General features: G+C 42.7%; 40 protein-coding genes (2 of these 40 cut by a window edge). 20 read left to right on the top strand and 20 right to left on the bottom strand.

Going from position 1 to position 43,491, the window contains the following annotated elements:
* The 3 genes in view from AC5FX4_RS05030 to AC5FX4_RS05020 are tightly spaced (at most 8 nt apart) and all read left to right on the top strand, a layout consistent with a single transcriptional unit that may run on beyond the window.
* Positions 1-1,347, top strand: the 3' end of a protein-coding gene (locus AC5FX4_RS05030; RefSeq protein ID WP_493605384.1) for a PAS domain-containing protein. 1,362 nt of this gene lie to the left of the window's left edge; 1,347 of the gene's 2,709 nt are visible here — the last part of the coding sequence; the start codon falls outside the window, past its left edge; it ends in the stop codon at positions 1,345-1,347.
* 8 nt (positions 1,348-1,355) lie between these two features.
* Entirely contained in the window at positions 1,356-1,769 is a 414-nt protein-coding gene (locus AC5FX4_RS05025) for a response regulator (RefSeq protein ID WP_493605383.1), read from the top strand.
* Positions 1,766-2,677: a GGDEF domain-containing response regulator gene (locus tag AC5FX4_RS05020; protein WP_493605382.1), complete on the top strand. Its 912-nt coding sequence runs from the start codon at positions 1,766-1,768 to the stop codon at positions 2,675-2,677. The genes AC5FX4_RS05025 and AC5FX4_RS05020 overlap by 4 nt, the downstream gene beginning before the upstream one ends.
* Before the next feature lie 104 nt (positions 2,678-2,781).
* Here the strand turns inward: AC5FX4_RS05020 and secF are convergent, their stop codons facing one another.
* From secF to queA, 5 genes are all read right to left on the bottom strand, one after another.
* Positions 2,782-3,726, bottom strand: a complete 945-nt coding sequence (secF, locus tag AC5FX4_RS05015; RefSeq protein WP_493605381.1) for a protein translocase subunit SecF — start codon at positions 3,724-3,726, stop codon at positions 2,782-2,784.
* A 9-nt stretch (positions 3,727-3,735) separates the two neighbouring features.
* On the bottom strand, positions 3,736-5,595 hold the full coding sequence (gene secD, locus AC5FX4_RS05010; RefSeq protein ID WP_493605380.1) for a protein translocase subunit SecD: 1,860 nt from the start codon (positions 5,593-5,595) through the stop codon (positions 3,736-3,738).
* A 32-nt stretch (positions 5,596-5,627) separates the two neighbouring features.
* Positions 5,628-5,966 carry a preprotein translocase subunit YajC gene (yajC, locus tag AC5FX4_RS05005; protein ID WP_476293107.1) on the bottom strand — a complete coding sequence of 113 codons (339 nt, stop codon included), beginning with the start codon at positions 5,964-5,966 and terminating at the stop codon, positions 5,628-5,630.
* 26 nt (positions 5,967-5,992) lie between these two features.
* Complete coding sequence (tgt, locus tag AC5FX4_RS05000) at positions 5,993-7,123, bottom strand: tRNA guanosine(34) transglycosylase Tgt (protein WP_493605379.1); 1,131 nt, start codon at positions 7,121-7,123, stop codon at positions 5,993-5,995.
* A 205-nt stretch (positions 7,124-7,328) separates the two neighbouring features.
* Positions 7,329-8,366 (bottom strand): tRNA preQ1(34) S-adenosylmethionine ribosyltransferase-isomerase QueA, encoded by a 1,038-nt coding sequence (queA, locus tag AC5FX4_RS04995; protein WP_493605378.1) that lies wholly within the window; start codon positions 8,364-8,366, stop codon positions 7,329-7,331.
* A gap of 248 nt (positions 8,367-8,614) precedes the next feature.
* Between queA and AC5FX4_RS04990 the strand changes: the two genes are divergently transcribed.
* Complete coding sequence (locus AC5FX4_RS04990; RefSeq protein WP_493605377.1) at positions 8,615-11,125, top strand: GGDEF/EAL domain-containing response regulator; 2,511 nt, start codon at positions 8,615-8,617, stop codon at positions 11,123-11,125.
* A 152-nt stretch (positions 11,126-11,277) separates the two neighbouring features.
* Entirely contained in the window at positions 11,278-11,475 is a 198-nt protein-coding gene (locus AC5FX4_RS04985) for a hypothetical protein (protein WP_493605376.1), read from the top strand.
* A 9-nt stretch (positions 11,476-11,484) separates the two neighbouring features.
* Here AC5FX4_RS04985 and AC5FX4_RS04980 read toward each other — a convergent pair whose 3' ends face one another.
* From AC5FX4_RS04980 to AC5FX4_RS04950, 7 genes are all read right to left on the bottom strand, one after another.
* Positions 11,485-12,399 (bottom strand): hydrogen peroxide-inducible genes activator, encoded by a 915-nt coding sequence (locus AC5FX4_RS04980; RefSeq protein WP_493605375.1) that lies wholly within the window; start codon positions 12,397-12,399, stop codon positions 11,485-11,487.
* 153 nt (positions 12,400-12,552) lie between these two features.
* On the bottom strand, positions 12,553-13,821 hold the full coding sequence (locus AC5FX4_RS04975) for an inorganic phosphate transporter (protein WP_493605374.1): 1,269 nt from the start codon (positions 13,819-13,821) through the stop codon (positions 12,553-12,555).
* A gap of 41 nt (positions 13,822-13,862) precedes the next feature.
* The gene (locus tag AC5FX4_RS04970) at positions 13,863-14,540 is read right to left on the bottom strand and encodes a TIGR00153 family protein (protein WP_493605373.1); all 678 of its coding nucleotides are present in this window, start codon (positions 14,538-14,540) and stop codon (positions 13,863-13,865) included.
* Positions 14,541-14,683: 143 nt separating this feature from the next.
* Positions 14,684-15,385: a phosphate signaling complex protein PhoU gene (gene phoU / locus AC5FX4_RS04965; protein ID WP_493605372.1), complete on the bottom strand. Its 702-nt coding sequence runs from the start codon at positions 15,383-15,385 to the stop codon at positions 14,684-14,686.
* Between the two features lie 23 nt (positions 15,386-15,408).
* On the bottom strand, positions 15,409-16,236 hold the full coding sequence (gene pstB / locus AC5FX4_RS04960) for a phosphate ABC transporter ATP-binding protein PstB (protein WP_493605371.1): 828 nt from the start codon (positions 16,234-16,236) through the stop codon (positions 15,409-15,411).
* Positions 16,237-16,264: 28 nt separating this feature from the next.
* Complete coding sequence (gene pstA, locus AC5FX4_RS04955; RefSeq protein ID WP_493605370.1) at positions 16,265-17,914, bottom strand: phosphate ABC transporter permease PstA; 1,650 nt, start codon at positions 17,912-17,914, stop codon at positions 16,265-16,267.
* A 17-nt stretch (positions 17,915-17,931) separates the two neighbouring features.
* Positions 17,932-20,166, bottom strand: a complete 2,235-nt coding sequence (locus tag AC5FX4_RS04950) for an ABC transporter permease subunit (RefSeq protein WP_493605369.1) — start codon at positions 20,164-20,166, stop codon at positions 17,932-17,934.
* A 318-nt stretch (positions 20,167-20,484) separates the two neighbouring features.
* On the opposite strand from AC5FX4_RS04950, the gene AC5FX4_RS04945 reads away from it, so the two are divergent.
* The 3 genes from AC5FX4_RS04945 to AC5FX4_RS04935 all read left to right on the top strand — a co-directional run bounded on the left by AC5FX4_RS04945 (position 20,485) and on the right by AC5FX4_RS04935 (position 24,683).
* The gene (locus AC5FX4_RS04945; protein ID WP_493605368.1) at positions 20,485-20,991 is read left to right on the top strand and encodes a glycine cleavage system transcriptional repressor; all 507 of its coding nucleotides are present in this window, start codon (positions 20,485-20,487) and stop codon (positions 20,989-20,991) included.
* A 128-nt stretch (positions 20,992-21,119) separates the two neighbouring features.
* Positions 21,120-23,195 (top strand): polyphosphate kinase 1, encoded by a 2,076-nt coding sequence (gene ppk1 / locus AC5FX4_RS04940; protein ID WP_493605367.1) that lies wholly within the window; start codon positions 21,120-21,122, stop codon positions 23,193-23,195.
* A gap of 9 nt (positions 23,196-23,204) precedes the next feature.
* Entirely contained in the window at positions 23,205-24,683 is a 1,479-nt protein-coding gene (locus tag AC5FX4_RS04935; protein ID WP_493605366.1) for a Ppx/GppA phosphatase family protein, read from the top strand.
* Here AC5FX4_RS04935 and AC5FX4_RS04930 read toward each other — a convergent pair.
* Positions 24,680-25,948, bottom strand: coding sequence for an EAL and HDOD domain-containing protein (locus tag AC5FX4_RS04930; protein WP_493605365.1), 1,269 nt, complete (start codon positions 25,946-25,948; stop codon positions 24,680-24,682). The genes AC5FX4_RS04935 and AC5FX4_RS04930 overlap by 4 nt on opposite strands.
* Before the next feature lie 168 nt (positions 25,949-26,116).
* On the opposite strand from AC5FX4_RS04930, the gene AC5FX4_RS04925 reads away from it, so the two are divergent.
* Together AC5FX4_RS04925 and AC5FX4_RS04920 are read left to right on the top strand one after the other, a co-directional pair.
* On the top strand, positions 26,117-26,854 hold the full coding sequence (locus AC5FX4_RS04925) for a substrate-binding periplasmic protein (protein ID WP_493605364.1): 738 nt from the start codon (positions 26,117-26,119) through the stop codon (positions 26,852-26,854).
* A 36-nt stretch (positions 26,855-26,890) separates the two neighbouring features.
* Entirely contained in the window at positions 26,891-27,457 is a 567-nt protein-coding gene (locus AC5FX4_RS04920) for a PhnA domain-containing protein (RefSeq protein WP_493605363.1), read from the top strand.
* A gap of 35 nt (positions 27,458-27,492) precedes the next feature.
* Here AC5FX4_RS04920 and AC5FX4_RS04915 read toward each other — a convergent pair whose 3' ends face one another.
* Positions 27,493-28,329, bottom strand: coding sequence for a 23S rRNA (adenine(2030)-N(6))-methyltransferase RlmJ (locus tag AC5FX4_RS04915; protein WP_493605362.1), 837 nt, complete (start codon positions 28,327-28,329; stop codon positions 27,493-27,495).
* 178 nt (positions 28,330-28,507) lie between these two features.
* On the opposite strand from AC5FX4_RS04915, the gene AC5FX4_RS04910 reads away from it, so the two are divergent.
* From AC5FX4_RS04910 to AC5FX4_RS04880, 7 genes are all read left to right on the top strand, one after another.
* Entirely contained in the window at positions 28,508-28,738 is a 231-nt protein-coding gene (locus tag AC5FX4_RS04910) for a DUF904 domain-containing protein (protein ID WP_493605361.1), read from the top strand.
* Positions 28,738-29,025 carry a cell division protein ZapA gene (locus AC5FX4_RS04905; protein ID WP_493605360.1) on the top strand — a complete coding sequence of 96 codons (288 nt, stop codon included), beginning with the start codon at positions 28,738-28,740 and terminating at the stop codon, positions 29,023-29,025. Before AC5FX4_RS04910 ends, AC5FX4_RS04905 begins: the two co-directional genes overlap by 1 nt.
* A 65-nt stretch (positions 29,026-29,090) precedes the next feature.
* A complete protein-coding gene (locus tag AC5FX4_RS04900; protein WP_493605359.1) occupies positions 29,091-30,068 on the top strand; it encodes a hypothetical protein in 978 nt (325 codons plus the stop codon).
* Positions 30,058-31,584, top strand: a complete 1,527-nt coding sequence (locus AC5FX4_RS04895; protein ID WP_493605358.1) for a LysM peptidoglycan-binding domain-containing protein — start codon at positions 30,058-30,060, stop codon at positions 31,582-31,584. Before AC5FX4_RS04900 ends, AC5FX4_RS04895 begins: the two co-directional genes overlap by 11 nt.
* Before the next feature lie 58 nt (positions 31,585-31,642).
* Positions 31,643-32,131: an FKBP-type peptidyl-prolyl cis-trans isomerase gene (locus AC5FX4_RS04890; RefSeq protein WP_493605357.1), complete on the top strand. Its 489-nt coding sequence runs from the start codon at positions 31,643-31,645 to the stop codon at positions 32,129-32,131.
* 12 nt (positions 32,132-32,143) lie between these two features.
* On the top strand, positions 32,144-32,872 hold the full coding sequence (locus tag AC5FX4_RS04885; RefSeq protein WP_493605356.1) for an SDR family NAD(P)-dependent oxidoreductase: 729 nt from the start codon (positions 32,144-32,146) through the stop codon (positions 32,870-32,872).
* Positions 32,869-33,702, top strand: a complete 834-nt coding sequence (locus AC5FX4_RS04880; protein WP_493605355.1) for an amidohydrolase family protein — start codon at positions 32,869-32,871, stop codon at positions 33,700-33,702. Before AC5FX4_RS04885 ends, AC5FX4_RS04880 begins: the two co-directional genes overlap by 4 nt.
* Here the strand turns inward: AC5FX4_RS04880 and AC5FX4_RS04875 are convergent.
* Genes AC5FX4_RS04875 through AC5FX4_RS04855 form a run of 5 tightly spaced genes read right to left on the bottom strand, consistent with a single transcriptional unit; the run spans position 33,699 to position 37,802 of the window.
* Positions 33,699-34,484, bottom strand: a complete 786-nt coding sequence (locus tag AC5FX4_RS04875; protein ID WP_493605354.1) for a YggN family protein — start codon at positions 34,482-34,484, stop codon at positions 33,699-33,701. The two genes, AC5FX4_RS04880 and AC5FX4_RS04875, sit on opposite strands and share 4 nt — an antisense overlap.
* Positions 34,485-34,529: 45 nt before the next feature.
* Positions 34,530-35,048, bottom strand: a complete 519-nt coding sequence (locus tag AC5FX4_RS04870) for an Lcl C-terminal domain-containing protein (RefSeq protein WP_493605353.1) — start codon at positions 35,046-35,048, stop codon at positions 34,530-34,532.
* Positions 35,049-35,055: 7 nt separating this feature from the next.
* Entirely contained in the window at positions 35,056-36,717 is a 1,662-nt protein-coding gene (locus AC5FX4_RS04865) for an Lcl C-terminal domain-containing protein (RefSeq protein ID WP_493605352.1), read from the bottom strand.
* A 20-nt stretch (positions 36,718-36,737) separates the two neighbouring features.
* Positions 36,738-37,070: a hypothetical protein gene (locus AC5FX4_RS04860; RefSeq protein WP_493605351.1), complete on the bottom strand. Its 333-nt coding sequence runs from the start codon at positions 37,068-37,070 to the stop codon at positions 36,738-36,740.
* A 36-nt stretch (positions 37,071-37,106) separates the two neighbouring features.
* Positions 37,107-37,802, bottom strand: coding sequence for a DUF2982 domain-containing protein (locus tag AC5FX4_RS04855; RefSeq protein ID WP_493605350.1), 696 nt, complete (start codon positions 37,800-37,802; stop codon positions 37,107-37,109).
* 228 nt (positions 37,803-38,030) lie between these two features.
* On the opposite strand from AC5FX4_RS04855, the gene AC5FX4_RS04850 reads away from it, so the two are divergent.
* Genes AC5FX4_RS04850 through msrA form a run of 3 tightly spaced genes read left to right on the top strand, consistent with a single transcriptional unit; the run spans position 38,031 to position 42,723 of the window.
* On the top strand, positions 38,031-39,086 hold the full coding sequence (locus tag AC5FX4_RS04850) for an efflux RND transporter periplasmic adaptor subunit (RefSeq protein ID WP_493605349.1): 1,056 nt from the start codon (positions 38,031-38,033) through the stop codon (positions 39,084-39,086).
* 9 nt (positions 39,087-39,095) lie between these two features.
* The gene (locus AC5FX4_RS04845; RefSeq protein WP_493605348.1) at positions 39,096-42,200 is read left to right on the top strand and encodes an efflux RND transporter permease subunit; all 3,105 of its coding nucleotides are present in this window, start codon (positions 39,096-39,098) and stop codon (positions 42,198-42,200) included.
* On the top strand, positions 42,187-42,723 hold the full coding sequence (msrA, locus tag AC5FX4_RS04840; RefSeq protein ID WP_493607775.1) for a peptide-methionine (S)-S-oxide reductase MsrA: 537 nt from the start codon (positions 42,187-42,189) through the stop codon (positions 42,721-42,723). The genes AC5FX4_RS04845 and msrA overlap by 14 nt, the downstream gene beginning before the upstream one ends.
* A gap of 65 nt (positions 42,724-42,788) precedes the next feature.
* Here msrA and AC5FX4_RS04835 read toward each other — a convergent pair whose 3' ends face one another.
* A protein-coding gene (locus tag AC5FX4_RS04835) for a TonB-dependent receptor domain-containing protein (RefSeq protein WP_493605347.1) crosses the window boundary here: on the bottom strand, positions 42,789-43,491 show its 3' portion. The gene runs 1,175 nt beyond the window's last position; 703 of the gene's 1,878 nt are visible here — the last part of the coding sequence; its start codon lies off the right edge, out of view — the gene reads right to left on this strand; its stop codon occupies positions 42,789-42,791.

Below are 43,491 nucleotides of genomic sequence, written 5' to 3'. Positions count from 1 at the left end.
GTGAAAGCTGAGGATATTATCAATAAACGTTTGTCTTCTCTTGGCGATACCGTTTTTCCAGATCATTTAGTCAAAAAACTCTCCAGCAACTATGCGCTCTGTGCTGAAAGTAAACAGCCTATCGAGTATGTCGAAAGCTTGCCATTTAATGACGAAGAGAGATGGTATCAAACTACACTTTACCCAATTTTGAACCAACACAACAAAGTTGAGAAAATTGTTGGCACCGCCATTGATATAACAGCACGAAAATACGCTGAGTTTGAGCTCGACCAAAATAGAGCTTTCTTGGAACAAATTATCAACTCAGCGGTCTGCGGCCTCTATTTATATGATATCGAGAAACAAAAAAATACTCGAATTAACCGTCGATATACTGATTTGCTTGGCTACACGATTTTGGATCTTCAAGAAACAACGCTAACACAACTTATTCACCCTGAAGATAAACTGCGTGTGCAAACACACTTGGAAGAAGTGTTTCACAGTAAAGATCAGCAATTACTACCTGTGGAATATCGAATAAAACACAAGGACGGCAGCTGGCGCTGGTGCAGTGCGGTTGATACGGTCATTTCTCGAGACGAGCACCATGCCCCCAAAGTTTTGCTTGGTACATTTGTTGACATGACGGAAAAAGCGCAGCTTCTCCTGCAACTACAGACCTCTAACGATAACCTTGAACACTTCGCCTTTTTGGCGTCACATGATTTACAAGAACCTTTACGGAAAATAACCGCATTCACTGATAGCCTATCCGTTCGATTGTCTGAATATCTCCAAGATGATACTAAGGCACAATTTGAGATGTCTCGCTTGATTGAGGCTTCAAGTAGAATGCGTACAATGATCCAAGATTTATTGAAGCTATCTCGTTTGCAAACTCAAAAGCTCAAACAGCTTCCAACCACCTTAGGCACAATCGTCGATAATGCCTGCGATCAAATTAGCTGTAGCATTGAAGAACACAACGCCAAGATCGAAATAAATAACTCGACACAAGCTTTGGTTGTAGACCCTTCATTGTTTGTTCAAGTATTTCAGAATCTAATCTCAAATAGCTTGAAATTTTCATCCGCGGAACGTGCGCCCATTATTACCGTTTCTAGCGAGATCCATGACAATAAAGTGCACTTAAATTATCAAGATAATGGTATCGGCATTGAGCAACCTCACTGGCAAAGCATTTTTGAGCCATTTAAGCGACTCAACAATAGTAAGTCTGCAGGCAATGGTATCGGCTTAGCCATATGCAAAGAAATCGTTAAACTACATGAAGGTGAAATAAGCTGTCGAAGTAACAAAGAAGAAGGCACAACGTTTACCATTATCTTGCCTAACAGTTAGGAGCTAATATGAATATAGTATTAGTCGATGACGACCCTGATGATGTTTATCTATTTACAACAGCATGCGAGCATGTTTTGCCTAAACCTGAGTTGGTTATTCTCCAAGATGGAGAGCAACTCATTGAATATGTTGAGTCTCACTCCTGCGCGACGGAGTGTCTATATCTCGTAGACCTAAACATGCCCAAAATGGGCGGCCTAGAAGCGATGCGCCAACTAAACGCAAAAGGTATGTGTGATAAGATTTGTTTGATTGGATACACCACGTCAAATCACCCTGCCGATATTGAACAAGCTTTTTTATACGGTGCAAAATCATACATCACAAAACCAAATAGAGTTGTAGATTTAATAGAGCTACTTGAAGTGCTCTTAAAGTACTGGTTTCGATATAACCACTTCATAAGGGAAAACTCATGAATCGCTGGCTGATCTATTTGTTGGAAGACAACGACGAAGATGTATATTTAATAACACAAACGCTAGCTCAGTATGAAGGAAAACATCAATTCAGACTCAAAGCATTCAATGATATTAAATCGCTCAAGATTGCAGTAAGTCAATGTGCTCCCGATATGTTATTACTCGACCTCAATTTGCCTGAAAGTGTTGGATTAAATACCTTAATCACCATTAAACATTTTGTAAGCCAAATACCAATCATTGTACTGACTGGAAATTCAGAACACACCATCAGTGAGAAAGTGATCCAGCTTGGCGCGCAAGATTACATCCCCAAACAAGAACTCACAACTTCCATGCTGACTAGAACGATCATATTTTCAAAAGAGCGATTTGAATTACAAAGAAACCTAGAAAACTTAGTCGTGATGGATAAATTGACGATGCTCAACAATCGCGGCTCTTTTGACGCTGAACTACATAAGTATGTCCAAGATGCATTACGTTATAAAACTCAATTTGGACTACTATTCATTGACTTAGACAATTTTAAAAACGTAAATGACGAACTCGGTCATCAAGCTGGTGACCAACTTCTAAAATCCATCGCTTCCAAACTAAAAATGTTCCGTCGCACTTCTGATTTTGTCGCTCGCTATGGGGGGGACGAATTTGTCATCATTGCGCCACATGTAACAAGCAAAGAACAACTTATCCAGCTTACACAAAATAAATACATGTTGCTGGCCGATACATATTGTATTGAAGGTGCAGATAATAAAGTGCATGAAGTAGAGTTGGAAGTGAGTATAGGCGCGGTCATGTTTCCTATTGATGGCGCGGATGAAGCTGAACTTTTAGGTAATGCAGACCGCGCAATGTATCAAGCAAAGGAAACAGGTCAGCCTTTTGTTTTGCTCGACTAATTGTGGGCTAATCTTAGAAAGCACAAAGATGTGTCTGTACCCGTTTTACATGCTCAAAAATAAAAAAGCCACATGATCGCGGCTTTTTCAATTTGACCTAAAAACTAAGGCATTGCGTCTAAATCTGCGCCTTCTTTTTCGACCTCAACTGGGATCAAATCTTCTTTGCTGACCCCCATTGCCACAGCTACAGAGCTTGCAACATAAATTGAAGAATATGTACCGATGAAAACACCAAACAACAGCGCTGTCGCAAAGCCATGAATGGTTTGCCCACCCCATACAAACAAGGCGATCAGTACCAGAATAGTGGTAATTGATGTCACTAAAGTACGGTTAAGCGTTTGCGTCAAAGAAATATTAATAATTTCAAGCGTGTCATCAACACGTACTTTTCTGAAGTTTTCACGAATACGATCCGATACAACAATGGTGTCATTCAGTGAATATCCAATTACAGCAAGAATGGCCGCGAGTATGGTTAAATCGAACTCAAGGTCTAACACTGAGAACAAACCCATTGTTAAAATCACGTCGTGAAACAAGGCCACTACCGCACCAAGTGCAAAACGCCATTCAAAGCGAAATGCAACATAGATCAAGATACAAATAAGCGCCGTTAGCATTGCTAAGCCGCCTTGCTCTTTTAAATCTTCACCAACACTTGGTCCAACAAACTCAATACGACGCATTTCTACGCTGCTATCAGCCTGCTTTAGTGCTTCAATCAGTTGGTTGCCAATAACTTCCGCTTTTACACCATCTCCACGAGGCGCTAAACGAACTAGCACTTCTTGGCTGGTACCAAACAATTGTACCGATGCATCGGCAAAACCATTGTTCGCAAGTACTTCTCGGATCTTAGTCAGATCAGCAGGCTGAGAAAACCCAACCTCAACGGCAGTTCCCCCAGTAAAGTCCAAGCCGAAATTTAATCCACGAATGGCCATTGAAGCGATGGATGCGACTATCAGCAAGGCGGAGAAAGCCATTGTCAGCTTTCTCGCAGACATAAAGCGGATAGTGTCACTTAATTTTAATAACTGCATACCCGTCTCCTAGATAGAAAGCTTTTCAACACGCTTACCGCCAATGCAAAGGTTGATAACCGCACGGGTTCCAACAATGGCTGTAAACATTGATGTGATAATACCAATCGCTAACGTCACTGCGAAACCAGCAATTGGACCTGTTCCCACCGAGAATAAGATAATCGCCGCAATTAATGTCGTAATGTTTGCGTCGAAAATGGTACTAAATGCGCTGTCATAACCATGGTGCACAGCCTGTTGTGGACTGCGGCCATCCAGTAACTCTTCACGGATACGTTCAAAGATCAGCACATTGGCGTCTACCGCCATACCTACGGTTAATACGATACCAGCAATACCAGGTAGCGTAAGCGTTGCACCTGGGATCATCGACATAACGCCCACAATCATCACTAAGTTTGCTGCAAGGGCGAGGTTTGCCACCAAACCAAAGCCTTTGTAGTAAATCAACATGAAAGCAAGTACAAACGCAAAACCTAGTACTACTGCCAACATACCCGCTTCAATATTCTCTTGCCCAAGGCTTGGACCGACTGTACGCTCTTCAACAATTTGAATTGGCGCAACTAAAGCACCCGCTCGAAGTAACAAACTTAAGTTATGCGCTTCAGCAGGGTTATCGATACCAGTAATACGAAATGAGTTATTCAAACGCGCTTGAATGGTCGCCACGTTAATCACTTCTTCTACCTTAATTGGCGGAAGCGCTTTACCATTAGCGTCTTTCTTACCCGAAGGTTTGTATTCAATGAATACCGTCGCCATGCGTTTACCAATTGCACGCTTAGTAAAGGCATTCATTTTTGCGCCGCCTTTACTGTCTAAGTTGATACTAACCTGCGGGCGTTGATATTCATCTAAACCAGATTGTGCGCCTGTGATATGGCTACCTTCAAGAATAACGCGCTTTTTCAATACCACAGGGAAACCATCTTTGTGATTAATCACTTCAGTTCCCGGTGGTATACGACCTTGCGCCGCAGCCTGTACGTCTGCGTTTTCGTCCACTTCTCTAAACTCAAGTGTGGCTGTTGCACCCAAGATTTCTTTTGCACGCGCGGTATCTTGAACTCCTGGTAGTTGCACGATGATGCGCTCGGCACCTTGGCGCTGTACATTCGGCTCTGCAACACCTAATTGGTTAATACGGTTACGAATAATTGTTTCGTTTTGCTTGATTGCGTAATCACGGATCTCTTTGAGCTTCTGGTCACTTAAGCTCACGTAAAACGCTAGATCATTACTGCTATCATCAACAAAGTTATAAAGTGGATAGCGACCTTTCAAAAAGCGTTCCGCAGCGTCTTTATCTTCCGCATTACGCATGGTGACTTGTAATCTCTCGCTGCCAGCGACTTGGCGCACTGCGCGGTAACGCAATTTTTCACCACGTAAGTCACTCTTGAAGTCTTGCTCCATCGCCTCTAACGCATTATCCAGCGCCGTGACCATGTCAACTTCCATAGTGAAGTGCACACCACCACTTAAATCAAGACCCAACTTCATTGGGTTACCGCCCAAATTCTTTAACCATTCTGGTTGTGCTGGGCTCATGTTGATGGCGGAAATGTAATCATCACTTAAACTACCACGAAGCAGGTCTTGTGCTTTTAGTTGTTGCTCAACATTTTTAAAACGAACGAGCACTTGACCATTTTCAAGAACGGAAGATTTTACTGTGATGTTGTTCTGTGCAAGTGTGTTATTAACTTGGTCAAGTACAGCTAGGTCAGCGCTGGCACCTTTAGTACCAGATACTTGAATGGCCGGATCACGGCCATACAAATTTGGTGTGGCATATAAAATGCCAACCGCTAACACCGCCAGTACCAGCAAGTATTTCCACATTGGATACTTATTTAACACTGGATTATCCCTTTGTTGTTATTATTATTGTCTTAAAGCGACTTCATTGTGCCTTTTGGCAACACTGCAGACACCGCTGACTTTTGAACAGTGACTTCCGCCTGATCATTAAGTGCGATCACAACAAAATCTTTGTCATCCGCTACTTTTGTGATCTTACCGACCAAACCGCCTTGCGTTAGTACCTCGTCACCTTTGGCTAACGCACCCATTAAGTTTTTGTGCTCTTTTACTCGCTTTGCTTGTGGACGGTAAATTAAAAAATAAAATACCAGACCAAAAATACCGAGCATGATCAGCATTTCCATACCACCACCGGCTGGCGCAGCACCTGCAGTGCTTGCGTGCGCACTAGAGATAAATAAACTCATAACACTTCCTCTTTAAATTTTTATATTCAATCTTGTTCAGTATTTGCAAGCGGTGGCACTTCTTGGCCTCGGCGTGCATAAAAATCTTTTACAAAGTCGTCTAATTTGCCTTCACTAATTGCATTGCGTAGGCCTTCCATAACACGCTGATAGTATCGAAGATTATGAATGGTGTTAAGACGTGCACCTAAAATCTCATTACACTTGTCTAAATGGTGTAAGTATGCGCGCGAGTAATTTTCACAGGTATGGCAATCACACTCAGAATCTAGTGGACCTGTATCCGTTTTATGTACCGCATTACGGATCTTCACCACGCCGCCTGTGATAAATAAGTGGCCATTTCGCGCATTACGTGTTGGCATAACGCAGTCAAACATATCGATACCACGACGCACGGCTTCAACCAAATCTTCAGGTTTACCAACGCCCATCAAGTAACGAGGTTTATCTTCTGGCATCTTATAAGCGCAATGGTCCAAAATGTGGATCATGTCTTCTTTAGGTTCACCCACTGACAGTCCGCCTAGGGCATAGCCATCAAAACCAATTTCTTCCAACCCTTTTTGCGACTCAGCACGTAACTCTGGATACATACCACCTTGAATGATGCCAAATAACGCAGCCGGATTGTCGCCATGACCTTCTTTGGAGCGCTTAGCCCAACGTAAAGAAAGCTCCATCGAGTCTCGCGCCTCTTTCTCAGTCGCAGGATACGGCGTGCATTCATCAAAGATCATGACAATATCAGAGCCAAGATCACACTGTACCTGCATCGCTTTTTCAGGAGACAACATGATTTTTTCACCATTAACCGGTGATTTGAACAACACACCTTCTTCTGTGATTTTACGCATTGCGCCCAAGCTAAATACTTGGAAACCGCCTGAATCAGTTAAAATTGGCTTATCCCAGTTCATAAAGTCATGTAAATCACCATGCTGCTTGATGATCTCAGTACCAGGGCGCAACATCAGATGGAACGTGTTCCCCAAGCAAATTTGTGCGCCTGTCCCTTTTAGTTCATCTGGCGTCATCCCTTTTACGGTACCGTAAGTACCAACGGGCATAAAAGCTGGTGTTTCAACTACACCACGGTCAAAAATCAAGCGGCCACGACGCGCTTTGCCATCGGTGCGATCTAATTCAAATTTCATTATTACCTCAAAGTCGGAAAAACAGTCCAACGTTAGTATCTGCTAACACCAAGTATGTTAACAATCAGGTGGAAAAACCGCTCAATTCTACCTTGTTTAACGGTGCAATTCTAATTATTGGGCCGAAATTTCTGTTTTAAAGACAACGACGAGTAAAACAAAGTAAATAGACACAAAAAACCCAGCCTAGGCTGGGTCTCTTTTATTAACTTGTTTTCTTTGTTAAATACATCGCATCACCATAACTAAAAAAGCGATAACCTTGCTCTATCGCAGTATGATACGCGTTCATAATATGTTGCTGACCGGCAAATGCACTGACCAACATGATCAAGGTTGACTCGGGCAAATGGAAGTTAGTCACCATGGCATCAATCACTTTAAATTCATAGCCAGGATAAATGAAAATATCGGTATCTCCAGAAAATGCTTTTAATTCGCCACCGTGTACTTTAGCCGCTGATTCTAATGAACGTACAGAAGTGGTACCTACTGCAATCACTCGGCCACCTTTGGCTTTCGCTTTGTTAATTGCTTCCACTACCTCTTCAGGGACTTCAATATACTCCGAATGCATAATATGGTCGTCTACCGAGTCAACTCTTACTGGCTGAAAAGTGCCCGCCCCTACATGCAATGTGATAAACGCGGTTTCCACGCCCTTTTCTTTTATTTTTTGCAACAGCGTTTCATCGAAGTGCAAGCCCGCAGTTGGTGCAGCCACAGCGCCCGGTTTTTCGTTATAAACAGTTTGATAGCGTTCTTTATCTTCTTCTTCATCAGGCCTATCTATGTAAGGCGGTAAAGGCATATGGCCAATGTCTTCCAAAATGCTAAACACATTTTGCTCACCGCTAAAACGCAGTTCAAACAATTCACCTTGGCGGCCTAGCATGGTTGCTTCCGCTTTGCCTTCTAGAATAAGCGTTGCCCCTTCTTTTGGTGATTTGCTTGATCTCACATGCGCCAATACACGATGGTCATCAAGCACCCTTTCAACGAGAACTTCAACCTTACCGCCCGTAGCCTTTTGGCCGAACATACGCGCAGGGATCACTTTAGTATTGTTGAATATCATGATGTCATTCGGATTCAACATATCCACAATGTCGGTAAACACCTTATGTTCAAGCTTTCCGCTATTACCATCGAGTGACAACAGGCGACTACTCGAACGTTCTTTTTTAGGATGACGGGCAATTAATTCATCTGGAAGTTCAAAACTAAAGTCAGCTACGCGCATGGCTACATCTCTTGTAGGAAAATAGGCGCCAAGTCTAGTGATCCTGTAGGGCTAAATCAAGTGCTTGTAACCAAGTGCAAATAGCATTAACCTAGCGAGGCTGAATGTTGCATAAAACACGCCACTGAAGTGCTGTTTTATAAATCCCTAAAAATTGATTTATTAATTATTTAAAACAGTAGCTTGTATTTTAAGCTTTCATAGAGGTGTCGCTTGTTGTTTGTTGAGATGGAGTTAAAGCGTTAATCGTGGCCAGACAATTAAATTTATTGATTGTAAACTCTAGTAAACATGAGCGCAGTGCGATAATCGACACGCTACAAAAGCTGGATGTATTTACCTTTATAGAATGCGAAGATAGCCAATCTGCACTGCAAGTTTTGAAACAACAAGCGGTTGATGTTGTGATCACCGGCCTTGATGTAGGTAAAATTGATGGCTGGCGATTCTCTCGAATGGTTCGTTCAGGGTTATTGAAAACACCTAAAAACACGCCGATCTTGTTGATCCCCCCAGTTTATTGTGAACGAATCGCCGAAACAACCGCACGTAGTTATAGCATTGATGCGGTGCTGCCATTTGAGCGTCATCATAGACTCCCCCACGTACTTGCCAATGTTTTGTCAACGCATTTAGAAAAAAGCAGCCGTTTAACACTGCTACTACTTGAGCCGAATCAGCAACGTGCGGATGAGATCTGTCAGCACCTTTCACTGAACTTTGCATGTACGCATGTCACTTCAACCAATGAAGCTTTATCGTTATTTAGACAATCTAGCTACGCCATTATTTTATTAGATGCCACCGCGACACGCGCTAATGCAACCAAAGATTTGGTTGAGAGTATCCTCAAATACAATCCCAATCAGGCAATTGTGACCATCATCGATAGCCGCGACGCTGACTACGCCGAACAACTTTTGCTATTGGGTGTGACTGACTTTGTACGTGAGCCTTATGACATCTCTATTCTTAGCAAAGTCTGTGATCATGCTGCTCGGCGCGAAGACTTCATGGTCAGTTATGCCGAATTCGAAGAAAAAGTATCGCAACTGAGCCGCAGTGAACAAAGTTATAAAGAACTCTTCTCAGCACACCAACGTATTTTACTGCACCTCAATACCGTGGTGATGGAGCTTGATGAACAGGGCTTGATCCGTTTTATTAACCCTGCTTGGGAAGGGTTATCTGGTTATGGCATCAAAACAAGTTTAAATAATCACTTGTGTGACTTTGTCAGTACCGAATATCAATCAGCACTGCGAAAAGTACTCAATAACATCATCGCTGGTCATCAAGATCAATCTAAAATAGAGCTTCAAATAAGTCACCAGCAACAGCGTCAAATTTGGGTAGAATGTCGCTTTCAGCTTATTAAAAATAGCACAAGCAGCGCGACCATTACTGCTACGCTCGACAATATACATGAACGTAAGCAAGCAGAGCTGCAATTGCGTCACCTCGCGCTACATGACACATTGACTGGGCTTCATAACCGTTATTATTTTGATCAGCAGTTACACCATTTTTGCTCATCTATATCCCAGCAAAGCGAAATAGAACATGCACTGCTCTACATCGATTTAGATCACTTTAAAATAATCAATGACAGCAAAGGCCATCAGCAAGGGGATATTGTTCTTAAAGAAGTGTCACAGCTATTTGGTAAAAACATCGATGATGAGCACTTAATATTTAGAATTGGTGGCGATGAGTTTGCCATTATTTTAAACAACACCAACTTGCTTGATGCGCATCTAGCTGCGGAAAGCATTTGCGTTGCGATTGAGAAGCACAAGTTTTATTCAGAAGAAAATAGCTACTCAATTAGTTGCTCCATTGGTTTGACTCAGATCACCAAGGAAAACCACGATGCGAACGAGTGCTTAAAACAAGCGGACATAGCTCTCTACATAGCTAAAAGCCTAGGTAGAAACTTGGTACATTGTTATAGCAAAGATGATGCTGACAATAACACGCTCCAATCTGGTTTAGAGTGGGGGCATAATGTTCGTGAAGCACTGCAAAATAATCATATTGAGTTACATTATCAGGCGATTTGGGACTTCAAAAACAATACCATCGCATATTATGAAGCCTTATTAAGGCTTCGAGTCAGAAATGAGCTTATATTCCCAAATCAATTCATTCCAGCGCTGGAGCTTTTAAACGACACGTTTTTGATGGACCAATGCGTGATTAAGCATGCGATTGCCGCTGTGGCGCAAAACCCAGAATTAAATCAAGTTGCTATCAACTTGTCGGCTCAATCGTTTCTTGATGAACGCTTACTACCCCATATTCAAGCATGCTTAGTTGAGTATCAAGTCAGTGCTCACAACATCATATTTGAGATCACCGAGTCAGCAAGTATTAATAATCTAAGCGCAACACAAGCGATGATCTGTAAGCTAAATGATCTAGGCTGTCACTTCTCAATTGATGACTTTGGCACTGGATTCAGCACATTTAGTTATTTAAAACAACTTCCAGCGCAGCACGTAAAAATTGATGGCTCGTTTGTGCGCGATATGTTGAATGATCCGATAGATTTGGCACTGGTTAAAGCCGTGCATGATATCAGTCATTCACTCAACAAACGCTCCGTCGCTGAGTACGTTGAGAATATTGAAATATTTAAAACACTAAAAGAGATAGGCATCGACTATGGACAAGGCTTTTTTATTGCGAAGCCAATGCCGATCGAAAAGCTCAAAAAAGCAATTCCAACTATTTTATCCAGCAAAACAATCCGATAACAAATTTATACAAAAGTCGGCTTTTTCTTGTCATTAAATCATCTATAATAACTCTATACGAGGTTGTCCAGCCAAGTTGTTGATTTTCGCTTTTTCACTGGACATTCAAAGGATTGCGATACATCACCTTATGGACGTCTAGGAGTGTAATTATGAACCAATTAATGATTTTTTTGTTTTTTATCAACCTATTAGTTGCATTTCAATGTCATAGAAATGCAAAAATTAAGGGCTACCCAAGTAAAATATTTACCTTTCTTGGCTTAGTGCCTTACTTCAATTTGGTTGTTTGGGTCTATTTATTGTTCTTGCCAAACCTCGCAGCAGCCAATAAATATGAACCATCGTAATACAGTACCTTACTTTGGCTGCTGAGCACATTGTTGAACAAAAGAGCTAACCTTATCACTAAATAATCGAAAGTCTCTGATGCGTCCCGTTGTTTTTCGCCAGAGTAAACCAATCTCTCTGTATGCATCTTCTAAAGGCGTATTAGCAACCACGTCTTTGCCTTGCAAAATGCCCGCATTAATTGCCATTTGCGGCAAAAATGTTACGCCATGCTGATACTCAACCATACTCAGTAAAGTATGCAAATTAGCCGCCTCGAAAGGATTAATACATGCACTGCGATTTAAATGACACGCACTTAGCGCATGTCCCGTCATACAATGCTCTTTTTCCAACAGGAACACACTGTTATCTGGTAACAAATTAAAGTCGTTTATATCGTCGTCCACATGGTAGTCCTTGTGGTGCACCAATGAAAAATAGTCTTTTGCCAACACTTGCGTATGAAAGCGTTCTGTTTGATAAGGCAGCGCGAGCATCGCCATATCAATATGACCATGTTCCAACTTATCGAGTAGTTTATCACTGGTATCTTCAACCAAGATAAGTTGTAAATCGCAAAACTGCTGCTGACAAAATTGATGTAATGGCGCCGCTATAAAACTCGCAATAGTTGGAATGATACCCAATGTTAGCTTGCCACATAGTGGGTGCTTATAGCTTTTCGTTAACTCTTTAACACTCATCGTATCCGCAATGATTTTTTTCGCGCGAACAACCACTTCTTCACCAATATCAGTGAACATGAGGCTGCGATTCTCTCGCTCAATAAGCTGACATCCTAAGGTCTCTTCAAGAGTTTGAATTGCACTACTCAAAGTAGACTGACCAATAAAGCACGCTTCAGCAGCACGACCAAAATGCTGATGCTGATGTACTGCGATTAAATATTGTAATTGTTTAATACTAGGAAGGTTATTCACGTTGCAACTATTTAAGCTCATATGAGTAATAATAGTATGCAGTATAACGCCGATACGGACTCTGTAAAACCATATCAAGAGGGGCTTTAAAAATAAAAAGACCCCAGCACGAAGTGCTGAGATCTTTTCAAGCTAAAAGTCTGTCTTTCTAAGTTATACGCCGAACACGGCTCTTAGAATATAGAATATAACAATAGCAAGTGCTGCGCCAACTGGCAATGTAATCACCCAAGAAACTACGATGTTTCTGACCACTGACATGTTAAGTGCAGCGATACCACGCGCCATACCCACACCCAATACAGCGCCCACAAGCGTTTGAGTCGTTGAAATAGGTAAGCCCGTACCAGAAGCAATTACTACTGTAGAAGCCGCTGCAAGCTCTGCTGCGAAGCCTCGGCTAGGTGTTAAGTGTGTAATACCTTCACCAATCGTTTTTATTACTTTTTTACCTAAAATAGCAAGACCCGCTACGATACCTAGGCCACCTAAAGGCAAGATCCACCAAGCAAGCGCCGCTTTCTTGGTCATTACACCATCATTTTCAACAATGTTAACAACCGCAGCTAATGGACCAATCGCGTTCGCGACGTCATTTGAACCATGTGCGAATGCCATACAACATGCGGTTAGTACCATCAAAATAGCAAACACTTTTTCAACATTGTTGAACTGCATTTGTTTATCGGCTTTAGGGTCCATTTTCAGACGCGCAATCGCTAATTTACCAACCATACCAACTAACACAGCAATACCAATAGCTAGAGCATAACCTTCAAAGGTGCCCATATTGATACCAACGTGCTTCAAGCCTTTCTTAATGGTCACAAGCGCCATTACAAAACCAGCTAGAGCCATGTACATAGGTACGTAACGCTTTGCGTTTTGTAGTGGTGTCGATGTATCAAAGATCAACTTCTGCGCACTCATAAAGATAAGATACGCGATAAAGCCAGAAATCGCTGGCGTTACAATCCAACTTCCCACAATACCGGCAACTTTACCCCATTGGATTGCTTCACTACCCACAGCGACTAGTGCAAAACCAATGATGGCACCGATAATTGAGTGCGTTGTTGATACCGGCCAACCAAGCATTGAGGCGAGTAATAACCAAACACCTGCTGCAAACAATGCCGATATCATACCTAAGATCATTAATTCAGGAATATCAACAAATGGCGCAGCATCAATGATGCCTTTACGAATAGTTGATGTTACTTCACCACCTGCTAAGTAAGCACCAGCAAATTCGAAAATCATAGCAATTAAAATTGCTTGCTTAATGGTTAGCGCTTTTGAACCAACCGAAGTACCCATAGCATTTGCAACGTCATTCGCGCCAATACCATAAGCCATAAAAAAACCAACTGCCGCTGCAACAAGCACCAGCATGCTACCGTAGGATGCAATGATATCCATTGTAAAACCTTACTTTTAAACTACTTAATTCTTTTTAAAAATTAACGCGCAAGCATTAATTCAAGTCGAGAGCCTACTCGCTCAGCAATGTCAGCTAATTCACCAACCCATTCAATGATCTTATATAGGAACATTACATCAACTGGGTTTAAATCATTTTCAACTGCGCGCAACTCTTGACGGATTTTAATCTGCATTTCATCCGTATCTTGTTCAATTGCATCCAGTTCAACTAACATGTTTTCAACCAAAGTAACTTCACGGCCACGGAAACCCGTTTCGAGCAGCTCGTCTAGTTCATTAATGGCTTTCGACGCTTGTTTAGTCGCATCAACGCAACGTTGTAAATAAGCTAAAAAGTCAACTTGGATTGATTCTGGAATCACCATTTCGCGACCAACAACGCGACCTGCGATGTCTTTTGCTTTATTGGCAATTTTATCTTGGTGGGTAATTAACTCTAGAAGATCGGTTCTTTCTACAGGCATGAATAGACCGCGTGGCAACTGCAGGCGAACTTCTCGCTTCAGTTTATCTGCTTCGCGCTCATAATTGCGAATTTGAACTCGAAGCGCTTCAGCTTCAGTCCATTCACCTTTAAAAACATGGTTAAAAAATGGTACTAACGCTTTACTGGCTTTATGTACGATTTTTATGTGTTCTTCAATAGGCTTAATAGGAGATTTTGCAAATACCCCTAAAAATGCATTAGTCGGCATAACTGACCCTTAAATCATATTTATATGCTTTTGCAGCGTGCAATTTTACAGCATTAAGCGCTGTTGTGAATGATTTTTATCGGTTAGATAAAAACAAGAAGACCCCAGCTGCAGGTGCCAGGGTCTAAAATACAGTGAAAAGGTTACAGTGACTTTTCTATATCTTCTTGAGATGTATGACGAATATCCTTGCCATTAACAAAATAAATGACATATTCGGCAATATTCTGACAACGATCACCAATGCGTTCTAATGAACGAACCGACCAAATTAAATCCATAATTTTTGGGATTGAACGTGGATCTTCCATCATGTAGGTCATGATTTGACGCGTTAGAGCTTCATACTCACGGTCTACTTTCGCATCTTCTTTGTGCACTTCAAAAGCGCGCTGTGCATCCATTCGAGCAAACGCATCCAGCACATCGTGTAACATTTTCGAAACCTGACGGCCCATATTCTCAATGTTAACTAACAAGTCTTGTTGATCTTTCGTGAAAGAATCAAGTGCCACTCGAGCAATGCGCTCGGCTTCATCACCGATCCGTTCTAAATCAGCAATGGTTTTGGCGATTGCCACAACCAAGCGCAGGTCACTTGCTGCAGGTTGACGCTTCGCAATGATGCGTGTGCACTCTTCATCAATATTGACTTCCATCGCATTGACTTTATAGTCGTTTTCACTCACTGCTCGTGCTTTTTCAGCATCGCAATCGTTCACCGCATCCAGTGCCAGGTTGAGCTGTTGCTCAACCAAACCACCCATGCTAAGCACATGGTTGCGAACACTCTCTAGCTCTTCATTAAAGCGACCCGAAATGTGTTTGTTTAAGTTGTGTTCCATAAAAGTCCCCCTATAGCAGACGCTTAACCGTAACGACCCGTAATATAGTCTTCGGTTTTCTTTTTCGATGGGGTTGTGAATAACGTATTGGTATCCGCATATTCAATTAATTCACCCATATACATAAACGCAGTCTGATCTGATACACGTGCAGCCTGTTGCATGTTATGCGTTACAATCACCACAGTGTATTTATTTTTCAAATCGTTGATGAGCTCTTCAATAACCAAAGTAGAAATAGGGTCAAGTGCTGAGGTTGGTTCATCAAGCAGCAATACTTCAGGCTCAATCGCAATAGATCGTGCGATCACCAAACGCTGCTGCTGACCACCAGATAGACCGAACGCACTATCATGCAATCTATCTTTCACTTCGTCCCAAAGCGCAGCACCGCGCAATGACTTTTCCACTACTTCATCAAGCTTACGCTTATCTTTGATACCTTGTAAGCGTAAACCATAAACCACGTTTTCGTATATTGATTTAGGGAAAGGATTTGGGCGTTGGAACACCATGCCCACATTTCGACGTAGTGCAGCTACGTCGACACGCTTGTCATAAATATTTTCTCCTTGAAGGATGATCTCACCTTCAATGCGACAGCTATCAACTAAATCGTTCATGCGGTTAATACAACGTAATAACGTTGATTTACCGCAGCCCGATGGACCGATGAATGCTGTCACTTGCCCTTTAGGGATCAACATGTTGACCTTGCTTAGGGCTTGCTTTTCGCCATAGTAAAGATCGAGGTCTTTGATCTGTAGAGACGTTTGCTCTGGTGTCAAATTGGCAAGATCTAGCTTTGTTTGGCCATTGGCCTGATTAACTTCTGGAGCTACTGTAATCATTACTTTTACCTACTTAAAATCTTTACTATTAATGTTCTAGTGATCTGAACTTTTCACGCAAATGGTTTCGAATACCAATCGCCGTGATGTTCAACGCGATGATCACTGTGACTAACAAGAATGCGGTTGCATAAACGAGCGGTCTTGCAGCTTCAACATTCGGACTTTGGAAGCCTACATCATAAATATGGAAGCCCAAGTGCATAAATTTACGGTCTAAATGGATATACGGAAAGTTACCATCAAGCGGTAATGTCGGTGCCATTTTCACGACACCTACCAACATTAGCGGAGCAACTTCACCTGCAGCACGAGCAACCGCCAGGATTAGGCCGGTCATAATGGCAGGACTTGCCATTGGCACAATAATACGCCACAACGTTTCTGCTTTTGTTGCACCCAGCGCCAATGAACCATGACGTACTGAGCTAGGAATACGCGATAAACCTTCTTCCGTTGATACTATCACCACGGGCAAGGTCAAAATTGCCAGTGTTAATGCCGACCAAATTACACCCGGCGTACCAAATACAGGACTTGGCGCGGCTTCTGGGTAGAACAACTGGTCGATGGAACCACCCAACATGTATACGAAGAAGCCTAAACCAAATACCCCATAAACAATCGAAGGAACACCAGCTAAGTTAATTACCGCGATACGGATCATCTTGGTTACCGCATTTTTCGCAGCATACTCGTGTAAGTAAATTGCCGCAACCACCCCAAATGGCGTCACTATCACTGCCATCAGCATAACCATAAACACAGTACCGAATATCGCAGGGAAGACGCCCCCTTCAGTATTTGCTTCACGCGGATCATCACTCACAAACTTACCGATCTGTGAAATATAGTGGCCAACCTTAGCAAAGTAACCCATATTGTTAGGGAACCAAACATCAAGCACTTGGTATAAAGGCAATGTTACAAGCTCACCACGCATGTCGCGAACGATAACTTGGTCACGCTTGGCTTTTTTACGCAGTTCAAATAAACGCTCTTCAAGTACCTTATAATCTTCACGAAGCTGTACTCTTTGCACTTGTAGTTCTGCCATACGCTCATCAGTAAGTGCATCATTCAGCGCATACCCTTTTTCTTTTAAACGTAAACGCTCAAGTTCATAGTTTATATGACCTATATCGCCATTTTGTAGATCAAGCGCTTCATCGTTTAGGTCTACAGCTCGTTCAACAAGTTCATATAAACGCTCTGTGACATTTTCTGTTACCACCTTGCCATCTTCAACAACCTGTTCCACATAGCCGTAGAAGTTTCCGTTTTTGCTACGTTCAAACACTGCCAAGTTGGCTGGCGTGAGTTGTTGTTTGATATCAGTAGACAGCACCCAGCGAAAATCAAGCTCTACATATTCACGGTTACCAGTCTTTACCAAAAAACGCTCGATGAATTCATCATCGTATCCAGATAAATCGAAACCTGCCGCCTCGAGACGAGACTTAGGCACCTGCTCTCTATCGTAAATTTCACCGATAACAACTTGTTTTGGCACAGAACCATCGAGGTGTAATTCAACAACTTGTGATGGCCAGAAAAAGCTTAACCCTTTCCAAGCAATCATCGCCAACAAACCCAGTACCGAAATCAAACTGATACTAACGGCACCACCTGTCATCCAGATCCAAGGAGACCCTGACTTAAACCACTGTTTTACCATGTCATGAACTCCAATAATTACATTGAACTGTATTTTTCACGTAGCTGCTGACGAACAAACTCGGCAACCGTGTTAAATACAAAAGTGAAAATAAATAAGACAAATGCAGCCAAGAAGAGGATCCGATAGTGTGAACTCCCCACTTCCGACTCAGGCATTTCAACCGCAATATTTGCAGCAAGCGTACGCATACCTTGGAAAATGCTCCAATCAATGATCGGTGTATTACCGGTAGCCATTAATACAATCATGGTCTCGCCTACCGCACGGCCTAAGCCCATCATCACGGCAGAGAAAATACCAGGGCTTGCAGTCAGTAATACGACTCGAACAAGCGTTTGCCACTGCGTCGCACCTAATGCGAGTGAGCCGTTTGAAAGATGCTTTGGCACACTGAATACCGCGTCTTCAGCAATTGAGAAAATAGTCGGGATAACCGCAAATCCCATAGCAATACCCACCACCAAAGAGTTACGTTGGTCGAAGGTTAAACCCAGTTCATTGGTTAGGTATTGGCGAACATTACCGCCAAATATCCACTCTTCAATACCACCACTGATAGCGAATGATGCCCAACCAACTAACAAAACAACAGGGATCAGTATGATAGCGTGCCAACCTTCAGGCAGCATATGACGGATTTTTTCAGGTAACTTGGTCCAGAAGAACGCGGTCGCAATCATGGCTATAGGCAATAACAGTAGTAACGCAACAATGGCGGGTAAGTTTTCTTCAATTAATGGCGCTAACCAAAGACCAGCCAAGAAACCGAGGATAACCGTCGGTAAAGCTTCCATAATCTCAACTGTCGGCTTCACCACTCGACGTAATTCACTCGACATAAAGTAGGCTGTATAAATCGCAGCAGAGAGCGCGATTGGTACCGCAAACAACATCGCATACATCGCTGCTTTGATGGTGCCAAATGAGATTGGCACTAACGAAAACTTTGATTCAAAGTCATCTGATGCTGAAGTTGACTGCCAAGTATAATCAGGCTCAGGATAACCTTCATACCACACTTCCTGCCATAGCGCCGACCATGTTACTTCTGGGTGTTCATTGTGAATATCAAATACAGACAGCTTGTCATCCGCTAAAACGAGCACCGCATTCGAACGGGGAGAAACGGCAAAAGACTTGATTGCACCTTCACTCACTTTCCCTTGCCAAAGATGTGCTTGGCTCGTGGTATAATAAATGCCTAAATCACCGCTGGTATTGGTGGTAAAGAATGTACGGCGGTAGTACTCACTATAAATATCAACATTACTATTTTTGCTCGTTTCAAAGGCCCTGATCTTTTGAAATTTTCGGCCATCATCCGTATTCACCTCAAACCACTGAGATACTTCACCATTGTCGTTTGCCAACATCAGTGAATTGGCACCCGCCAATAAAGTGGTACCCACTAAGTTGGCATTTTCTTCATTTGCTGCAAGTACTTGGGTTTGTTCTACTTCACTTGGATAGCGAGTATCAAAGATATAAATCTGATTTGCAGAGCGAACAAAGGTGCGCGTAGTATCCGGTGTGATCAATAACTCATCAATACGTCCATCAATATCCAGCTCAGTACGCTCAACAACCCACTCGACTTCCCCGCTAAACATATTTTCTTCGGCCACAAACGAGGCAAAAATCAAGCGTTTATCAGCAGTCAGTGCAACGACTGCGGTTTTGTCTTCAAAATGACTAAACGCGAAGCGCTTAATCGCTTTGCCTTGATCATCAACCAGTAGCTGTTTACCATCCAATGGATAACTTAACCGAGGCGAAATAACGCGCTCATTGCCTGGGAATGTTACTAAAAAGGAAGGTTTAACTAATTGTACTTGACCATTATCGAGGCCATACGCGTACTGACCCAGAAAAGGCGCACTTTTTGCGGCACTTGTCACTAAACCATCTAGATTTACTGTTAAACGTTCAACCAATCCACCGGCTTGAGTGCCTTTTACTTGATAAAAATCGACATGTCCTGAACGACTCATTAAGTAAGCTATTTCTGTTTGTTCTTCAATGCCCACGCCTACATATTGTTGAGCATCAATTAGCGGTACATCTACACGCTTATCAACTTTTGCAGATTCGAAGATAGGTTGAACAACGTAAAGTAGATAAAAGAAGATCAGCAATAAAGCGATCAATACCATCACGCCACCAGCTGAGATACCAAACTGTGCAAACCGGTCTTTGAATAGACGGCTTCTATCCGTTTTAAAAGACGGTTGCTGCGGATTTGAAGACATCAAAACACCCTTTCATTATAAAGTTGTCGCGCATTATATTTCACCAAGATGACAGTTGTGTTACAACGCAAACGGCACGATATTATAAAATAGGGTACATTTTATGACACTTTTTGTTCCGATTTGATTTAACTCAAGACGTTTTCATTTGTTTACAAACAATAAAGTTATTTGGTGGACATCGAATTAAGGTGAACTAATCTTAGAACGCGGACTCTATCTTAGGAGGCTATGTATAAGGATCGTACCCTCTTTGCTAAAGCCGCTTTTTTCCACAGCTAGGTTTATGGCCTGGCAGAATAATAAGAGACACGCATTATGAAGCAGTTAGTTTTAACAATTATAGGAAAAGACCGACCCGGTCTTGTCGAAGAAATATCTTCAGCCGTGCTGTCACACCACGGTAACTGGTTAACAAGTAACCTCAGCCACTTAGCAGGACAATTCGCAGGGATAGTTCAAGTGGAGGTTGCCGAGGAACATTTACAACAACTTCAAGATGGGCTGCAAGGCTTAGTTGGACTTGAAGTGAAAATGGAAACTGGTGACATTTTAACAGAGCAACAAACGCCCGAAACACTTAACCTTGTGATCACGGGCAATGATAGACCGGGCATAGTTCAAGAACTCGCGACGGTGATCCGACATAAAGGTGCGAATATTACCCATTTGAATTCACGCCAACAGAGTGCGCCGAATTGGGGTGTACCAATATTTAGCGCATTCGCCACGGTAACATTGCCGGCAGGCATGAATAAAGACAATGTCATAGATGCATTAGAGCAGATCACAAGCGATCTGATCGTTGATATTGAATCAGAATAACCTGTTCGTGCGACAAACAATGCACTGTACCTCTTGGTATGACAATTTGTACCTAAAATGACAGTTGTCATACCTACGTAATAATGTGGACCTATATTTGCGGCAGCCAATTTGCCGTGGATATAAAAATGCAAGCTCTACCTTCTGAACCTAAGACTGTTAGCTATTTTGCCAAAGAACTTAGCTGGCTTTCTTTTAACGAACGCGTTTTACAAGAAGCGAAAGATAACACCAATCCCATCATTGAACGTATTCGCTTTTTAGGCATTTTTTCAAATAACTTGGATGAATTCTTTCAAGTACGTGTTGCAGATGTAAAACGCCGCGTACTGTTAAACAATTTACCCGATACCAACTTCGACGAAGACGAAGCACTTCTAAGTCAGATAAACCAAAAAGTCATACAGTTAGGTAAAAAATTCAATCATATTCACCAACAAATTTTGGATGACTTAGCGAAATACAATATCTATCTCTCTCAGCCCAAAACATTGTCAGAATTCCATCAAAATTGGCTGAAACACTACTTTTTTGATCAAGTGCTGCCACATATGTCACCTATGTTACTGACAGAAAACAAAGACTATTCAGACAACATGAACGACACGATGACTTACCTATTCGTACATATGAACGGTGAGAAGCAACACCATGCGCTATTGGAAATTCCAACCGATAGACTCGAACGATTTGTAAAATTACCGCCAGAGCGTTCACGTAGACAAAAGCATATTGTGATGCTCGACGATATCGTTCAATTCTTCCTAGCTGATGTATTCAGAAGCTTTTTTAATTTTGACAGCATAGAAGGCTACGCAATCAAGCTTACACGAGATGCAGAATACAATCTGGATGATGAAATAGAGGAAGGCCTACTAGACAAAATGTCCAAGGGCCTGAAGCAAAGATTGTACGCCGAGCCCGTTAGACTTGTTTACGATGAGTCCATGCCCGAAGAAATGCTCAAAGTGATGAAAAAACGCCTTGGCGTGACCCATCAAGATGCACTTATTCCTGGCGGTCGTTATCGTAATTTTAGAGACTTTATTGGTTTCCCAAATGTTGGTAGAAGTCATTTAGAAAACAAACCACTCCCCCCCCTTCAAAGTCATGCCTTTAACCAGCATGCCAGTGTGTTTTCGGCCATTTCTGAGCGAGATATTTTACTCTACTATCCGTACCACACGTTTAATCACATGTTGGAATATATTCGTCAAGCGGCATTCGACCCAAATGTAACACAAATAAAGGTCAATATTTACCGTGTTGCCAGCCGCTCACGGCTGGTTTCTTCATTGATCAATGCTGCCAAAAATGGCAAAAGTGTCACGGTCATGGTTGAGCTGAAGGCACGCTTTGACGAACAAAATAATATCGAGTGGGCAAAACGCTTGAGTGAGGCGGGGATCAAAGTGATGGTCGGGATCCCAGCGCTGAAAGTGCACAGTAAATTGTGTGTAATTCACCGCAAAGAAAAAGGCAAAATTGTAAAATACGCACACATTGGTACCGGTAATTTCCATGAGAAAACGGCAAAGATCTATACCGACTTTAGTTTATTTACCAAACACACAGAAATTTGTGAGGAATGCGACAACGTTTTCCGCTTCATAGAAACCAGCTATCGACCCTTTAATTTCGATCACTTAATGATCTCACCGCTGAATGCACGCGATAGGATCTTGGATTTAATTGATCAAGAGGTCAAACATGCAGAGCAAGGTAAGACTGCAAGAATTAGCATTAAGATTAATAACTTAGTTGATAAGCAGCTGGTGGATAAACTCTATTTTGCGGCTCGACATGGGGTTAAAGTACGCTTGATTGTTCGCGGTATGTGCGCTTTAGTTCCTGGCTTGCCACGTTTCAGTGAAAACATTAAAGTGATCAGTATAGTGGACCGTTTTCTTGAGCACCCTCGTGTGATGGTGTTTGAAAATAATGGCCAGCCTCAAGTATTTATCTCGTCTGCAGACTGGATGACTCGTAACTTAGATCATCGCGTGGAAGTGGGAGTACCTATTTACTGTGAGGAACTTAAACAGCTGATCATTGATATTCTCGAGTTGCAGTTTAGAGACCGTACCAAAGCTCGGATCATTGATGCAGAGCAAAAAAACAGTTACGTAAGACGAGGCAATCGTAAAAAAATTCGAGCCCAGATTGCCATCTACGACCATTTGAAAAAATGGGAAAGTAAATAAGAGTAAACTATGACAGATCACCCTTCTATTGCAGCCGTTGATCTCGGTTCGAACAGTTTTCATTTAATGGTTGCAAGAGAGGTAGACGGCAGCTTTCAAGTTTTACATAAGGAAAAGCAACGTGTAAATCTTGCTGCTGGGCTAGGTAGCGATATGAAGCTCTCGGCAGACGCAATGAATAGAGCTTTAGCAGTACTCAAGCAGTTTGCCGCGACATTACAAGATTTCCCAAAAAGTAATGTACAGGTTGTTGCCACTTATACACTGCGCAACTGCAAAAATATTCAGCAATTTCTTGCCAAAGCAAAACAGTGCTTTCCTTTTAAGATTAATGTTATCTCTGGTCAAGAAGAAGCACGTCTCATTTACCAAGGCGTTGCGAACTATGAGCACAGTGAGGGTAATCGCCTTGTGGTTGATATTGGTGGTGGAAGCACCGAACTTATCATTGGGGAACACTTCACGCATAAGCTACTTACCAGCCGCAATATGGGCTGTGTAAACATGAGCCAGCAATTTTTTACGCACGGTAAACTCAACGCAAAACGCTTTCAAAAAGCATTGGTCAAAGCTGAGCAGCAATTGGAACCCATAACTGCCAACTATATCAAAATGGGTTGGCAAACGTGTTATGGGACGTCAGGTACCATAAAAGCGCTATTAGCTATCGCAACAGCGCAATTCAACGAAGACCATCTGACACTCGATATTTTATTAAAAATACAGGCGCTGCTATTACAGTTTGATAATACACAGTCACTCTTTTTTGACGGCTTACCTGAAGAGCGAAAAGAAACCATTGCAGGAGGACTGGTTGTTTTATTATCTGTATTCAAACAGTTGAAAATTGAAAAGCTCATATACAGTGACTATGCGCTGCGCGAAGGCTTGCTACACGAAACGTCGCAAAATAGTGAGTTTGATATTCGAGCCCGTACCATTCAAACACTCAGTGAGCATTACTGTGTCGATGTGCAGCATAGCGAGGCTATTTGTGTCACCCTAAAAAGCTTTTATCAGCAAGTAAGTAAAAACTGGGAGCTACAAACACTTGACCTACAGCTATTATGTTGGGCAGCTCAGTTACATGAAGTAGGTTTAGTGATAAATTCTTCTGGATTACATAGACATAGCGCCTATATCGTCAGCCATAGTCAACTACCAGGCTTTACTCAAGAACAACAACAAACTTTGAGTAGTTTGATCCGCTTCTATCGCAAAAAAATTCGCGTAAACGAACTAACATTGGCTAATAGCGTGGAGTTTAACCAATTTTCTAAGCTGTTATGCTTGTTTAGGTTAGCTATTTTACTCAATGCAAAACGTCAAACCGATTTATGTCCAAACGTTAAGCTCAGTAGCTATGCGGACAGTTTATTGGTCGAATTTGAGGAAGGCTGGTTAGCCGAACATACGTTGATGGATGCCGACTTAGCACAAGAGCAGCGTTATTTGAAAAAGCTTAAGTTAGCAATGTCTTACAGCTAATTCTTAACCACAGAGAAGACTTCATCGGCATAGTCACGGCTTTCCATCGCCAGTCCATACAAATATTTGGTTTTGGTCGCTGGGCGTATCGCTTTTAAGATCAAACGTGCTTCTTGCCAATCATTGCGCTCAATTTCAACGGTGAGTCGCAATGCTCCACCAAGTAAGCCTTGGTAGCTGAGCAGCGCACTACTGAGTTCATTATCAAGCGAAAATTCAGAAATAATGGTAGAGAGTTCGACATCGAGCACCGCGTCTAGCACTGACATCAAGCCGATCAAGTAACCCTGTTCAGCCATATCATCGCCACCTGGCTCTAGAAACAGCTGCATAAACTTGGCACGCATTAATCCCATTTTGGTCAGTTCGGTTGGTTTGTCGACACCCAATTCACTTAACGCAAGCACACGTACAAATTGACGAATGGCATCTTCACCAAGATAAATAACAGCTTGGGAAATGGATTTCATCTCGATTTTATTTTCGCCCGCTTTAGCGTTAGCCAACTTAAGCACTCGTGCTGTTAAACTTAAGTCTTTGGCAACCCGTTCTTGTACTTCTTTAAAGCACAAATCCGCTTTTGCTGTGCAGCGAAGTAAATCAAATACGATAAATTTAGAAGGTTCTATATTGCCATGATTAAGCATCTCAGGCTTGGCAAAGAAAAAACCTTGGAAATAGTCCGCCCCGGCACTTTTTACAAAATGAAAGTGTTCTTGAGTTTCAATCCGCTCAACAATGATCCTGATGTCTGGGTTAGCGCGTTTGAGTTTTTTGATCATCATCGTGGTTTTAATGATCGGCTGCTCAATTTCGAGCTTGATGTAATCCACATGCTCTATCAAAGGCTGCCACTTAACATGCCCATCATAGTCATCAAGTGCAAAGTGATAGCCTTTCTTTTTCAGTGCCACCACAGTTTTAACTAACTCTGGAATATTTTGCGAACGCTCAACTATCTCAACAACAAGATTTTCAGGCTTAAGTAATTTGGGGAGTTCTTGAAAGAGGGATTCATCAGATACGTTAATAAAGGCTCTATGCCCCGCAGCTAAACGCTCTAGGCCAACAAACATTAACGAGTTAAAAAACATCCTTCCAGTAGCCTGTCCATCGGACACGCCCATGGGAAAAGCATTGTTGTTAGAATCCCGATACAACAGTTCATATGCATAAAGTTCCTGATGTACATCAAGAATTGCTTGTCGCGCAATATATTGGACCGCAGAATTCTTTACTTTAGCAACAGTGCCACTCATTAACATCTATATCCTTCTCAAGCATATCGTCAGCCGCAGACGGTCTCAGAATACGTGATGCACGGTAACCGAGCAAATAAAAATTTGTCGATAGTACAATTTGGTTTGATCGCTCATTTTTGATGTTCATACACAACATTGCTCAATGTTAAATTGTTGAGCTAGTATAAGCATATGAGAACTTTACTAATCATAGCGTGTTTTTGCTTTTCTAGCTTGCTAAATGCAACGCCAAAAACACAGTTGACTTATAGCGTGAGCGGCTCGGGAAGCTATTTCCCCTATTATACTCACGATAAATCGCATCCAGGTATTTTGCCAGAGGCCGTTAGCGCGATCCTAGAAACCGCCAATATTGAAGGGGTCAATTTATTGCTCCCAGCCAAGCGAACCATCCTTTATTTGGAGGGGGGAAAAGTAGACTTTGACTTGATCAGCCCAAGTTGGTTAACCCAAAAACAAAAAGAAGACCCGCGATATGTTTTTTCCAACGCTATTATTTCGGTGGATGAATACATCGTATCCGGTAAAAAAACGGAGCGACCTATACAGCTAAAAGGGCAACATATCGGCACCGTTCGCGGTTATTACTATCACGATGACAATGAATTTGAACGCGTTGATTTTAATTCAGAGAAAGAACTTGTTCAGGCCCTAGCCCTGGGCCGTATTGAGTATGCAATCATTGGTGATCTTCCCACTTTATATTGGGCGCACAAGCTCGGTGTCAAAGTTTTCTTCAATCACGTACACTCCAAAGGCAAACTGCATATGCGCTTGCAAGCGAAACATCAAACTTTGCTGCCAAGGATCAACCAAGCCATCGACAAACTACATGCACAAAAACATTTCGAAGCGATCACCTTGCATTACGTACAAACACTCCCCAACACTGGTACTGTGCACAACTGAGCAGTATAATGGCGTTTTGGCCTCGGGAAATGAATTATGAGTATCGAAGCGACCTTGCAAGAGCGCAGCAATCACCAGTGTGAATTATGTACAAACACGAACGAACTATCTGTTTATGAAGTGCCACCAGTTATAGAAGCGCACTCAGATAAATGTGTTTACGTGTGCCACACGTGTAAGTCACAAATTGAAGGAAACAGTGATCTGCAAGCCAATCATTGGCATTGTTTAAATGACAGCATGTGGAGTCAAGTGCCCGCAGTACAAGTGGTCGCATTTCGTATGCTAAAGCGCCTAGCGGCCGACAATGGCTGGGCACAAGACGCTTTAGATATGTTGTATTTGGAAGACGATACAAGAAGTTGGGCCGAGCAAGCGCTTGCTGAAGAAGAAGATATCGTCCATTTAGATAGCAATGGCGTTCGTTTACAAGCAGGCGATACGGTTGTACTGATCAAAGATCTTGACGTCAAAGGCAGTAGCTTAGTTGCCAAACGTGGCACTGCAGTTCGCAATATTGGTTTAACCTCCAACCCTGAGCATATTGAAGGCCGTGTAGAAGGGCAACGAATTGTTATTTTGACTAAGTTTGTCAAAAAGTAATCAATTAAAGCCCCATACTATGGGGCTTTAAAACACTATTCTGCAACTAACTGCTCACTGCGGTAAAAGCCACTCTCTGTACTTAACAGCTTGACCAATTCTGGCAATGCAACGTCCATATTATTTTTCAAGGTCCAAGGTGGATTGATCACTATCATACCTGATGCAGTCATACCATGCTGCTCGGTATCTTGCTCCGTCGCTAATTCAAACAGCTGAATATTACGAACCCCTGAATCCTGTAAAGTTTGCTCAAGCAAGTCAATACGCTCTCGAGACACGACTGGGTACCAAATCATGTAAGTGCCTGAACTAAAGCGCTTATGTGCTTTGATGATCATGTTGGCAGCTTGCTGATAATCCGTTTTAATTTCGTAAGGCGGGTCCATTAAAACACATGCACGGCGAGAGACTGGCGGGACAAGGCCCAATAAACCTTTAAATCCATCTTCACCGCGCACTTTTAGTGACTTTTTGCCAGCCATGTTGTTTTGCAGTAACAGCAAATCTTTTGGATGTAACTCAAAGAACCACCCTTTGTCCTGACGGCGCAAGTAATGCTCAGCTATTTTTGGCGAACCGGGATAGAACGCTAACGCCTGCTCATTAAATGATTTGATAAGCGCAATGTAATCAGTAATTAATGCATTATCACCACGATAATCCCAGAGCTTAGCAATACCATCTAGATACTCCTGCGTTTTTTGTGCATCATCCCCGCTTAGTTCAAAAAAACCGGCGCCAGAGTGCGTATCAATGTAATCAAACCCCTTTTCTTTTTGGGTCATGTACTGTAGCACCTGAGCAAGCACAAGGTGTTTTAAAATATCAGCGGGATTACCCGCATGAAACGAATGTCGATAACTGAGCATAACGATCGCCTATAACAAACGGCCTCATTTTGCTGAACCGTTTCTGAATAAAATTAGGAGTTGGTACTATTATCACCCAAAGTGACATAAAAATCAGTATAAAGCCGCGTATTTACTAGCATCCTTAGCCACTTTGTTTTACATTTGCATGACAAAACACTGTGATAAGAGCGCATTTATGAATAACGATACACTTCCCCAACTCGAACAGCTAATTGACCAACTTATTGCTCAAAATCAGCGATTAAATAATGAACTTTCAGAGCTTAAAGAGCAAAACAGTAAACTTATCGACGAAAATGAAACTTTACAGTTAGAAGTGCTTGAAAGTGAAGAAAAGCAAAAAGACGCTAGCAACACTTTGTCTAACCTTTTAGAAAAACTACAAAGTGCCACTCAGGCTAGCTAATGGGTAGCAATAACACTCAAGTTGAGGTCACCTTATTAGGCAAGACCCACCAATTTGCTTGTACCGAGGGGCAAGAGCAAGTGCTCCTCGACGCTGTTGCGCTGCTCAATCAACGCGTTGAAGAAACGAAAAAGAAATCAACGGTCAAAAATGAGCAAAATGCGCTTTTGCTTGCAGCACTGCACTTATGCCATGATTTGCAAGCTTGCGAACGACAAGAAAAATCTCAAAAAGAACAACAGCAAAGCCTCATAGACAAGCTAACAAACCACTTAGCTGGTAATTAGCAACTTCCAATAAAGCGCAATATCGGTTAAATTATCACCTTTAGGGTTGTGATTGGTGGCCAGCTATGCGGTTTATTTTTGCAGTTTTATTCAGCATATTTTCAAGTGTCACTTGGGCAACTCAATGGCATCAGGTTGATCAATCAACCTGGCTAATTTCACCAGATAAAACAGCTTCTTACATCCAAGAAAATCAAGCTATCTTTGTTGGTAATGATTGCGCAGCCATCGTTAATGCGCATGGGGACTTTACAGCGCTTGAACAGCTGGTCCTAACCGCTAAAAATACACTGAAAGTGCCCGTTTGCTATTTGCTCAGTACCTCTGCTCAAAAAGAGCAAATACTGGGGATGGTACTGTTGCAAAGAGCATTTCCAAGTGCCAAATGGTATGCCGCAGATCATATTGCGCAAACCTTACCCGCGTATCAAAATGCGCTGATTGAAAAAATAGCCGCGCTCGAAAAAAGCCTCACTTTAAGCATGGAGCGTTTTAATCAAACGGACGCAAATTTTCAAAATCAATGGCATAGCAGGCTACAACTTGCTCAAGCTCGTTTAGCCGATTGGCGAACGCTACAGTTGACAGCACCAAATGGCCTAGCCCAAGGGGAGCAAATGTCACTCAACTTAGGTGGCCTCACACTCAAAGTCGACGCTAAGAATGCATTTGGTTCAGGAGATCTTACGGTATTCAATAGTCAAAATGGGGCGATGATCGCCGGTAACAGCGTTGACCCGTTACCAATAGTACAACACGCCAACCTAGCAAAGTGGATAACACAACTACATGCATTATCTAAAAATAATGCAATAAAATGGTTATTACCCGCACACGGTAAACCTTTCAAACCAGAGGCATTGGGCCTCCCTATCGCCTTTTTAACAGCTTTAGAGCAACACCTAGACTTTACTCTGGCGAAACCAAAACTGGCAGCTAATTACGCAAACGATGAGCAAACACAAACTCGCCTGTTTAATCACTACCAACTAGCACTCACCTATATGAGTAAACACGTAGAGGCTGCGCGCCATGTTCAGTGATCGTTTTGATTTTTTAAAAGTGATTAAACTTAACCACATTATTACCTTTGCGTTATTGTTATTTTTATCCGCTTGTCAAAGTACAAAACAGGTCGCTCCTGAGTCGAATAATGATGCTGTCGCGATTGCTCAATCGCTGACTGCGTTTGAACCCGCTCCTCACAAAGACAGTGTAGAGACAAAAGTTGTTGAAAAAGCAGCATCTATTTCGTTAATTGATGGCTCAACAAAGCCAAGACCCAAACCTGTTACCAACTTGTGGCAAAGGATCAGCGCGCAATTGCGTTTTAATATTGACCCTAACAAACGATTAAACGAAAAAATAGACTGGTATCTAAAACAACCTCATTATCTAACGACCGTCTCAAAAAGAGCAGAGCCTTACCTCTACCACATTGTTGAATCTGTCGAACGCCGCAAGATGCCCATGGAACTGGTTTTACTACCCTTTGTTGAGAGTGATTTTAGGCCGAGTGTTTCTTCTTCACAACATGCTGTAGGCGCTTGGCAACTGGTGAACGCGACCGCTTATCATTTCGGTATCACCACCGATCACTGGTATGATGGACGCAAAGATGTGCTTGCCTCAACCGAAGCTGCATTGGATTATTTAAGTGACTTACACAAACGTTTTAAGGGGAACTGGCTGCACGCTATTGCCGCTTACAACAGCGGTGAAGGGAGAGTTAAAAAAGCGATCGCTAAAAATCGACGAAGAGGAAAAAGCACCGACTTTTGGCATTTAACTTTACCCAAAGAAACAGCAGATTACGTGCCCAAATTAGTTGCGTTAAGCTACCTACTGCAAACTGGCAATGTACATTTTAAACGCCCAAAATTGCCAAACTACGCGCTAACGACTCAGTTAGACATCGGTCAGCAGTTTGACTTTTCTGTTTTAGCTTCGCTTACAGGCATTGATAAGTCACGCTTGCACAAGCTCAACACTGGCTATCTTAAGCACCAAAGCTCACCAAATGGACCGCATAAGGTACTGTTGCCTATGACTCCTGCAACGCTGCATCAAAGTACGTTTTTTAAACGCCACTTTAGTTATACCTACACGGTTAAACAAAACGACACGTTGTACCGAATAGCACGGCGCTTCAATACCGATGTTAAAACGATTAAGCACCTTAATAACAAAACCAATGACATGATACGTGTTGGTGAGCAGCTGAGGGTAACGCAAGCTCAAAAGTTTGATCGTCTCGTGGTTGAGAATCATCTGAGCCCTTACTTAGCACAACAACTCAAACCGGTACCAAGTACCATGGAGTTTCATCACAAAGTGGGTGAAGGCGACTCATTGTGGAAAATAAGCAAACGCTATAATGTTTCCGTAAGAGACTTAATCGTATGGAATAAGCTCAAAACTAACCACGTGCTTAAAACCGGCAAAGTGCTCGTGCTACACCTACCCAAAGCACAAACCACACAGAGAGAACCGCCACCTGAAGTGTATCTATCCGATTTAGAACAGTTGGTAAAGCCAGAAACACGTTCTAACCGCTAGCGATTATGCGCTTGCTCACGTAAAATGCGAGCAAACAGTCAATTAATGAGATAGCGCTATGCAAATCGCAAAAGATACCGCAGTTGAGTTTCACTACACATTAAGTGAAGCAGGTGAACAAATTGAGACCAGCACAACTGGTGAAGCCCTAACATACCTACACGGCAACGACAGTATGCTTCCGGGCCTTGAACAAGCACTTGAAGGAAAAAGTGTTGGAGATAAATTCAGCATAACACTTAACCCTGAAGATGCATACGGCGAATATCAAGAAGGTTTAGTTCAGCGTATTCCTATCAAACACTTACAAGGACTTGGCAACAATAAAGTTTGGAAACCAGGCATGTCTGCCATCGTGGAATCTAATCAAGGTCGTCATCAGGTTACTGTCGTTAAAGTTGGACGTTTCAATGCTGACTGTGACTTAAATCACCCATTTGCAGGTAAGACACTGACTTTTGATGTTGAAGTTGTGTCTGTACGTGAAGCAACCGCTGACGAATTGGCACATGGTCATGTGCACGGTGCAGGCGGCTGCGGACACTAAGGAACGCAAATAATGGAAAAAGTTGCCATTGTAACAGGTGGCAGCTTTGGCATTGGCCTCGCCATTGTCGAAAAGCTGCTAAGTCAACAATACCAAGTGTTTAACTTAGACATTCAAGCTTCTGATGTCGGTCATTATATTCCCTGTGATGTCAGCAAGGTCGATGAGGTTAAGCAAGCAATACAGTCTATCGTTGATAAAACAGGCCGTGTTGATGCACTGATATCCAATGCGGGTAAGCACCTCAGCGCCACCATTGAACAAACGGATGAAGCCACCTTAGACGCGCTTTTTGCGCTCAATGTGAAAGGGGCCTACGCGGCGACGCAAGCTGTGCTGCCAGCTATGAAACAGCAAGGTCATGGCGCGGTTGTGTATATTTCTTCTGATCAAGCACTGGTTGGTAAACCAAACTCTTTCGCTTATAACCTAACAAAACATGCGCTTGCTTCCATGGCTCGCACAACCGCGCTTGATTACGCAACATTTAATATTCGCGCTAATGCAGTGTGTCCAGGCACCATTGAAACACCTTTGTTTCATACTGCTATCGATAATTACTGTGAAAAATCAGGTGCTGACAAAGCGCAAATTGTCGCTGAAGAAGCAAAATTGCAGCCACTAGGTCGACTCGGCCAAGCCCATGAAGTAGCTGCACTGGTTGCGTTTTTAATCAGTGATGAAGCGAGCTTTATCACAGGCAGTTTGCAAAGCATTGATGGCGGATATACGACGCAATGATGAAAATTATTGACCCTCATTTGCACCTATTTGATTTAGCACAGGGTCAATATCATTGGCTAGTTGGTGATCACCCTCCGCCTTGGCCTAATCTCGATAAAATCAGACAAAATCACGGCATTGATGACCTGAAGCTGGAACGCTTTGAGCTGGGCGGATTTGTCCACATTGAAGCGGGGTTCGATAATCAAGAACCAAGTAAAGAGCTATATTGGCTGTCGTCTGTTGTCAGACAACCTCCCTACAAGGCAATTGCCTATTTAGACATCACCCAACCCCAAGCGCAATTCGCAGATCAGCTCAAGCAACTACGACAAGCCCCAAACTTTATTGGTATCAGAGATATAACTGAAGGAGAGGATGCCAAACGTTTACTCCACCCTAACGTTAAACCCAATCTCACTCAGCTTGCACATAATGGGTTACTATTTGAAACGCAATTTGAATTGCATCAACAAGACATTGCCACCCAGTTTGCGCAAGTGTGTAACTCACTCTCAGAACTCAGCGTTGTGATAAATCATAGTGGTTTTATTCAGTCACAGACAAACTGGCAGTCAGGCCTCGCGTGCATGGCACAATGTAGCAATGTGGTTATCAAATATTCTGGGCAAGAGCATGTTGATAGCCCTTTAGACGCGAAGAGGTTATTACACATACTATTAAACGAATTTGGTGAACGACGTGTGATGTTTGCATCAAACTATCCAGTTTGTTTGATGCGTAGTGATTATCAACACGTTTGGCAAGCATACTATTTTCTTTGCGATGACAATGCCTTGTGGCAAAAGCTGAGCTATGAGAACGCGAAGCGAGTATATCGCTTCTAAGAGCGGATCTGGACTAGGTCGTAAGCCACCATACTTGGTACGATTGCCTGTAAACGCTCTTCAGTTTTATCCAATGTATTCAAACACTCACAGTATTCTGCGGCTTTACTTTCTAGCTGCTGAGCTTTCTTTTGTAGTGACTTGTCAATTTCCCTAGAAATGATTTCCATACGCTGCCCCATATCCGTGATCCTTTCTTCAATGTTTCCCTCTCGTGACTTAAACGCATCACCGAGTGACATCAAAATAGCACCCAATGATCCATGCACGGCAGAATGGATCTTTTTGCTGATCTCTTTGGTAAAAAAGTCGTCGATTTTTGACAGTGATTGCGGCGCTATAAAAAAGAAATCATCGCCACGTTTAAACTTATCCATCAAAGCGCGCTCTACGTATTGAAGCTGAGTTTTAAGTACCTCAGGTTCTTTATCAGACATCCCTTCAACCATTTGTTCAATGGCACTTAGCCCCAGATTCACGCCATCAGTCGCCAAATTCACAAGCTCAGGAACGGTATCTCGAATACCTCTAGCGTACTCTTGCAATACATGCGTTTCTTGTTCAGACATTTGGATCCAATACCCTCTAACAAGCAACTGATTGTCGTTATTGATCTGCACACGAGTTTGTCCATTATCGACAATGCGGATCTCAGTATCGGTAATGATCAAGCCATGCCCTAGTTCCACATCACATTTATTCTTTGCAACCGCAGCACTAGAAAAGGCCAAAAACAGGAGAGATAAACTAACTGAACGAAACAAAAGCGTGCAACTCCTCATCAAAAATCGACATGAAGAGTAGCAAATTTTTATACAATGCCAAAGCTATTTGGCGTAACGCACTAAACGTAAGAAAATATCCGACGTTTTCGCCTTTAGGTTATTTTTACCATCAGCAAACTGATAAGCCCAAGCATGGTCAACTTGGTTGATTGCAGTCGTACTGGTCCAGTAATTATCATTCTGCGTCGATAAAAAAACATTCTGGTTAATTGAGGGCTCAACACAAGCATGTTCCACTATGCTTGCAAGCTCTTTGACATTAGGCACTAGCCAATCTTTGTAACCAGCGAAATCACTATTCTTTGCAGCCATTAACGCTTGTTGCCAATCCACTTGCAAAGCGGCGCTAGCACACGTGCTTGACTGCACATCATAACTTTGGCCAAACTCGCATGTTTGCCACATTAACCCCGTCACTGTATCAAGCACGGTGCCATCACTATTTACAACAAAACGTTCTGATGGCGTTGTTTTTGGTGCAGAGCCTGCATCAACACATGTTTGTATGGCCTCAGATGGCGACGCGCCCACGAATGCCATTATAAGTAGTAAAACTCTCATAAATCCCCTACGGTGTTCTTACTAAGCGTACATATGCAGTATTTGATTTAGGATAAGCCAAATCATTACCTGTTTTAATATCTAGAATGAACGCTTGACTTAGACTGCGTCCGTCAACACTGGTTTGTGTAGTCCAATAATACAAATGTCCAAGCGCTGAAACGGGAGGCACATTAGGGAAAAAGTGAGAGTCAATTAAATGCTCCTCACCCTCTTGACCAAAATCAATGAGTGTCATGAGCTCAATGTAAGTCGGTAAGCGCCAATTACTGCCGCCGCAAAAGTTACTGCTATTCACCGCATCAATATAAGCTTGGACACCACAGTTCACATCACTAGGACAACTCGAATCAGGTAGACCAGCAATACTGCCTGGGTAAGGTGAATCATTCGAACCAAGATACCATGTATAATGATTGGCCCCATCTCGTAAGTTCGTGTTTGGAATAATTCCCGTATCTGTCTCTTTAACTTCCCATATCAGCCCATTCACGTTATCTCTCACACAGGTGAACTGGCTCGCGTTATCTGGAAGCTCGTCAGCAAACTGATTCAATTTGGTATAATCAAAAGCAACACGTCCCGTGCCTACTTTGTCTAAAAATGATGCTACGCTATCTCGGCCCATGTCACCATCTTGGCGCGGGTAATTGTCATTACCACACGTAATTTCGACGGTATTGCTGTAGCATTTGGTTAGTCCAGTATCTTGCAAATATCCAAGCGCCTTAGGCTCCAAATTAATCGTCATTGTGTCCGTGGCGCTCAAGCCATTAGGGTCGGTCACAGTGACTTGAAACGAGAGTGCCGTTACCACATCCACATCTGGTGCTACGAACTCAGTTATACATTGTTGAGGCTGCTTAATGGCAACCGAATTGCTCTGTCCTACTTGTTGCCAAATACAATTGAATTGACCCGATGCTGTTTTACTTTTTGACGCATCTAATACAACGGTATCAAACTCAGTTGCTGTTATTGCTTCCCCTGCTTCTGCAATGACCGGATTAGCGGCCTTAGATAGAGCAACACTGTATTCTGTACTTGCACTCCCTCCCTCATCATCGGTCACCGTTAAGCGAAACTTAGCGGCACTATTATTGACTAATAATGGGTGTACAAAACGCAACGTTTGCTCCGACGTTGTAGCAAATGTCAACGTCGGGCCGGAGAGTAACTCCCACTTATAGCCAACAACTTGGCCATTTTCGTCCGGATCCGTAGAGTCAGCTGCGCTGAGTTCAATCGTATCTAAATACTTTGCTTGAGCCTCTTCAGGAAGTGTTTGGGTCACAACGGGTAAAGGTAATTGGTTTTGTGAAGTAACAGAAACCGAAACCTGATCGGAAACAGTTTGGCCGTTAGGTGCGATATAACCCGCTTTCAATACAAGAATACTGTCAGACTTCACATCCGGAGCCGCGACCGAAATTTCTTCGCCCTCTTGTGGAAATCCCTCCACACTTGGACCGCTGACGACTTGCCAACTCACTGTACCACCTGCGGGTGACACTAAAGCTTTGAGCGTGAACTCTGATTTTTCTACTACGGTTAAGTCTTCACCAGCATTGATACTGGCACTTTCGGTGCTAGCTTTTCCATCTGAGCCACCGCCGCAAGCGACTAATAAGCAACTAAAGAATAAAGGAAGTGCTTTGTAACTTTGCATTTATGCTCCTTAGCAAAGTATTAGAGGTAACTATCTTGATGAATTCGAACAAACAGCTTGGTGCCAACTTTAGAGTAATCGACTTTGTATTCGCGACCATCTAGCGCTTGAATAAACAACAAACGTTTTACTTCACCAAATACGTCAGGGCTAGAAATCTGAACCACTTCCAAATAGCGCTCTTTTGCTTCTCGGCGATTTCTGGGGAGCTCTTCTTTAAAAGGCACAAGCCCCATTGGGGTCACTTTTATTTTCGGGTGTGCTTCACCATTGACAATAACTAAGTCGAGCTTTTTCTCTTTATGAATAATGGTGTTACGTCCACTTTTAATAAAGGCTCTTTCTACGCTCATGGGTTGTTCCTGTTACATCTACTTTGAAGTGGTTTGCTACTTTAGCAAAGTTCCTACCACTTCATCTGGATTTAACTTCCAGCGGTTTAATAAGGTTGAGAAATGCCATATGTCCCTATCCAAAACGTTCCCAGGTAATAGCAAGTCATACCCTGTTAACGTCTTAAGATTATGCATTCTATTTGCAAACATCGCTATCAAGCCAGTATAAACATGGCCCGAAGCCGAGCGATACTTACTTGGTTCTATTAACCATTCTGATGGGCAGTTGCCATTTTTGCAATGCGTTTTAACAACTTGTAAAAAAATATAACGCTGCTCAATTAGTAACTTTCCTGCCAGTCTAGGACTTAATGCTTGTAAAAACTCATCTATATCCCTAAGTTTAATACCAACCGCATTTAACTCAAGAATTTCAAGCCCCTGAGTGACTGAAGGAATACCGCACGAATGAAAGTTTTCATGAGTCAAAGACCAACTTCCGTAGCGGTGCACATAACATATTCCTTTACTATCAATAAGTAAACTATAAAATGGCTCTTGGCTTTTTAAGAAACCCAACCAAATTGACATGATCGCAGCAGCGCATAAAAAAATCTCAACGATACTAATAGGCGTGCTTCGCAGAGACACAAACAACATGATCACTACTAAACCAATACCACCAACCAACATAAACTCTATACTATATCGATTAGCTGAAGGACGAATTTTAGCTTGCTTGTTATTCATAATAACCAAAGTAAAAAATAAACATAATGATCGCCCAAAGCACGATATAACGTAATGTTAAACAAGTGCTGCATGGTGTTCGTTTTGGTGTCTTTGTTTTCATTTACAAATAAGCCCTAGTGTTACCATACTATTTTCGGTCAAATCACAAAATTATGGGATACCACCTCTATGCATGAGAGCCTTATTTTGTAAACTAATAACTAACTCAACAGGCGGTATATTTATATGTATAGACAACAAGCTGGTAAAGCATTATTTCCGTTTATAATTTTTATATTAGTTATTATCATTGGTTACCTCTACTTGCCTGCTTCTCAAGGACAAGGAAACCGGTCATCTTCAGCAGCAACCCCAGTAAGTGCGCAAACAGCAAATCTAAAAAGTCAGCCTGTTATGTTATCTGCTGTAGGTAGCGCCAGGGCAAACAATGCTATCCATGTTTACAGCTCACAAAGTGACTATATTACAGACATTTACTTTAGCGATGGCGATACCATAAAACAAGGCGCAAAGCTGGTACAATTACAAAATAAACAAGAGCAGCTAGCGCTCAAGTCATTACAAATAAACTTGAAAGAGCAAAAGCGACAATTGACGCGCTTGGTAGAACTAACCAAGACCCAGTCTACCGCTCAATCACAACTCGAGACTCAGCGCTCTGTCGTCGATGCACTCGCTGCGCAATTAGAGTTAGAGAATACGAAACTCAATGAACGTCTTGTCACTGCGCCTTTTACTGGGATACTAGGCAAAAGGCTAGTGTCTGTTGGTAGCTTTCTAAATTCAAACACACCGATCACGACATTGGACGATATCAGTGTGATTAAAGTTGATTTTCAAGTGCCAGAAAAGCACCTTGCAGAATTAAAAATGGGTATGACCGTCATTGCACGCAGTGATGCTTATCCAAATAAAACGTTTTCAGGTTCGATAACCCATATCGACCCGCGCATAAACAGTGACACGCGCAGTGTAGAAATTACAGCGAGTTTTGCTAATAACGAGAGCTTGTTGCGCCCAGGCATGTTGCTTCATGTTGACATTGAACTACAGAATATTGAAGCCGTTATGCTACCGGAAAAGAGCATTATTCCCCGTCAAGACAGACACTTTGTTTTTATTGTCGATGAAAAATCTCAAGCTCAACAAGTTAAAGTCGATATTTTAGCTCGATTCAACGGCTGGGTGGCGATATCAAGCGGGGTAAAAGATGGGCAACAAGTGATCACGGAAGGTGTCATTAAAATCCGTCCTGGTAGCAAAGTGTTAGTGAAAGGCTAGGAGAAGCGCGTGAAAATCACAGATACGGCTGTAAAACGCCCGGTTTTTGCCATTGTAGTCAATCTACTTTTACTGACCTTTGGTATTGTTGCTTTTACGATGTTACCACTCAGAGAATATCCTGATATCGAAACGCCAATAGTCAGTGTAAGCACTAACTACACAGGTGCTTCTAGTGAGGTCGTAGAAGCCAAAATCACACAGGTTTTAGAAAATCGGATCTCCGGCATAGAGGGGATCAAAAGCATTAATTCCTCGAGTCGGAATGGCCGCTCAAATATTACCATTGAGTTTAATATCAACCGTAACATCGATGACGCCGCTAACGATGTGAGAGAACGCGTATCGCGTGCCTTAGACAGCTTACCAGAGCAAGTACGCCCACCTGAAGTGTCAAAGTCTAATTCGGATGAAAGCCCCATCGCATGGTTTGTATTAAATAGCGAGACCATGAACACCTTGCAACTGTCCGATTATGCGCAGCGCTTCATCGTCGATAGAATTGCAGTGGTAGATGGTGTTTCAAATGTCAGAATTGGTGGTGAACGCCAATATGCCATGAAAATTTGGCTCGACAGGCGAGCCATGGCGGCACGCGATGTCACCAGCAGCGATATTGAGCAAGTACTACGCAGAGAAAACGTTGAACTGCCCGCAGGTGAAATTGAGTCATTAGATAGGGATTTTGCTGTCAGAATAGCGCGCAGTTACAAAACTCAAGAAGACTTTGCCAATTTGATCATTAAACGTGGCGCACAAGGCTATTTGGTTAGGCTCAAAGAAGTGGCTGATGTACGCCTAGAAGCGGTCGATGACGAAAGCACTTTTAGAGGTAATGGTAAAAATATGATTGGTTTGGGCATTGTAAAGCAGGCCAAAGCCAATACCCTTGATGTCGTCGATAATGCCCGTGCCGAGTTTGAAAAAATAAAACGCAACTTACCTGAAGGCACCACCATTCAAGATAGCTACGACTCATCTATTTTTATTCGCGAGTCTATTACTGAAGTTTACCGAACTTTGGCCATTGCCATGGGCTTAGTTGTGCTGGTGATCTTTTTGTTCTTGGGTAATATCCGTGCCACTATGGTGCCCGCTGTTACCGTGCCAGTCGCGCTCGTTGCTACCTTCATGTTTTTGTTAGCCATGGGCTATTCGATCAACTTACTGACCTTACTCGCGTTAGTGTTAGCTATTGGTTTAGTCGTTGATGACACCATCGTTATGCTGGAAAACATTCACCGCCGTATTGAATTAGGTGAACCACCTTTACTAGCCGCATTTCGTGGTGCCAGACAGGTCGGTTTTGCCATTATTGCTACCACCTTAGTTTTGGTTGCGGTGTTTGTGCCATTGGTATTTATGGATGGCCGTATCGGCGCACTATTTACCGAGTTTGCGATGGCCGTGAGCGCCGCAGTGTTGTTTTCCAGTGTAACGGCACTGACTCTGTCGCCAGCTTTATGTTCAAAAGTTCTCAAGCCAAGCTCAAAAGAAAGTGGCTTAAGCCGATGGATGGAAAAACGGCTTAATGGGTTGGAGCGAGGCTACCGCAAGGTACTGCAAGACAACCTAAAACGCCGCTATAGCCTGATCACGACACTAGCACTGGCAGGCTTTGCCAGTTTTGCCCTACTGCAACAAATCCCTTCTGAATTAACGCCCAAAGAAGACAGAGGCACTTTCTTCATCATGATGAATGGCCCAGAGGGCGCAAGTTATGAAAATAACCTCGCTAATATGGAGCAAATCGAACAACGCTTGTTGCCTTATGTAGATAACGAAGAAATCAGCCGAGTACTGGTTCGTGTACCTGGCTGGGGTGGACGCGGTGGTGTTGCCATTATTGGTATGCCCAACTGGGATGAGCGAAAGCGTTCTACTTGGGAGGTCATGGACGAAATAAGTGCACAAATGATAGAAGTCACTGACGTCCGCGCTTTTGCCATCATGCGTCGCGGTATCGGTGGTGGCGGTCAATCTCGTCCTGTTGAATTTGTGCTGCAAGGGAATGACTATGATGAACTAGTCGAATGGCGCGATAAAATCATCAATCGAGCACGCCAAAACCCAGGGCTTGTACGTATTGATCACGATTATAAAGAGACCTTCCCACAGTTTTTGGTCAGCATAGACAAAACTAAAGCCGCCGATTTAGGCGTGTCCGTCAACGACATTGGACGCACGCTTGAAACCATGCTGGGTCAGCGACGTGTCACCACTTTTATTGATCGTGGTGAGGAATATGACGTTATTTTAAAAGGGACTAAATCGGACTTCAGTGCGCCCAGTAATATTCACGATATTTTTGTTAAATCTCGCACACAAGAACTGGTTCCACTGGATAGCCTGATCACCATTGCCGAAGAAGCCACGGCGGCTCAGCTTAACCGCTACAACCGTATGCGTGCCATAACCATCACAGCGAACCTAGCTGATGGTTATACCCTAGCCGAAGCACTCACTTTCTTAAACAAAGTTGCTAGTGAGGAAAACCATATTGATGGCGCGGTTGATTATAAAGGTGAATCACAGTTGTTTTACGAAGGCGCATCGGCAATGACCTATGTATTTATTCTTGCACTGACAGTCACCTTCCTTGTTTTGGCTGCACAGTTTGAAAGCTTTGTGCATCCTTTGATTATCATGCTTACCGTACCTCTTGGGCTTGTCGGGGCCATGTATGGTCTGTACTTAACCGACAGCACTTTGAATATTTACAGCCAAATAGGCATTGTCATGCTGATTGGGTTAAGCGCGAAAAATGGTATTTTAATTGTTGAGTTCGCAAACCAATTACGCGATCAGGGCGTTGCCTTTGAGCAAGCGATCTTAGATGCGTCGGTACAGCGTTTAAGACCTATCGTGATGACCTCTCTGACCACAGTGATGAGTGCCATTCCACTGGTACTTGCCACAGGCCCAGGCTCAGAAAGCCGCATGGTTATCGGGGTGGTTGTATTTGCGGGTGTCAGTGTCGCGACCATATTGACATTATTTGTTATTCCTTGTGCCTATAATTTGTTGGCCAAACACACTCAGTCGCCTGAATTCATTAGCCAAAAACTAAATGACCAGGCAAGCAAACATAAGGAATTAGATCATGAGTCATAGTCAAATAGCCACCTTCGGTGGTGGCTGTTTTTGGTGTATTGATGCCGCATTTCGCAAAGTCAAAGGTGTACTAGAGGTACGCTCTGGATATAGCGGAGGTCATACCGAGCAACCCAGTTACGAGCAGATCTGCCGCGGTCATACAGGGCATGCGGAAGTTGTTGAATTAACGTTTGACTCAAATATCGTCAGCTATCGTACTTTGCTTGATATGTTCTTTGCTCTGCATGATCCAACTCAACTGAATCGTCAGGGTAATGATATCGGCACTCAGTACCGTAGCGTGGTGTTTTATCATGACGAGCAACAACATGAAGAAGCTAAAAGCGCCGCAGAGCAAGCTCAAAAACATCATGCTGAGCCGATTGTAACGGAGCTAAGCCCTGCCACGATTTTTTACAGTGCCGAACACTATCACCAAAATTATTATGAAAATAACCCCAACCAAGGCTATTGCAGCATTTTGATAGCGCCAAAGATCGCGAAGTTTCAACACATCTACGCCGATTATATCAATGGCTAATCATTAAAAAAGGCGAGTTTTTAACTCGCCTTGCCTGTTATGTTTTCAATTAAAAGCTGCATTATTTAGAAGCTGAAACTTGCACCAACAAATGCCTGTCGACCAATAGGCACATAGCCCAAAATATCTCCGTTACTGGCCACGCCAGTCGCAGCGGTAAAGTAAGATTCATCCGTTAAATTTTCGATTCGCGCTGTCAGTTTGATGTTTTCAAACAGTAAATAATTCGCAGCTAAGTTGAAAAGTGTATACCCGCCCAACTTGGTTTCTAAACTACTGAATGTTGTACTGTTATATAGTGTAATGCTGGGTCGTGAAGAGCGATATAACATGCCCACACTCACATCCAAGTTATCCCATGATTTAGACAAGGTATAATTAAATGCCGTATCTGGGCGACGAACCAGTTTCTTGCCGGTCATCTTGTCTTTGGCGTCAAGTAGGGTCAAATTCACATCATGCTCAAAACCAAATGCTGACGTTGATGCCGATAGCTCAACCCCTTTCATGGTGGCTTGTTCGACATTTTGCGCTATGTACTTACCCGAAGTGTTTGGCAAGCTGATGATCATTTTATCAATCTTATTCTGGAACACGGCAACATCGAAACGACCACTTGCTGTTTTCACTGATAGCCCTAGCTCGTTATTACTCGCCTCTTCCGGTTTTACATTCGGATTTGGCAAATACCAAGGACTGTTTTTAACGAAGGCGTGGGTTAAAGTTGGCGCTCTAAAAGCCGTACCGTGATTGATTCTAAACGTAACA

This window comes from Pseudoalteromonas sp. ATL1, assembly GCF_058933015.1.
The sequence above is the reverse complement of the archived record's forward strand: the minus strand, read 5'-3'. Positions and strand labels throughout refer to the sequence as shown.

Coding starts and splice junctions, on each gene's coding strand:
- AC5FX4_RS05025 (WP_493605383.1), top strand. CDS start 1,356: ATGAATATAGTATTAGTCGATGACGACCCTGATGATGTTTATCTATTT.
- AC5FX4_RS05020 (WP_493605382.1), top strand. CDS start 1,766: ATGAATCGCTGGCTGATCTATTTGTTGGAAGACAACGACGAAGATGTA.
- secF (WP_493605381.1), bottom strand. CDS start 3,726: ATGCAGTTATTAAAATTAAGTGACACTATCCGCTTTATGTCTGCGAGA.
- yajC (WP_476293107.1), bottom strand. CDS start 5,966: ATGAGTTTATTTATCTCTAGTGCGCACGCAAGCACTGCAGGTGCTGCG.
- tgt (WP_493605379.1), bottom strand. CDS start 7,123: ATGAAATTTGAATTAGATCGCACCGATGGCAAAGCGCGTCGTGGCCGC.
- queA (WP_493605378.1), bottom strand. CDS start 8,366: ATGCGCGTAGCTGACTTTAGTTTTGAACTTCCAGATGAATTAATTGCC.
- AC5FX4_RS04985 (WP_493605376.1), top strand. CDS start 11,278: ATGAACCAATTAATGATTTTTTTGTTTTTTATCAACCTATTAGTTGCA.
- AC5FX4_RS04975 (WP_493605374.1), bottom strand. CDS start 13,821: ATGGATATCATTGCATCCTACGGTAGCATGCTGGTGCTTGTTGCAGCG.
- AC5FX4_RS04970 (WP_493605373.1), bottom strand. CDS start 14,540: ATGCCGACTAATGCATTTTTAGGGGTATTTGCAAAATCTCCTATTAAG.
- phoU (WP_493605372.1), bottom strand. CDS start 15,385: ATGGAACACAACTTAAACAAACACATTTCGGGTCGCTTTAATGAAGAG.
- pstB (WP_493605371.1), bottom strand. CDS start 16,236: ATGATTACAGTAGCTCCAGAAGTTAATCAGGCCAATGGCCAAACAAAG.
- pstA (WP_493605370.1), bottom strand. CDS start 17,914: ATGGTAAAACAGTGGTTTAAGTCAGGGTCTCCTTGGATCTGGATGACA.
- AC5FX4_RS04950 (WP_493605369.1), bottom strand. CDS start 20,166: ATGTCTTCAAATCCGCAGCAACCGTCTTTTAAAACGGATAGAAGCCGT.
- AC5FX4_RS04945 (WP_493605368.1), top strand. CDS start 20,485: ATGAAGCAGTTAGTTTTAACAATTATAGGAAAAGACCGACCCGGTCTT.
- ppk1 (WP_493605367.1), top strand. CDS start 21,120: ATGCAAGCTCTACCTTCTGAACCTAAGACTGTTAGCTATTTTGCCAAA.
- AC5FX4_RS04935 (WP_493605366.1), top strand. CDS start 23,205: ATGACAGATCACCCTTCTATTGCAGCCGTTGATCTCGGTTCGAACAGT.
- AC5FX4_RS04930 (WP_493605365.1), bottom strand. CDS start 25,948: ATGTTAATGAGTGGCACTGTTGCTAAAGTAAAGAATTCTGCGGTCCAA.
- AC5FX4_RS04925 (WP_493605364.1), top strand. CDS start 26,117: ATGAGAACTTTACTAATCATAGCGTGTTTTTGCTTTTCTAGCTTGCTA.
- AC5FX4_RS04920 (WP_493605363.1), top strand. CDS start 26,891: ATGAGTATCGAAGCGACCTTGCAAGAGCGCAGCAATCACCAGTGTGAA.
- AC5FX4_RS04915 (WP_493605362.1), bottom strand. CDS start 28,329: ATGCTCAGTTATCGACATTCGTTTCATGCGGGTAATCCCGCTGATATT.
- AC5FX4_RS04910 (WP_493605361.1), top strand. CDS start 28,508: ATGAATAACGATACACTTCCCCAACTCGAACAGCTAATTGACCAACTT.
- AC5FX4_RS04905 (WP_493605360.1), top strand. CDS start 28,738: ATGGGTAGCAATAACACTCAAGTTGAGGTCACCTTATTAGGCAAGACC.
- AC5FX4_RS04900 (WP_493605359.1), top strand. CDS start 29,091: ATGCGGTTTATTTTTGCAGTTTTATTCAGCATATTTTCAAGTGTCACT.
- AC5FX4_RS04895 (WP_493605358.1), top strand. CDS start 30,058: ATGTTCAGTGATCGTTTTGATTTTTTAAAAGTGATTAAACTTAACCAC.
- AC5FX4_RS04890 (WP_493605357.1), top strand. CDS start 31,643: ATGCAAATCGCAAAAGATACCGCAGTTGAGTTTCACTACACATTAAGT.
- AC5FX4_RS04885 (WP_493605356.1), top strand. CDS start 32,144: ATGGAAAAAGTTGCCATTGTAACAGGTGGCAGCTTTGGCATTGGCCTC.
- AC5FX4_RS04880 (WP_493605355.1), top strand. CDS start 32,869: ATGATGAAAATTATTGACCCTCATTTGCACCTATTTGATTTAGCACAG.
- AC5FX4_RS04875 (WP_493605354.1), bottom strand. CDS start 34,484: ATGAGGAGTTGCACGCTTTTGTTTCGTTCAGTTAGTTTATCTCTCCTG.
- AC5FX4_RS04870 (WP_493605353.1), bottom strand. CDS start 35,048: ATGAGAGTTTTACTACTTATAATGGCATTCGTGGGCGCGTCGCCATCT.
- AC5FX4_RS04865 (WP_493605352.1), bottom strand. CDS start 36,717: ATGCAAAGTTACAAAGCACTTCCTTTATTCTTTAGTTGCTTATTAGTC.
- AC5FX4_RS04860 (WP_493605351.1), bottom strand. CDS start 37,070: ATGAGCGTAGAAAGAGCCTTTATTAAAAGTGGACGTAACACCATTATT.
- AC5FX4_RS04855 (WP_493605350.1), bottom strand. CDS start 37,802: ATGAATAACAAGCAAGCTAAAATTCGTCCTTCAGCTAATCGATATAGT.
- AC5FX4_RS04850 (WP_493605349.1), top strand. CDS start 38,031: ATGTATAGACAACAAGCTGGTAAAGCATTATTTCCGTTTATAATTTTT.